This is a genomic window from Kistimonas ophiarachnellae (genome assembly GCF_057552235.1).
Genome location: NZ_BAAJPA010000005.1, coordinates 173,015 through 230,685, shown reverse-complemented (window position 1 = coordinate 230,685; position 57,671 = coordinate 173,015). Strand labels below are relative to the sequence as shown.

At 52.4% G+C, this 57,671-nt stretch carries 50 protein-coding genes (2 of these 50 running past the window's edge); 23 read left to right on the top strand and 27 right to left on the bottom strand.

What is annotated here, in order from left to right:
* From sctE to AC27K1_RS08170, 5 genes are all read right to left on the bottom strand, one after another.
* On the bottom strand, positions 1-1,428 hold the 5' portion of the coding sequence (sctE, locus tag AC27K1_RS08190) for a type III secretion system translocon subunit SseC family protein (RefSeq protein WP_487149710.1). It extends 408 nt beyond the left edge of the window; only the first 1,428 of its 1,836 coding nucleotides appear in the window; the start codon lies at positions 1,426-1,428; its stop codon lies off the left edge, out of view.
* Between the two features lie 5 nt (positions 1,429-1,433).
* Complete coding sequence (locus tag AC27K1_RS08185) at positions 1,434-1,922, bottom strand: SycD/LcrH family type III secretion system chaperone (protein WP_487149708.1); 489 nt, start codon at positions 1,920-1,922, stop codon at positions 1,434-1,436.
* A 27-nt stretch (positions 1,923-1,949) separates the two neighbouring features.
* Entirely contained in the window at positions 1,950-2,576 is a 627-nt protein-coding gene (locus AC27K1_RS08180) for a hypothetical protein (RefSeq protein WP_487149706.1), read from the bottom strand.
* A 132-nt stretch (positions 2,577-2,708) separates the two neighbouring features.
* Positions 2,709-4,733, bottom strand: coding sequence for a hypothetical protein (locus AC27K1_RS08175; RefSeq protein ID WP_487149704.1), 2,025 nt, complete (start codon positions 4,731-4,733; stop codon positions 2,709-2,711).
* A gap of 235 nt (positions 4,734-4,968) precedes the next feature.
* Positions 4,969-5,385 (bottom strand): CBS domain-containing protein, encoded by a 417-nt coding sequence (locus tag AC27K1_RS08170; RefSeq protein ID WP_487149702.1) that lies wholly within the window; start codon positions 5,383-5,385, stop codon positions 4,969-4,971.
* Between the two features lie 157 nt (positions 5,386-5,542).
* On the opposite strand from AC27K1_RS08170, the gene ppa reads away from it, so the two are divergent.
* The 12 genes from ppa (at position 5,543) to AC27K1_RS08110 (ending at position 20,131) form a co-directional block, all read left to right on the top strand.
* Positions 5,543-6,073 carry an inorganic diphosphatase gene (gene ppa / locus AC27K1_RS08165; protein WP_487149701.1) on the top strand — a complete coding sequence of 177 codons (531 nt, stop codon included), beginning with the start codon at positions 5,543-5,545 and terminating at the stop codon, positions 6,071-6,073.
* 153 nt (positions 6,074-6,226) lie between these two features.
* Positions 6,227-8,077: a protein-disulfide reductase DsbD gene (gene dsbD / locus AC27K1_RS08160; RefSeq protein ID WP_487149699.1), complete on the top strand. Its 1,851-nt coding sequence runs from the start codon at positions 6,227-6,229 to the stop codon at positions 8,075-8,077.
* Between the two features lie 253 nt (positions 8,078-8,330).
* Positions 8,331-8,771, top strand: coding sequence for a type II 3-dehydroquinate dehydratase (aroQ, locus tag AC27K1_RS08155; protein ID WP_487149823.1), 441 nt, complete (start codon positions 8,331-8,333; stop codon positions 8,769-8,771).
* 164 nt (positions 8,772-8,935) lie between these two features.
* A complete protein-coding gene (gene accB, locus AC27K1_RS08150) occupies positions 8,936-9,412 on the top strand; it encodes an acetyl-CoA carboxylase biotin carboxyl carrier protein (protein ID WP_487149698.1) in 477 nt (158 codons plus the stop codon).
* A 17-nt stretch (positions 9,413-9,429) separates the two neighbouring features.
* Positions 9,430-10,770 carry an acetyl-CoA carboxylase biotin carboxylase subunit gene (gene accC, locus AC27K1_RS08145; RefSeq protein ID WP_487149697.1) on the top strand — a complete coding sequence of 447 codons (1,341 nt, stop codon included), beginning with the start codon at positions 9,430-9,432 and terminating at the stop codon, positions 10,768-10,770.
* Positions 10,771-10,926: 156 nt separating this feature from the next.
* The gene (gene prmA, locus AC27K1_RS08140) at positions 10,927-11,805 is read left to right on the top strand and encodes a 50S ribosomal protein L11 methyltransferase (protein WP_487149696.1); all 879 of its coding nucleotides are present in this window, start codon (positions 10,927-10,929) and stop codon (positions 11,803-11,805) included.
* Between the two features lie 78 nt (positions 11,806-11,883).
* Positions 11,884-12,969, top strand: a complete 1,086-nt coding sequence (locus tag AC27K1_RS08135; protein ID WP_487149695.1) for a DUF3426 domain-containing protein — start codon at positions 11,884-11,886, stop codon at positions 12,967-12,969.
* Positions 12,970-13,169: 200 nt separating this feature from the next.
* Positions 13,170-14,159, top strand: coding sequence for a tRNA dihydrouridine synthase DusB (gene dusB, locus AC27K1_RS08130; protein ID WP_487149694.1), 990 nt, complete (start codon positions 13,170-13,172; stop codon positions 14,157-14,159).
* Entirely contained in the window at positions 14,156-14,464 is a 309-nt protein-coding gene (gene fis, locus AC27K1_RS08125) for a DNA-binding transcriptional regulator Fis (RefSeq protein WP_487149692.1), read from the top strand. The genes dusB and fis overlap by 4 nt, the downstream gene beginning before the upstream one ends.
* 157 nt (positions 14,465-14,621) lie before the next feature.
* A complete protein-coding gene (purH, locus tag AC27K1_RS08120; RefSeq protein ID WP_487149821.1) occupies positions 14,622-16,208 on the top strand; it encodes a bifunctional phosphoribosylaminoimidazolecarboxamide formyltransferase/IMP cyclohydrolase in 1,587 nt (528 codons plus the stop codon).
* Positions 16,209-16,341: 133 nt separating this feature from the next.
* Entirely contained in the window at positions 16,342-17,628 is a 1,287-nt protein-coding gene (purD, locus tag AC27K1_RS08115) for a phosphoribosylamine--glycine ligase (RefSeq protein WP_487149691.1), read from the top strand.
* A 106-nt stretch (positions 17,629-17,734) separates the two neighbouring features.
* Entirely contained in the window at positions 17,735-20,131 is a 2,397-nt protein-coding gene (locus AC27K1_RS08110) for a response regulator (RefSeq protein ID WP_487149689.1), read from the top strand.
* Positions 20,132-20,150: 19 nt separating this feature from the next.
* On the opposite strand, the gene hemE is transcribed toward AC27K1_RS08110, so the two are convergent.
* Positions 20,151-21,221, bottom strand: a complete 1,071-nt coding sequence (gene hemE, locus AC27K1_RS08105; RefSeq protein WP_487149688.1) for a uroporphyrinogen decarboxylase — start codon at positions 21,219-21,221, stop codon at positions 20,151-20,153.
* Positions 21,222-21,453: 232 nt separating this feature from the next.
* Between hemE and AC27K1_RS08100 the strand changes: the two genes are divergently transcribed.
* On the top strand, positions 21,454-21,828 hold the full coding sequence (locus AC27K1_RS08100; protein WP_487149686.1) for a RidA family protein: 375 nt from the start codon (positions 21,454-21,456) through the stop codon (positions 21,826-21,828).
* A gap of 55 nt (positions 21,829-21,883) precedes the next feature.
* Here the strand turns inward: AC27K1_RS08100 and AC27K1_RS08095 are convergent, their stop codons facing one another.
* From AC27K1_RS08095 to gltB, 3 genes are all read right to left on the bottom strand, one after another.
* Positions 21,884-22,456 (bottom strand): hypothetical protein, encoded by a 573-nt coding sequence (locus tag AC27K1_RS08095; protein WP_487149684.1) that lies wholly within the window; start codon positions 22,454-22,456, stop codon positions 21,884-21,886.
* Positions 22,457-22,617: 161 nt separating this feature from the next.
* Entirely contained in the window at positions 22,618-24,036 is a 1,419-nt protein-coding gene (locus AC27K1_RS08090) for an FAD-dependent oxidoreductase (protein ID WP_487149683.1), read from the bottom strand.
* Positions 24,037-24,195: 159 nt separating this feature from the next.
* Positions 24,196-28,653, bottom strand: a complete 4,458-nt coding sequence (gene gltB, locus AC27K1_RS08085) for a glutamate synthase large subunit (RefSeq protein ID WP_487149682.1) — start codon at positions 28,651-28,653, stop codon at positions 24,196-24,198.
* A 160-nt stretch (positions 28,654-28,813) separates the two neighbouring features.
* On the opposite strand from gltB, the gene AC27K1_RS08080 reads away from it, so the two are divergent.
* On the top strand, positions 28,814-29,143 hold the full coding sequence (locus AC27K1_RS08080; protein ID WP_487149681.1) for a hypothetical protein: 330 nt from the start codon (positions 28,814-28,816) through the stop codon (positions 29,141-29,143).
* A gap of 71 nt (positions 29,144-29,214) precedes the next feature.
* Here AC27K1_RS08080 and AC27K1_RS08075 read toward each other — a convergent pair whose 3' ends face one another.
* From AC27K1_RS08075 to AC27K1_RS08035, 9 genes are all read right to left on the bottom strand, one after another.
* Positions 29,215-29,715 (bottom strand): hypothetical protein, encoded by a 501-nt coding sequence (locus AC27K1_RS08075; RefSeq protein ID WP_487149679.1) that lies wholly within the window; start codon positions 29,713-29,715, stop codon positions 29,215-29,217.
* A complete protein-coding gene (locus tag AC27K1_RS08070) occupies positions 29,712-30,602 on the bottom strand; it encodes a hypothetical protein (RefSeq protein ID WP_487149678.1) in 891 nt (296 codons plus the stop codon). The genes AC27K1_RS08075 and AC27K1_RS08070 overlap by 4 nt, the downstream gene beginning before the upstream one ends.
* Before the next feature lie 433 nt (positions 30,603-31,035).
* Entirely contained in the window at positions 31,036-32,115 is a 1,080-nt protein-coding gene (gene aroB, locus AC27K1_RS08065; RefSeq protein ID WP_487149676.1) for a 3-dehydroquinate synthase, read from the bottom strand.
* A gap of 15 nt (positions 32,116-32,130) precedes the next feature.
* Positions 32,131-32,643: a shikimate kinase AroK gene (aroK, locus tag AC27K1_RS08060; protein WP_487149675.1), complete on the bottom strand. Its 513-nt coding sequence runs from the start codon at positions 32,641-32,643 to the stop codon at positions 32,131-32,133.
* 8 nt (positions 32,644-32,651) lie between these two features.
* Entirely contained in the window at positions 32,652-34,673 is a 2,022-nt protein-coding gene (locus tag AC27K1_RS08055) for a type IV pilus secretin PilQ (protein ID WP_487149674.1), read from the bottom strand.
* A gap of 72 nt (positions 34,674-34,745) precedes the next feature.
* Positions 34,746-35,273 (bottom strand): pilus assembly protein PilP, encoded by a 528-nt coding sequence (locus AC27K1_RS08050; protein WP_487149673.1) that lies wholly within the window; start codon positions 35,271-35,273, stop codon positions 34,746-34,748.
* Positions 35,273-35,887, bottom strand: a complete 615-nt coding sequence (locus AC27K1_RS08045; protein ID WP_487149672.1) for a type IV pilus inner membrane component PilO — start codon at positions 35,885-35,887, stop codon at positions 35,273-35,275. The genes AC27K1_RS08050 and AC27K1_RS08045 overlap by 1 nt, the downstream gene beginning before the upstream one ends.
* Entirely contained in the window at positions 35,884-36,438 is a 555-nt protein-coding gene (locus AC27K1_RS08040; protein ID WP_487149671.1) for a PilN domain-containing protein, read from the bottom strand. Before AC27K1_RS08040 ends, AC27K1_RS08045 begins: the two co-directional genes overlap by 4 nt.
* The gene (locus AC27K1_RS08035; protein ID WP_487149669.1) at positions 36,438-37,502 is read right to left on the bottom strand and encodes a pilus assembly protein PilM; all 1,065 of its coding nucleotides are present in this window, start codon (positions 37,500-37,502) and stop codon (positions 36,438-36,440) included. The genes AC27K1_RS08040 and AC27K1_RS08035 overlap by 1 nt, the downstream gene beginning before the upstream one ends.
* A gap of 186 nt (positions 37,503-37,688) precedes the next feature.
* Between AC27K1_RS08035 and AC27K1_RS08030 the strand changes: the two genes are divergently transcribed.
* Entirely contained in the window at positions 37,689-40,169 is a 2,481-nt protein-coding gene (locus tag AC27K1_RS08030; protein ID WP_487149668.1) for a penicillin-binding protein 1A, read from the top strand.
* Between the two features lie 78 nt (positions 40,170-40,247).
* Here the strand turns inward: AC27K1_RS08030 and AC27K1_RS08025 are convergent, their stop codons facing one another.
* On the bottom strand, positions 40,248-41,510 hold the full coding sequence (locus AC27K1_RS08025; RefSeq protein ID WP_487149667.1) for a malic enzyme-like NAD(P)-binding protein: 1,263 nt from the start codon (positions 41,508-41,510) through the stop codon (positions 40,248-40,250).
* 203 nt (positions 41,511-41,713) lie between these two features.
* Complete coding sequence (gene rpmE, locus AC27K1_RS08020; RefSeq protein ID WP_345194096.1) at positions 41,714-41,929, bottom strand: 50S ribosomal protein L31; 216 nt, start codon at positions 41,927-41,929, stop codon at positions 41,714-41,716.
* A 63-nt stretch (positions 41,930-41,992) separates the two neighbouring features.
* On the opposite strand from rpmE, the gene AC27K1_RS08015 reads away from it, so the two are divergent.
* From AC27K1_RS08015 to AC27K1_RS07985, 7 genes are all read left to right on the top strand, one after another.
* Positions 41,993-44,410 (top strand): primosomal protein N', encoded by a 2,418-nt coding sequence (locus AC27K1_RS08015; protein WP_487149666.1) that lies wholly within the window; start codon positions 41,993-41,995, stop codon positions 44,408-44,410.
* A gap of 663 nt (positions 44,411-45,073) precedes the next feature.
* On the top strand, positions 45,074-46,915 hold the full coding sequence (locus AC27K1_RS08010) for an ABC transporter ATP-binding protein (protein WP_487149664.1): 1,842 nt from the start codon (positions 45,074-45,076) through the stop codon (positions 46,913-46,915).
* A gap of 190 nt (positions 46,916-47,105) precedes the next feature.
* The gene (locus tag AC27K1_RS08005) at positions 47,106-48,644 is read left to right on the top strand and encodes a glutathione ABC transporter substrate-binding protein (RefSeq protein WP_487149663.1); all 1,539 of its coding nucleotides are present in this window, start codon (positions 47,106-47,108) and stop codon (positions 48,642-48,644) included.
* 64 nt (positions 48,645-48,708) lie between these two features.
* A complete protein-coding gene (locus AC27K1_RS08000) occupies positions 48,709-49,629 on the top strand; it encodes an ABC transporter permease (protein WP_395177438.1) in 921 nt (306 codons plus the stop codon).
* A gap of 11 nt (positions 49,630-49,640) precedes the next feature.
* Complete coding sequence (locus tag AC27K1_RS07995) at positions 49,641-50,537, top strand: ABC transporter permease subunit (protein WP_487149661.1); 897 nt, start codon at positions 49,641-49,643, stop codon at positions 50,535-50,537.
* 17 nt (positions 50,538-50,554) lie between these two features.
* Positions 50,555-51,379: a M55 family metallopeptidase gene (locus tag AC27K1_RS07990; protein ID WP_487149660.1), complete on the top strand. Its 825-nt coding sequence runs from the start codon at positions 50,555-50,557 to the stop codon at positions 51,377-51,379.
* A gap of 21 nt (positions 51,380-51,400) precedes the next feature.
* Positions 51,401-52,354, top strand: a complete 954-nt coding sequence (locus tag AC27K1_RS07985; RefSeq protein WP_487149658.1) for an isoaspartyl peptidase/L-asparaginase family protein — start codon at positions 51,401-51,403, stop codon at positions 52,352-52,354.
* Between the two features lie 79 nt (positions 52,355-52,433).
* Here AC27K1_RS07985 and AC27K1_RS07980 read toward each other — a convergent pair whose 3' ends face one another.
* Complete coding sequence (locus AC27K1_RS07980; RefSeq protein ID WP_487149656.1) at positions 52,434-52,607, bottom strand: hypothetical protein; 174 nt, start codon at positions 52,605-52,607, stop codon at positions 52,434-52,436.
* An 86-nt stretch (positions 52,608-52,693) separates the two neighbouring features.
* On the opposite strand from AC27K1_RS07980, the gene AC27K1_RS07975 reads away from it, so the two are divergent.
* Positions 52,694-54,646: a hypothetical protein gene (locus tag AC27K1_RS07975; RefSeq protein WP_487149655.1), complete on the top strand. Its 1,953-nt coding sequence runs from the start codon at positions 52,694-52,696 to the stop codon at positions 54,644-54,646.
* A gap of 143 nt (positions 54,647-54,789) precedes the next feature.
* On the opposite strand, the gene AC27K1_RS07970 is transcribed toward AC27K1_RS07975, so the two are convergent.
* The 6 genes in view from AC27K1_RS07970 to AC27K1_RS07945 are tightly spaced (at most 57 nt apart) and all read right to left on the bottom strand, a layout consistent with a single transcriptional unit that may run on beyond the window.
* Positions 54,790-55,503 (bottom strand): 16S rRNA (uracil(1498)-N(3))-methyltransferase, encoded by a 714-nt coding sequence (locus tag AC27K1_RS07970; protein ID WP_487149654.1) that lies wholly within the window; start codon positions 55,501-55,503, stop codon positions 54,790-54,792.
* A gap of 36 nt (positions 55,504-55,539) precedes the next feature.
* The gene (tatC, locus tag AC27K1_RS07965; RefSeq protein WP_487149653.1) at positions 55,540-56,301 is read right to left on the bottom strand and encodes a twin-arginine translocase subunit TatC; all 762 of its coding nucleotides are present in this window, start codon (positions 56,299-56,301) and stop codon (positions 55,540-55,542) included.
* On the bottom strand, positions 56,298-56,672 hold the full coding sequence (gene tatB, locus AC27K1_RS07960) for a Sec-independent protein translocase protein TatB (RefSeq protein WP_487149652.1): 375 nt from the start codon (positions 56,670-56,672) through the stop codon (positions 56,298-56,300). Before tatB ends, tatC begins: the two co-directional genes overlap by 4 nt.
* A 14-nt stretch (positions 56,673-56,686) precedes the next feature.
* Positions 56,687-56,950, bottom strand: a complete 264-nt coding sequence (gene tatA, locus AC27K1_RS07955; RefSeq protein ID WP_487149650.1) for a Sec-independent protein translocase subunit TatA — start codon at positions 56,948-56,950, stop codon at positions 56,687-56,689.
* Between the two features lie 57 nt (positions 56,951-57,007).
* Positions 57,008-57,343: a histidine triad nucleotide-binding protein gene (locus AC27K1_RS07950; RefSeq protein ID WP_487149648.1), complete on the bottom strand. Its 336-nt coding sequence runs from the start codon at positions 57,341-57,343 to the stop codon at positions 57,008-57,010.
* A 38-nt stretch (positions 57,344-57,381) separates the two neighbouring features.
* On the bottom strand, positions 57,382-57,671 hold the 3' portion of the coding sequence (locus tag AC27K1_RS07945; protein WP_487149647.1) for a phosphoribosyl-ATP diphosphatase. It continues 40 nt past the right edge of the window; 290 of the gene's 330 nt are visible here — the last part of the coding sequence; its start codon lies beyond the right edge, outside the window; its stop codon occupies positions 57,382-57,384.

The following is a 57,671-nucleotide window of genomic DNA, read 5'->3' as shown; positions in this document are numbered from 1 at the left end:
ATCCATTTGCTGCTGGGAAGCATTTTTCAAGGCATTCCGAGTTGTTGATTTGGCAGCTTCCCTGGCGGCGGCTTTAGCCACTTTTTCAGCGGCTTGTTCTGCTGTTTTCTGGGCAGCCCTGTGAATGATCTGCTGGGTCATGGGTTTCATGCCTTCCGTGATGGCTTCTTTTGCAGCTTTTTCTGCAACTTCTTCAACCACTTCCTTGGCAGCCGTTTTGGCGGCTTCTTTAATGACATCATCCGCAACCCCTTTAGCAGCCTCTCGAACAGCGACTTTGGCAGCTTCCTTCGCGGCGGTTTTAACTGCGGTCTCAGCGGCTGTTTTTGCGGCCTGGGAAGCGACGGTTGACGCACCTGAGCCTGCCGTTGTGGCCAGGCCGGCCCCCAGCGACAGAATGGCGGCAAGCACCGTCAGCGTAATGCTGACAGCCATGGCGGCTTTCTCATCCTTGATGGCATTGGTCTCGCTGATAACCATGGCTGCCGTCATGACAGCGGCAGCCGCAAATAACAGTGCACCGGCCCCTTGAGCGCCGGGTGTGATGATAGTGACCGTGGCGATGATGTAAGTGACCAGCAGTGCAACAATACTTAATGCCTGGATCAGCGGCCCCAGTTTCTTGGCCTCTTTCAGCTTTTCCATCTGTTTAAACAGCTTGTCCATACGGCTTTCATGCACTTGCTGCTGACGTTGTTTGTTGGCCTGAATGGCCTCGGAATCAAACTTGATGCGGTTATCCTGCAACTTGGTCTGTACTTCCATCAGCCACCGGGCCGCATCTTCAACATTACCCGTTAACACGGCATTGAGCGCTTTTGTCGCCGTCGTCCTGATATCATCCAGCAACTCTGGTGGAGCACTTTCAATCGCTCCCACGTGCGCCATGACATCCATCGCTGTATCTGACAATGCCTCAACACTTTTGGGCTCAATGGCCTGGAAACGCTGAATATCTTCCTGCCTGAGTTCACCCTTTGCAGACAGGGCAGACTGTCCCGGATTGGCAATTTGCTGCCGAACCGCTTCAGCTAATGCATTCTGACGCCGAATGCGCGATCCCGTATGCTGCCTGCCCACAAGGGCCTCGCCGTCACTCTCTGCTGACGGATCACCTTCTTCGATATCCCCCTGAAGTTCGGTGAACACATCGCCCAGCGCTTCATAAGGATTAATATTTTTCAGACTGCCATCCACTTCCTGCAGGATGCGCGGTGTGGCATCAGCCGCGGTCAGCCTGGGTTGGGGCAGGATAATCTTTCTGTCACCTTTGCCTTTATCCGCAGCCTGTCGTCCCTGGTGAGAAACCGAGTTACTGTCAGCAAACCCTCGCCCTACCACCTCTTTGGAAGCATCAACCCCCTCAAGCGGCACACTATTGGTCGGCTGGGACGACGCACCGGAATCAATCCTGAAACCATCACCCATGATAACTACTCTCCATCACCACGCTTGAGACTGTTCAGCATGCCCTGGGCACGCTGCTTTTCAGACGCCCACTCGGAAGTATCACCTGCCCACTCAACGGCAGCCTGGTACGCCACACAGGCCGCTTCCGGATCACCGGCCGCCAGGTGACAGTCACCGATATAGAGCATGCCCTGGGGATCCGATGTATCCAGTGCACAGACATAACCAAACGTTTCAATGGCCTTGTCGTATTCTTTTTGCATTAACAGACAAGCGCCCAGGCCAAGGAAATATTTCTTGCAGTAGTGGTCGTAGAAACAGAGAAACTGGAAAACCTTGATAGCATCCTCGTACTTCCCGCCTTCATACAGGTTAAAGGCAACGCTATAAATCGCTTCCATGGAATCGTCACTCATTTCCTTCAAGTCTTTGAAGGTGCCACCCCGGCTCAGGAAATCCGACAGCATTCCCTCATAATCATCTGCACTAAAACCCTGTTGTTCTGTTTCCACGGCATGTCCTCCATAACAAAACCACGATCAGATATTTCGAATAAGATTGTCTCCGGTCCGGTAATACTTGGCGACAAACTGGGACATCATTTCAAAGGTTTGATTAAATTTCCCGGATGTTGACTGTAATTTGGTCATGTCCAGTTGAGAGGTACTGGTCAGGCTTTCGGTAAAGCCTTTCATGTTTTCAATCGCAAGATCCCATTGCGCTGAATTCAGCTCATAGGTTTTATTGGGGTCTATTTTTCCACCATCTTTTTCCCAGGCAATATCATTGTCATGAAAAAATTTCTTTACTTCATCCGGCATCTGCGTCTTGACGCTTTCCTTCGCACCCGTTTTAGCGGCACGTGCCTTGGCAAGTATCTGATTGGATTCTTTCAGCTTGTCATTCTTTCGTCGCACTTCCTGCACCTGCTCCCGAAGGGTTTCCTCGAGAATTTCAGCACGCTCACTCATGATCGCGAGCATCAGGGCATCCAGGCTGGCTTTACTCAGGAAATTCACATTCTTGGACGCACCGGCTGCCTGGTTAATCAACTGCACAGATTTCTTCATCATCTGCTTGCCCGTCAAAGGGCGTTTGTTATTCGCTGCCTGAACGATCTGATCCTGTTGGTTCAACTGGGATGCGGAAACTAGCTTGCCCGTCACGGTTCTATCCCTCTTTTTTTACTCTGTAAGAAATAATGGTGATTTAATTACCACCCGGATTTAATAATCCACCGGATTTCCAACCATCAATTGCTACAACAAGATTTTATATCCAACAAAAAATCAGGGCACTCAAGATCTCATATCGACCCCTATTTCCCTGAGTGCTTTCCATACATGCCGGTGGTCATCCAGCTGATTTTGTTTAAGTATTTTACTCTCAGGATATCGTTCCAATAACAACGCTCTTATCCTTCCGCAGACTTTTTCCTGTTCTGAAAAACCACCATTCGAGGTATCTTTTAATTTGTCTTTTCTATAGTTTCCATCTGAAGCCTCTCGCCCCAATTTGAAAATTTGTTTTTCAATAGTCGTTAACGGTAATTGTTCCATTATTTCATCGACGATTTCATTCTCAGACAACAAGTTCTCCATTGAACCATACCCTGAACTTGTCGCTGACATAGTCGACACATCTCTTTTTAGCGAATCATCATCTTCATGCATTCCATCTTGACGCGGTACAAAAGGAATTTCGCCGCCCTGAGAAAGGTTCGACACTACATCAGCGGCCTTTAACAACAGAGTTTCAGTATCCAGCACTAAACGGTTCTGCTCACTCTTTGTTGGCTTTTCTGTTATATGAGGATGACTTACTTCGTTGTGTTCTGCATCATTGATTTCCTGCACCGTTTGATCGTCAACGGCGTCGGGCAACCTGTCCACAGCAAGTTCATTATTTTTATTAAACCAGTGATCGTCTTTTTTCCAAGCCTCTTTAAACCTCTCTAATAAGGCATTGGCTTCATTCTGGACATTAATGACCTCTTTTTGTTCTACCGTTTTCTGTGACCCTCGCACATATTTATCTTTTCTGTTTCCGATAACAGGTGCTTCTGCCTCTTCTACATGAGGCTCGTGCTGTTCCATGGCCTTTTCGATGATACCTTTCGCCTGGCTAAGAGTGTTTTTGATATCTGTACGTAAATCATCCCCTCCCACCGGCTCTGGCTCTTTCACAGGGGCTCTGTTTTCATGCCTTTTGGCTATCAACGGGTCAACATTCCCATCTTTCAACCTGTCACCCCAGGCGTTATGAAACTTAGTCGCCAGATCTTTTAACTCTTTGACAGCCTGGTCAGTGCCTGGCGCTAAAGGCGGTTGTTTTCTCCGGGTATTGAGCTTTTTGCCTCTTGTGGTTTCAGAATTCTGATTATCCTCACCATCCCGGGATACATGCCTCAGCGCTGGTGGTGTGAAGAGACCACGCTCTCCCGTACCTGCACGAGAGCCGTCAGCTGGTGTTACAGGATTCAAAGATGGGCGTCTGCCCCCCTGCCCTTCCGAACCCGCATGAGAGCCTTCTGCCGGGGGAACAGATCTCCGTGTTGGAGGAGTAGAGTGACTAGCACCTGAATCACCAGGTCTATTAGGACGAGTTACATTTGCTCGTGGAGTATGATACGAGTCTTCAGATCCGTCATCAGAATCTCCATCGCCGGCCTGCGACCCATTTGAGGGAGTGGGTTTAGGCTTGGGCTTGGCTTCAGAAGCTTTCGTTTCTTTCTTTTTGCCTTCCGGTACGACTACGGCAGAATCATCCGGCAACATTAAAATCAGGCCGATACCCACCAATGATATAAACAGGATGGGAACAACAAATGGCTGTGCGCCTGGAACAAAACTGAAAATGACACCAACCGTTATCACCAGACCAAAACCGAAAATACTTTTAGGATTTTCTTTAATCCAATCACCCAACCTATCCAATAAGCCTTTGGCTTTATTTTTATCGTCTTCGTTTAATTTACTGTCATTAATTTTGCCTTTGGCTCCATTTAGCATTTCATCTGTCTTCTTCTTATCATGCCCCCCCTCTATTTTTATTGAATCCAGGGGTTCATATCTCATATGAGGCTGGCCATGGGTAACCCTTCGTTCCCCCACAGGCTTTGCACGAGGCCCTCCCAATCCAGAACCTGCCGGAGACGGTACTGAAGCTGGCGCAACACGGTAAGCCGCATCCTGGGAAGATACGGGTGTTACTCTTCGATTCTCGCCATTTGTAACAGCGGTCGACGGTGGATTACCACTAGCCGAAACGCCACCTGTGGTAGCGCCACCCGCACCAGACGATATTGAAGCCCTTGGATCCATGTGGTAATTCCCTTACAACCTGAATAGCAATCCTTTAAAAAAATATAAAAGCGGCTGATACAAAGTAGCTTAGTTGATTAAGACCGATGAATTGCCACGAGCGAAACAACATAAACTTCCGCTATAAATAAAAACCAAAACAGCACAAACTATTATCAATCACTGAATATTTTTTTTGTTTTCAACACTATAAATCCGCTATAAGCCTATTGTTATTGCACAATAGGCGTATTGATCATTTTTTTCCTGCAGGTTTTTCATAGTATTCCAGCACCGCTCGCATCAAATCCTTGGGGCTGAGAATACCGACCAATCGATCACTATCATCCAGTACCGGCACCCGTACCGCCCGTTGTTTCATAAAGCGCTCATAAACATCAAGTACGCTATCTTCTTCCCTGGCACTCAGCACACTCTCCGTCATATATTCTGAAACCAGTCCGAAATCCTGGGAGTAATAACTGCTGGTCAACGTCGCCGACAGGCAATCCGATTCCGACAAAATACCGACCAGTTTATGCCCGGAATCCACAACCGGGGCAGCGGTTATCTTGTGTTTTAACAGTATTCTTATTGCCTCAACCACCTCCATATCTGGTGCCAGAGCAACAACCCTTCGGGTCATACAGTCAGCCACGGTAATTGATCGCATGGTATCATCCTCATCTTGGAATACTTTTTTCCCCTTTAGTTCCGTATAGCTGCCTCCGGCGTGATTAGCAAACTGCACGGCGCCATAGGACTGGCCTGCAGCCCCTTCAGCCCTTATAATTGCCGGCTTTATTGGTACTGCGCATTAAGGTAAGCACATGAGCTTTGAGCAGATTCCTGCGGGTAAAGATATCCCCAACGATTTCAACGTTATCATTGAAATCCCGGCTAACAGCGATCCGGTCAAGTACGAGATTGACAAGGATTCCGACGCGGTGTTTGTTGACCGCTTCATGGCTACCCCCATGTTCTACCCGGCCAACTACGGCTACATTCCCCAGACTCTGGCGGATGACGGCGACCCCATCGATGTTCTGGTTGTGACCCCTTACCCGGTTATCCACGGTTCAGTTATTCGCTGCCGCGCAGTTGGCGTACTGAACATGACCGACGAGAAAGGCGAAGACGTCAAACTGCTGGCGGTTCCCCATGACAAACTGACCTCCCTGTACAAAGATGTGAAGGATTACCGTGATCTGCCCGAGCTGCTGGTCCGTCAGATCCAGCACTTCTTTGAGAACTACAAGGATCTGGAAGAAGGCAAGTGGGTTAAAGTGGAATCCTGGGAAGGCCCTGATGCTGCCAGGGAATCTATCGTCAAGTCGGTAGAAGCCTACAAGAACGCCTGATCATCGCTTGAGCCGGCGTTTTGTCGGCTCACTCCCCCTGCAATACCGCACCGCACGACCTGTAGATTAAAACCACTTATCCCGTTGGGATTGCCATTCTCTCCCTTTCCGGACGACAATTGTAAAATCTGGCTCATCAGTTAAATACCAATAATGTCTGTCCAAACCATGCAAACGCTTTTTCGACCGTTTATTTTACTGCTCATCCTCATGTCCCAGCCTGTCATGGCAACGGGACTGCAAACGCTTCTTGGACAGACAAACGGCAACGATTTTTTGCCGGTAGAAGAGGCGTTTCAGCTGAATGGCTACCACACGGGTGAGGAGGCTGTGCTCCAGTTCACCGTCACGCCGGGGCATTATCTATACCGGCACATGTTCCGGTTCCAGACGGTTGACAGCAATACCCAGCTGGGAACACCAGTGCTGCCTGACGGTATTGTCAAATTCGACCCCTACCAGCAGGCCGAACTGGAAACGTATCCCGAAGACATAGAGATTCGGATACCAATAGAAACCAGTGAAAACCTGCCTGAAATCGCCGTTACCTTTCAGGGCTGCGCCGATGCAGGATTGTGTTATCCGCCCCATACGACCAACTTAATACTGATCAACGAAAACACGCCAGTCGGTGAGACAAAACCCTCTACGACCACACCACCCGTTATTACAACAGAAACCCGACAAGACACCTTTCTGGCGTCATTATTGAGCGGGAACAGCCTCTGGTCCCTGGTCACACTGTTCTTTCTTGGTGGTCTGGCGCTAACGTTCACCCCCTGTGTATTGCCGATGATCCCCATTCTCTCGACCGTTGTTATTGGGAAAACCAGCAACCGTCTGCGAATCATTCTGCTGACTATCTGCTACGTACTCAGCATGTCAGTCACCTTCGCACTGGCCGGTATGCTGATGGGCTACTTTGGCGCCAGCCTTAATCTGCAGGCGAAATTGCAATCCCCCTGGATTCTCGTGCCCTTCGCACTGTTGTTTGCGGTACTGGCACTGTCCATGTTCGGCCTGTTTGAACTGCAGCTACCGGAAAAACTGCGTGACAAGTTGCTCAAGGCTGACCAGTCCACTGGCGAGAAACGGGGTGGTACGTACCTGGGCGCAGTATCGATGGGTGTTTTTGCCACCCTGCTGGTATCGCCGTGTGTTTCAGCCCCGCTGGCCGGAGCCCTGATTTACATCAGCAGCACCTCCGACATCACTCTGGGCGGTACTGCGCTGTTCAGCCTGGGCCTTGGCATGGGAACACCGTTACTGCTGCTGGGCATCGGTGGCAGCACCCTCCTTCCGAAAAGCGGGGCATGGATGAACGGTGTCAAAGCCGTATTTGGCGTTTTGATGCTGGGTGTCTCGGTATGGCTGCTGGAACGCGTCATCCCGGCGCCTGTAACCCTGCTGCTATGGGGAAGCCTGCTGATTGGCTCTGCGGTTTACCTTGGCGCCCTGGATTTCAACCAACGCAAAGGCTGGAACGCCTTGCAGCAGGCCATTGGCATACTGCTGCTGATTTACGGCTCTGCACTCTTTATTGGTGGTATAAAAGGCAATACGGATCCACTTCGCCCACTCGCGCCAGCAATGATTACGCTATCCGCTGGGACAACATCCAGCAGTACAATGCATTCCAGCTTTCAAACCATTAGCACGCTGAGCGAACTGGAATCGGCAAAAGCTCAGGCTATTCTCGACAACCGCCCCCTTCTGCTGGACTTTTACGCCGACTGGTGTATCTCCTGCAAAGTGATTGAGCGTGAAGTACTGGCCAATCCCGAGATTGCCAAGCGGCTTCAAGAATTCCGCACCATCCGGATGGATATTACCCGAAACACACCAGAACAAACCCAGTTACTAAACCAATATCAACTGTTTGGCCCGCCGGCTTTCCTCTTTTTTGACCGGAACGGCCAGGAAATCACCCCGCTGCGTTTACAGGGCGAGGTTACCGTTGAGGAAATGGCCGCACTGCTTGATCAAGCCCTTTCTTCATCCTGAGAGCAAGATCCCAAGAATCTGGTAACTGACACGAAATCCACTGTAACTTGCGGTTAACTTCCTGTAACACGCACAAACTGGACACCCTTACCCCCATGCGGCAGAATGCTGTAATCAATTGTGATGCCAGCCATTACTTTGGTTCATTTCTTGACTGGCATCATTAATCAATGACAAGTGCAGTGCGATAGTACGCCCCCTGGAGCTTATGGCTAACACAAGGGCATCACGCATTGCCAAACAGGGGCGTCGAATGGCCAGCATACTAGTGCTCAACGGACCCAACCTGAACCTGCTGGGAACCCGGGAACCGGATGTCTATGGCGCTGTCACCCTCGACGGCATCATTCATACCCTGACAGAACAGGCCGTGGCAGCAGGTCATCACCTGCAGGCCCTGCAGAGCAACGCCGAATACGAACTGATTGACCGCATCCACGATGCCAGCCGCCAGGGGATTGATTACATCCTCTTCAACCCTGCGGCATTTACTCATACCAGCGTGGCACTCCGAGATGCATTATTAGCGGTTAACATCCCGTTTATTGAGATTCATCTGTCCAATATTCATCAGCGTGAACCCTTCCGCCACCACTCGTATTTTTCCGACATCGCCGAAGGCGTAATCTGCGGACTCGGGGCGATGGGGTATGAACTGGCCCTGAACGCCGCCATTGACCGACTGAACCGATAAAACCGTTGTTAAAGAATACCCACATTGAATCCCAACCGGATTGAATGTCCTGAACGAGCAGACAGGCAGACCGGATTCCATCAGCATGCTTCACAGGCAATGGAATTCACCCTGTTTACCGTTTACCCCATTCGACAGCCAACGACCGAATACAGAGACTGAGCATGGATATCCGAAAAGTAAAAAAACTGATTGAGCTTCTCGAAGAGTCCGGTATTGATGAGCTGGAAATTCAGGAAGGCGAAGAGTCCGTCCGCATCAGCCGTTACTCTCACCGCACAGCGCCCGTGCAACAGGCTGCCGTAGTCCAGCAGCCTGTAGTGGCACCCGCCCAGCCTGCGGCGCCGGAGGCGACACCCGCCGCCCCGCAGAGCAGCACACAGAAGCCCGCCGAAGACACCATGCGTGGCCATCAGGTGTTGTCCCCCATGGTAGGCTCCTTCTACCGGTCTCCGTCGCCCAGCTCCGCACCGTTCGTGGAACCGGGCCAGCACGTCAAAGAAGGCGACGTCCTGTGCATTGTTGAAGCCATGAAGATGATGAACCAGATCAAGGCGGACAAATCCGGCGTGATTGAGGCCATCCTGGTTGAAAACGGACAACCGGTAGAATACGACCAGCCGTTGTTTACCATCGTCTGACAACGGAGAGCGTATTCATGCTGGAAAAAGTCCTTATCGCCAACCGTGGTGAGATCGCCCTCCGCATCCTGCGAGCCTGTAAGGAACTGGGCATCAAGACCGTTGCGGTACATTCCAAGGCCGATGCCAACCTAATGCATGTCCGGCTGGCTGATGAAACCGTCTGTATCGGCCCTAACAGCCCGACAGAAAGTTACCTGAACATCCCTGCCATCATCAGTGCAGCGGAAGTCACAGACGCTAACGCCATTCATCCCGGCTATGGTTTCCTGGCTGAAAATGCCGACTTTGCCGAGCAGGTTGAACGCAGCGGCTTCACCTTTATCGGACCAAGCCCTGACGTGATTCGCCTGATGGGCGACAAAGTGTCAGCCATACGCGCGATGCAAAAGGCAGGGGTTCCCACCGTGCCAGGTTCTGACGGCCCACTCACTGACGACCATGCACGCACCCTTCAGATTGCCCGAAACATCGGCTATCCGGTCATTATCAAGGCGTCCGGCGGCGGCGGCGGACGCGGCATGCGCGTCGTACATCGTGAACAGGCGCTGATCAATGCTATAGGTTTAACCCAGTCTGAAGCCCAGGCGGCCTTCAACAATGGCACGGTTTATCTGGAAAAATTCCTGGAAAACCCTCGCCATGTCGAAATCCAGGTATTGGCTGATGGCCAGGGCAACGCTATTCATCTGGGTGACCGTGACTGCTCCCTGCAGCGCCGCCATCAGAAAATCATTGAAGAAGCACCAGCGCCAGGCATTCCTGAAGAGCAACGCCAGCATATTGCCAATTGCTGCGTCAAAGCCTGTATCGACATTGGTTACAGCGGCGCCGGTACGTTTGAATTCCTGTACGAAAACGGTGAATTCTACTTTATCGAGATGAACACCCGGGTTCAGGTGGAGCACCCTGTATCCGAGTACATCACCGGTATCGATATTGTGAAAGAACAGTTGCTGATTGCTGGCGGCGAACCGCTCTCCATCAAGCAAAGCGACATCCGTTTCACCGGCCATTCCTTTGAATGCCGGATTAACGCCGAAGACCCCAAGACCTTCATGCCATCACCGGGCCAAATCAAGCAATTCCACGTTCCGGGTGGTAATGGCGTACGCATGGATTCCCACTTGTACAATGGCTACACCATCCCGCCCTTCTATGATTCGCTGATCGCCAAGCTGATCACCTGGGGGCCGGACCGGGATACCGCCATGGCAAGAATGCGTAACGCGCTGGATGAGTTTGTGATTGAGGGCATTCGCACCAACATCCCTCTCCACCATGACCTGATGCGGGACTCGGCGTTCCAGGAAGGAGGCGTCAGCATTCATTACCTGGAAAAGAAACTCGCGGATTAACAAACGCTTACAGGACAGTCTTAAGAAAGACTGTCCTCCCCCCCCAACACAAATAGCTATCTCTACATGCTACTTTGACAGTCCAGGGCAAACACTCTACCCTGCCGCCACTTCCCCAACCGGGGCCCATCATTCCCTTCAGGTAGTTAGCACACCATGTCCTGGATACAAATCAAACTGGACTCTACCGCTGAGCAGGCCGAACCTCTCGAAGACTGTCTGCTTGAACTGGGCGCCTGCGCCGTCACCCTGCAGGATGCCTGCGACCAACCCCTCTATGAACCCGAGCTGGGCACCACCCCTCTCTGGAATCAGACCCGCATCATCGGTCTGTTTGATGCCGCCACCGATATGGACCGCGTGGTTGAAGCGCTTAACGCGTCAGCCGCGGACCACTTCAGCGCCCATCGCGTAGAAATTGTGGAAGACAAGGACTGGGAGCGGGAATGGATGGTGCATTTCCACCCCATGAAATTCGGCCAGCGACTGTGGATCTGCCCCAGCTGGAAAGATGTTCCTGATCCTGATGGCGTCAACCTGATGCTGGATCCCGGACTGGCCTTTGGCACCGGCACCCATCCGACCACAGCACTCTGCCTGGAGTGGCTGGAAAGTCTCGATATCGAAAACCAGCTGGTTGTGGATTATGGCTGTGGCTCAGGCATCCTCGGCATCGCGTCCCTGCTGCTTGGCGCCAGCCGCTTTGTAGGCGTCGATACCGACCCCCAGGCACTGGAAGCCTCTACCATCAATGCCGAGCGAAACCATATCAGCCATGACCGGTTTGATGTGCATTACCCGGATGCGACTCCGGCCATCAAGGCCGATGTCATGGTCGCCAACATTCTGGCCGGCCCCCTGACCAGCCTTGCGCCGACACTGGCCGAACTCACCCGCCCCGGTGGCCAACTGGCATTATCCGGTATTCTTGCCGAGCAGGCCGAAGCGGTCAGCGAGGCCTATAGCGAGTGGTTTACCATGTCTCCAGCGGTTAATAAGGAAGGCTGGGTACGCCTCGACGGCATTCGCAAATAAGCCAAATCAGGTGCGATAGTCATTCCCGGGGCAAGCTGGCAAAATAGCGCCTACAGCCACAACAACAATTTGATTGTCATGGAAAGCATGCAGGCCGCCAGAAACACCTGGGTCACCCGATGCCCCAACTGTCAGACCGCGTTCCGAGTCAGCCTGAAGCACCTTCAGGCCGCTCGGGGTTCTGTCCGCTGCGGTTCCTGCCTGCAGGTATTCAAGGCGCCCGACCACCTGGCATCGGGTGAACTGCCAGATGACATTCTGAAATCCCTGACGACCAAAGAACCCGCCAAGCCTGAAGCTGCCACCCGGCAACCTGATCCTGAACCCGAATCGACCGAAGACGAATTGATCCATGATCACGCCAGTGACCAGGATGAGCTTGAACTCAATGAAGAGTTTATGAACCTGTCGCCAGATACTACGGGGCCGTCCGGTAATGACATTTACCCTCACGATGACAATGAACAACCCGACGAATCCTGGGCTCGCAATATTCTCAGCGAACTGGAAAAAGAGACGGGGTTACTGAACGAGGCGCCATCAAAGCCATCGAAAACCAGTAATGAATCCCCGGAATCCGCGCAGCCTGAAGCGCAATCTGAACACGAAAAGCCAACGGAAAAGCTTCAGGCACTGGAAGATACCCCCGTTTCCCTGCACTACGGGGAACGCAGACAATGGAAACCTCTACTTCTCTGGGGCAGCCTGACATTCGTCGCCATTATGACTCTCGCCGGGCAATTGCTGTTTTTTAATTTCGACACACTGGCGCGTCAGGACAACTGGCGACCCTTCTTTGCGGCGACCTGCAATATTCTGAACTGCGAACTTCCCGGCAAGTCTGATGTCAGCCAGATACAGACCAGCCACCTGGTCGTCCGCAGTACCAGCGACTACGAGAATGCACTGTCAGTCGACGCCATCATCAACAACCGGGCCAGTTTCAGCCAGCCCTTTCCACTGATTGAGCTGACATTTACGAATGATCAGGGCAAGGTGATCGCAAGCCGCCAGTTTGCCCCCGACGAATACTTGGCAGGTGAACTCGCCGGCAGCACCCTGATCCCCCCAGGACAGCCGGTCCACCTCTCTTTACAAATCGTTGACCCTGGTCAAGAAGCAACCAATTACCAGTTGTTTTTTCACCCCAATCCTTCACCATAAACAGAAACCCTCATCATATCGCTGTATAAATGGTGACCTGCCAGCCATCCCGTCAAGGGGTCAAACCAGTGCGCTGGCATCGCTGACCAAATGGCAGTTTTGGCTTTAATCCGGTCAGCTGAACAGTTATGATAGCGCCCCCGTTTACCGTTGCTTTTTTGAGCAGCCAACGCCCATGAATACAGAGTGAAGACCCAGCCTTGCTGACAATTGGCCCTTACGACATTGAAACCCCGGTTATCCTTGCGCCCATGGCAGGTGTTACCGACCGCCCCTTTCGCAGGCTGTGCCTGAGGCTGGGCGCCGGCATGGTGGTGTCGGAGATGGTCACCTGCGACACTCGCCTGTGGAAAACCCGGAAAACCCGGCTGCGTCTGGTGCATGATGGCGAAGCTGAACCCCGCTCCGTCCAGATTGCCGGTGGTGATCCCGAGATGATGGCTGAGGCCGCCCGCCAGAATGAGGCAATGGGCGCCCAGATCATCGACATCAACATGGGCTGCCCGGCCAAGAAAGTCTGCAGCAAGGCCGCCGGCTCTGCCCTGTTGAAAGATGAAGCACTGGTTCGCGCGATTCTTGAGCGTGTCACCGCATCGGTGTCTATTCCGGTCACCCTGAAAATCCGCACCGGCTGGAGCCCCGAACACCGCAATGGCGTCACCATCGCGCGTATTGCCGAAGACTGTGGCATCCAGGCGCTGGCTGTCCATGGCCGTACGCGCAGCTGCATGTACCGGGGTGAGGCGGAATACGACACGATTGCTGAAATCTGCGAGGCGATCTCCATACCGGTGATTGCCAATGGGGATATCACTTCGGCAGAAAAAGCCCGGGCAGTGCTGGATCATACCGGCGCCCAGGCCGTGATGGTCGGCCGAGCCGCCCAGGGACGCCCCTGGATATTCCGGGAAATCGACCATTTCCTGAAGCAAGGTACTCACCTGCCCGCTCCCAAGCTGGAAGTCATTCGGGATATCCTGCTGGACCACCTGGCCCAGCTTTATGAATTCTACGGTGAACTACCCGGCGCCCGTATCGCCCGGAAACATGTTGGCTGGTATCTACAGGCCAACGACTGCGGCCAGTCTTTCCGCAGTGTATTCAACCGTCTGGAGTGCAGTGCTGCCCAATGCGACGGTATCAGGGAGCATTTTGAGAGATTAATTAATGGAGAGGAAATCGCGGCATGACGGCATCTGAAGCCTTAGGTCAGGACACTGCCGGCACTGACCACCGACGCCATCTGGCCAGTCCGGTGGCGCAGGAAACCCAGACCCTGCGGGATAGTGTTGAGAAAGCCATGAACAACTATTTCGCCCACCTGGATGGACAGGATGTCACTGATGTCTACAACATGGTGCTTTCCGAAGTGGAAGCGCCACTGCTTGAAACCGTCATGACCTATGTCAAAAGCAACCAGACCCGGGCAGCCAACCTGCTGGGTCTGAATCGCGGCACACTGCGCAAGAAGCTCAAGCAGTACGGATTACTGTAAGGATCACATCAGAAAAAGGCGGACGTATTCCGCCTTTTTCTTTATGTCAGGGACGGACAGCAATAAAGACAAGACAGACTGAGTGCATGTAATGGTTAGGGCTCCTTTCCTGAAGGACTGAAGCATTCACGGTAAAACAGCAATGAGCGAAGCAACAATGGCACAAACAACCGATATCCGTCCTGTCCGTCGTGCGCTGATCAGCGTTTCCGACAAGACCGGTATTGTTGAGTTTGCCCGGGGACTGCACGGGCTGGGCGTCGAGATTCTTTCTACTGGGGGCACCTGGCAACTGCTGAGGGACAATGATATTCCCGCCGTTGAGGTGTCTGACTACACCGGTTTTCCGGAAATGATGGATGGCCGGGTCAAAACCCTGCACCCGAAAATCCACGGCGGCATTCTGGCCCGTCGTGGACAGGATGATGCTGTCATGGAAGCCCATGGCATCCAGCCGATCGATATGGTGGTGGTCAACTTGTACCCCTTCGAAGCCACTATTGCACGGCCGGACTGCGATCTGGCGACAGCTATCGAGAATATCGATATTGGCGGCCCGACCATGGTTCGTTCTACCGCCAAAAACCACGCCTACACAGCGATTGTCGTCAACAACAACGACTATGACAGTCTGCTGACCGAACTGAAGACTGAGAATGGTCTGTCCCAACAGCGCCGCTTTGAACTGGCCGTAAAAGCCTTTGAGCATACCGCTGGTTATGATGCCGCCATCGCCAACTACCTGGGCTGCCTGAATCCGGAACAACCAGAGCAGAAGCAGGATTTCCCCAACACCTTCAATCTGCAAATGGTGAAGGCGCAGGACATGCGCTACGGTGAGAATCCGCATCAGAAAGCGGCGTTCTATGTAGATAAAAACGCCAAAGAGGCCAGCGTCTCCACTGCCCACCAGCTGCAGGGGAAAGCGCTCTCCTTCAACAATGTCGCTGATACCGATGCCGCACTGGAATGCGTGAAAAGCTTCACCACGCCGGCCTGTGTCATCGTCAAGCACGCCAATCCCTGTGGTGTGGCCACAGGGGCAGACTGCTTTGAAGCCTACAATCGCGCCTATGCGACCGATCCCACCTCAGCCTTTGGTGGCATCATCGCCTTCAACCGGACGCTGGATGCCCAAACGGCCAAGGCGATTCTTGACCGCCAGTTTGTCGAGGTCATCATTGCGCCTTCTGTCCAGGAAGATGCCCTGACGGTTCTGGCTGCCAAGCCAAACATCCGGGTTTTGACCTGCGGGGAACTGCCTCAAACCGCTACGCCCTGGCTGGACTTCAAGCGCGTCAACGGCGGCCTGCTGGTGCAGGATGCCGATCTGGGTCGCGTCACCGAGGAAGAACTGAAGATTGTCACCGAACGCCAGCCCAGCGAAGAAGAACTCCGCGACCTGGTGTTTGCCTGGAAAGTTGGCAAATTCGTCAAGTCCAATGCCATTGTCTATGCCCGTAACCAGCAGACAATCGGTATTGGCGCCGGTCAGATGAGCCGCGTTTACAGTGCCCGCATTGCCGGTATCAAGGCTGCCGATGAAGGGCTGGAAGTCAAGGGGTCCGTCATGGCCTCCGATGCCTTCTTCCCATTCCGTGATGGCATTGATGCGGCTGCCGGCGCGGGTATCACCGCGGTTATTCAGCCCGGTGGTTCCATGCGTGACGAGGAAGTCATTGAAGCAGCTAACGAGGCTGGCATGGCGATGGTCTTTACCGGCATGCGTCATTTCCGTCACTAAGATCTGCCACGGGCGACCATGAACCACCCATGAGGTATTTGATTGCATGACGCATGGGTGACATCGGTTCCTGGAAATAACATCAGGCAAAGCCTCCGGCGTACCCGGAGGCCTACAACAAGGGAAACAGGACATGAACATACTGATCATCGGCAATGGCGGTCGCGAACATGCACTGGCCTGGAAAGCAGCAGCCTCCCAAGGCGTTAACGAAGTCTATGTTGCGCCAGGCAATGCCGGTACCGCTTTGGAGCCTGGTGTCAGTAACGTCGCCATCGACGTACTCGATTTTGACCGACTGGTTGATTTCGCCAAGGACAAGGGGATTGACCTGACTATCGTCGGTCCGGAAGCACCGCTGGTCGCCGGCATTGTGGATCGTTTCCGTCAGGAAGGCCTGGCTATCTTCGGCCCGGACAAAGGTTCTGCACAACTCGAAGGCTCCAAGGCCTTTACCAAGGATTTCCTGGCCCGGCACAACATCCCCACCGCCGCCTATGCCAATTTCACTGAGATTGAACCTGCCAAGACGTATATCCGGGAACAGGGCGCACCTATCGTCGTTAAGGCTGATGGCCTGGCTGCAGGGAAAGGCGTGATACTGGCCCAGACAGAAGAAGAAGCTATCGCCGCCGTTGAGGACATGCTCGCGGGCAATGCGTTTGGTGATGCAGGCCACCGTGTCGTTGTCGAAGAGTTCCTGACCGGCGAGGAAGCCAGCTTTATCGTCATGGTGGACGGTGAAAACATCCTGCCACTGGCCACCAGCCAGGATCACAAGGCCCGTGATGACGGTGATACCGGTCCCAATACCGGCGGTATGGGTGCTTATTCGCCAGCACCGGTCGTAACACCGGAACTGCACAAACGCGCCATGGAGGAAGTCATCATTCCTACCGTCAAAGGCATGGCATCTGAAGGCCACCGCTATAGCGGGTTCCTGTATGCCGGTCTGATGATTGCTGCAGATGGCACGCCCAAGGTGCTGGAATACAACTGCCGCTTTGGTGATCCGGAAACCCAGCCGATCCTGATGCGCCTGAAATCTGATCTTATCGAACTCTGTCTGGCCGGAGCGGAAGGCCGTCTCAATGAAGTCACTGCCGAGTGGGACTCAAAAGTTGCCCTTGGGGTCGTGATGGCCGCCGGTGGATATCCTGAGACCTACCGCAAGGGTGATACCATCAACGGCCTGGAAAACGCGGGTGACGCCAAGGTATTCCACGCGGGCACACGCCTGGAAGGCGATCAGGTCACGACCAATGGCGGTCGGGTACTGTGCGTTACAGCCCTGGGAGACACTGTCGCCCAGGCACAGGAAAATGCCTATAAAGGGGTTAAAGCCATTGACTGGCAGGACTGCTATTACCGGAACGACATTGGCCACCGTGCCATAGCCCGGGAACAACAGGACGCTTAATCCTTCGGGGGCGTCCACCTTTTCTGGTCGCCCCTCCCGCCCTGACTGCATGGGATTTTTGTGCGGCACGGGTATAATGGAATGCCGGACGTAAACGGAAGTCGCTGTGAAGAAGCAAAAACAACAACCGCAGCACCCTCAGCTAATACGCCTGCTATTGCTTCTGCTGTGTGTGATCAGTCCACTACAGGCAATGGGTCATGCGCTCTCTGAATATGCCCTTGAGAAAGCGGATGTCCTGTTCGACCGCTCTGGCAGCCTGACACCTCAGCAATTGACCTCCAACCAGTACCGTCACCGTTTTATTCCATGGGATCGCACCAACTTTTACTTCACGCAGGATAGTACGGTCTGGTTACGATTTGCCCTGCCCATCAGTGCAACCGAGGCCCAGACGTTCGAAATCCGGGCCCTCACCTTTGGTGATGATGACATTACCTATTACCTGCACCATGACAGGCCATCAAAAGATAATGATGAACTCACTGAACTGTCCTCCTATCCACAGTTCAGCAACAACCAGCACCTGATCCCTTTTGAATACCATCCGGGCGAACAGCTGACACTGTATGTCAGGATGCACTCCCCCTTTCACAAGCGCATATCAGCCTGGCTCAGCAAGCCAGACCACGAACACCACACCATCCAGCAAACCCATTGGTTTTTTGGCATTTGGGCAGGCATCAATATCGCGCTGATACTGGTCACTGCGTCACTGTTCGTCACCCGAAAGCGCACAGATTACCTGCAACTCTTTGCTATCAGCCTTGTCAGCCTGGTATTCCTGTTAAGCTGGCAGGGTATTCCTGCATCACTATGGAACCTGTACCCGGACGCACAGAATCGCATTCATTTTGCCAGCATTTCTGCAGGCTATGGACTGCTATGCCTGTTATCAAGAACACTCCTTCAAACGAGAAACAGCCGATCTGCAGACCGATTACTGCTATTAATGAGTACCGGCAGCTTTGTCACCGCACTGGTCATGTTATTTCCGGGTTACGTTTTGCCGGAAAACGCTGTCGTCATACTCTCTCTCATGAGCTGTGCCAGCAGTATCCTTACCGGGGTGATCCGGCTGTATGAGGGCTACATTGCCGCCTGGCGCTGGCTGCTGGTTGTCGTGCCCTATACCGTGATTTTCATCACCTTTATCATGTGCCAGTTCGGCATTCTGCCGTTTGACATTTGGATGATGCAATCCATCCTGGTGTCCAGCTTTCTGTTACTGGTCACCGCCCTGTCGTTGCGCTTTCTGATCCGTTCAGCAGTCCCGGCTCCTCACCATGGCAACATAATGCCGGAATCCGGCCAGCACTCCACTGAAAAACCAAACCGCCCCCTGTGGAGCTATATAGGCCACGACATCAGAACGCCAATGAATGGTATTCTGGGCATGTCGGAATTACTGCAGAACACCTCACTGACACCTCGGCAGAAGGATTACGTCAATACCATTCAGTTATCCGGACGGGAAATGCTGAACCTGGTCAACCAGGTCGTTGATAACGTCAAGACAGAGCTGGAACCACCACAGACAGACGCCTTCCCTTTCGAAATCACGGAACTGGTTCAGGCCTGCATGGATCGCTACCGTTATAAGTCAGAACAGCTGGGGGTTGAACTGATCAGCTTCATCCAGCCCGATATGCCAGAATTCCTGGCCGGGGATACGGAGCGGATTCGCCAGATTTTGCTGGCGCTTCTGGCCTATAACTTTAATCACATTGCCGAAGGCGAAATACTCCTGACGGTCAGCCCGCAAACACTCAGTGTGACTGATGAACCAGATAACACAACAGACCAGAAAACCCTGGCAAGATTCACCCTGAAATGCTCAGACAATGGCATTGGCTATCGTGCCTTGCGGCCCTATGCAGACAGCATGACAGACACCCTGAGCGAGAATGGCACCCATCCGCCGGTCGGCATACTGCTTGCCCGAAACATGGTCAAAACACTGGGTGGCAGCTTTAACCTGATGACCGACAACCAGAACACGATTTACTGGTTCACGCTGCCTCTGACAATTCTCCCTGAGCTGACACCAGACAGCTCAGATGACCCAAAGGCCATCCAACTACTCAGCAATCGCAGGGTATTGGTTGTGGACGACAATGACACCTGCCGAAAAGTACTGGTCCGACAATGCATGCATTTGGGACTGGATGTCTATCAAACCCGCAACGCGACCGAAGCACTGGCACTGTTGCGAACAGAAGCCAGCCTGTCCAACCCCTTTGACCTGGCGATTCTTGATCAAAACATGCCCGGCACCAGCGGTATGCAGCTGGCTTCCCGGATTGCGGAAGACCCCATACTGAAAGATAAGCTACTCGTCATCATGCTGACCGGTAGCTCAATCCCGACGACACAGCAGACTCAGACATCAGGCATTCGCTGCATTCTCACCAAACCGGTCAGCAGTAAACGCCTGGGCAGGGTATTGGTCAGGGAGCTAAGCCAGAAGGCCGGGGAAAGGGCGCAGGCTGTCATCCACTAATGACAGCCTGCTCAAGGACTTAGCCCGCTTCGTGCCAGGCCGGTGACAGTTCATGGACTGCTTCAATAAAGGCACCTGCATGGGCCGGATCAACAAACGGGTGGATACCATGCCCCAGGTTGAAGACATGCCCGGAACCCGAACCAAATGATGCGAGGATTCTACTCACTTCCTCCCGGATTCGGCCCGGTGAAGCATACAACACACAGGGATCCATGTTCCCCTGCAGGGCTACCCGGTCACCGACCCGGCGGCGGGCATCGCCAATATCCGTTGTCCAGTCCAATCCCAGGGCATCAGCGCCGGTATCAGCCATAGCTTCCAGCCATTGCCCGCCATTCTTGGTGAACAGGATCACGGGCACTCGACGCCCTTCATGCTCACGGATCAGGCCGTTCACAATTCTTTGCATGTATTGCAGTGAGAACTCCCGGTAAGCACCGGATTCCAGTACGCCACCCCAGGTATCAAAAATCTGGACAGCCTGTGCGCCATGACGAATCTGGGCGTTCAGGTAGGCTGTCACGGTATCCGCGAGTCTTGCCAGCAACTCATGAAGCAGTGCAGGCTGATCGTAGAGCATTGCCTTGATGATCCTGAAATCACGGGTACTGCCGCCTTCCACCATATAGGTCGCCAGCGTCCACGGACTGCCAGAGAAACCAATCAGCGGCACCCGGCCATCCAGCGCCTGCCGGATGGTGCGGACTGCGCCCATGACATAATCCAGTGACTGTTCAACATCCGCAATCTCCAGACGATCAACATCCTCGGCGGTGCGTACCGGATGACGGAAACGTGGCCCTTCCCCGGTTTCAAAGTAGAGTCCAAGCCCCATGGCATCGGGAATCGTCAGAATATCGGAAAACAGGATGGCAGCATCCAGAGGGTAGCGCTCCAGTGGCTGCAGGGTGACCTCACAGGCCAGCTCGGGATTCTTGCACAGGGACAGGAAATCCCCCGCCCGGCTGCGACTTTCCCGGTATTCCGGCAGGTAGCGCCCGGCCTGTCGCATCATCCATACCGGTGTCCGGTCAACCGGTTCTCTCAGCAGCGCCCGCAGCAGACGATCATTCTTGAGTGCTGTCATGTCCAATCCATACGGCAGTAACAAGACAGCAACTATACCAACAAACCCGTACGATGCTACGTTCTCTCTGCTATAAACAGGTGGCACCGGCAAAATGATTGAACGTTAAACTCCACTCCCTTGACCAGAATCAAAAATACTTGAAAAACCCGCTCTAAAATTCAACCACTCTCCGACAGGCTGATGTAAGACAGCTCCGTCCAGATTAATCGAATAAGGTATACAGACCACCATGAAACAAGTCATCGAAACCAATGATGCACCGCCCGCTATTGGCCCTTACTCCCAGGCCATGCGTTTCAACGGCGTGATCATGACCTCCGGCCAGCTGCCGATCAACGCTGAAACCGGCGAAATGCCCGAAGACATCAAGGCCCAGGCGCGTCAGTCCCTGGAAAACGTCAAAGCCATCCTGGAAGCTGCCGGCTCCAGCATGGATCGCGTCATGAAAACCACGGTTTTCCTGAAAGATATGAATGACTTTTCTGACGTTAACGAAGTCTACAAGCAGTATTTCTCCCTGCCGTTTCCTGCCCGCAGCTGCGTTGAAGTGGCCCGTCTGCCCAAGGATGCCCGCGTCGAGATCGAAGTGATCGCCGACTGCTGATAAAAAAAGAGAGCCAATGCTCTCTTTTTTTATCGCTTACTGATTCCGTACGGGGCTAATCCAGCAGGAAGTCCCGTGCCCCTTCTATCGGGCCCAGCGGATTTTTCCTGGTGCCATGCTCCAGGAAAATCGGCACGCCACTCCAGATTTTGTAGACCACCACGTCATCGACCAGCACCACCACCGCGCGGAATTCCCAACCACTGACTTCGGTTTCTTTCCTGAAGTTCAGCAAATCCAACGCAGCGTTACCATAACGACGCTTTTTGCGGTAACGGGGATTGGCCTCAATCGCATAACAATCATCTCGCTGCTCAATACAGCGTTTTACACCTTGATCCAGGCGTTCAATCCCGATTGTCGGGTTTGGCATGAAAATTTTGATGACATCGAGATAAGTGAGGCGACGTACATTCGGTGTTCGGAAGGGGTCAAACCCGAGCTTGGTCAGCGCTTTGAAATCTGTCCGACCAATGATGATACTGTCATACGCCTTCTTGGCTTCTTCGAACGTCTTCCACGCAGTGAACGTTCTGTTCTGGTTACTGGGCAAGACAGACGCACACCCCGCAATGAACAGTATGCTTAACGCCCCCAGTGTAATACCAATTTTCCTGCCAACTGCCATAATTACATCCCTGTGCAAGCCGGGTCATTACCCTGAATATTCCGTTCCCGGTTCTTGAAGTATCGGCCATCCAGAGCCGCCCATAAGCGTAATCGGCACAAAGCATAAGAATAAAAAACCGGCATCAGCCGGTTTTTTATTTACTCAGGTCATAACTGTTTTCAGACTTCCAGGTAATCCAGTATCCCTTCCGCCGCCTGACGCCCTTCCCAGATGGCAGTGACCACCAGGTCAGAGCCCCGCACCATATCGCCGCCGGCAAAGATCTTCGGATTATCGGTCTGGAACTTATAGCGTCCGTTTTCTGGCGCTATCACGCGACCAGAGTCGTCCATCGCAACACCTTGTGTTTCAAACCATGGCGCAGGACTCGGTCTGAAGCCAAAGGCAATCAGCACCGCATCCGCTGGCAGAATTTCTTCGCTGCCAGGCACTGGCTCTGGACGACGGCGACCGCGCTCATCAGGCTCGCCCATCCGGGTAGTGATAACCTTGACGCCTTCCACACGATCCGTACCAACAATCTCGACCGGCTGCCGGTTAAACAGGAACTCAACGCCTTCCTGCCGGGCGTTTTCCACTTCGCGCCGGGATCCCGGCATATTCTCTTCATCCCGACGGTACGCACAGGTGACTTTCGCTGCCTGCTGACGGATCGCCGTACGGTTACAATCCATGGCCGTATCACCACCACCGAGGACGACAACTTTCTTGCCCTTCATATCAATAAAATCGTCCGGGGATTGTTCAAACTCCAGGCAACGATTCACATTGGATACCAGGTAAGGCAGCGCCTCATGGACACCCGGCAGACTTTCCCCGGGGAAGCCCCCTTTCATATAGGTGTACGTGCCCATCCCCATAAAGACCGCATCATACTCATCCAGCAGGGCTTCGATGGTGATATCACGACCAATTTCGGTATTCAGGCGGAATTCAATCCCCATTTCGGTGAAGAGTTCACGCCGACGCTGCAAAACGGTCTTTTCCAGCTTGAATTCCGGAATACCGAACGTCAGCAATCCGCCGATTTCCGGGTTACGATCAAACACAACCGGCTTGACGCCATTTCTCACCAGGACATCGGCGCATCCCAGCCCGGCGGGGCCAGCTCCAATCACCGCCACCCGGCGATCAGTCCATTCCACTTTCGACATATCCGGCTTCCAGCCAAGCGCCAGCGCCGTATCCGTAATATATTTTTCCGTCGAGCCAATCGTGACTGCGCCGAACCCGTCATTCAGCGTACATGCGCCCTCACAGAGCCGATCCTGGGGGCAAACCCTGCCGCAGACTTCCGGCAAGGTATTGGTCTGGTGAGACAGCTCGGCAGCTTCAATGATATTGCCTTCAGCAACCAGCTTGAGCCAGTCCGGAATATAGTTATGAACCGGACACTTCCACTCACAATAGGGGTTGCCACACGCCAGACAGCGATGGGACTGAGCCGCCACCTGCTTCTGCGAGAACGGCTTGTAGATTTCCTCAAACGCCTGCTTGCGAATCCGGAGCGGCTTTTTATCAGGATCCTTACGGCCGACTTCCACAAACTGGAAGTCATTGTTCAGTCTTTCAGCCATATACACCTCATGAAACTTGTCGTCCTTCTCCGGTGTATGAGCATTGGGTTGCGTATAGTATCATTTTCTTGGTCATGCTTCGCAGTGCCCGGGTAACGCTTGCTCACACCCTTTTCTTATTCAACCGGCTGCCTATAGCAGCCGGCTCGACGATCACGGTTATTCAGGACGGCCTCTTACCGTGGCCAGAAGACTGTTCATGCTGGCCGCCTTGGGCTTCACCAGCCAGAAACGGCCCACATAATCCTCGAAGTCCTCCAGTAGCGTGCGTCCCCACTCGCTGCCGGTTTCCGCCACGAACTCGGCAATAATGCCGTGCAGGTGAGTCTGGTGGTCTTCCATGGATTCGGCGTCAATCCGGTGGATATCCACCAGTTCGTGGTTGTAGCGGTCAACAAACTGGCGGTCCATATCCAGCACATACGCGAAACCACCGGTCATTCCAGCGCCAAAGTTGTGGCCGGTCTTTCCGAGAACAGTCACCAGTCCGCCTGTCATATATTCGCAACAGTGGTCACCGGCACCCTCAACTACGGCATGGGCGCCGGAGTTACGCACAGCCAGTCGCTCACCGGCCCGACCAGAAGCAAACAGTTTGCCGCCGGTGGCGCCGTAGAGGCAGGTATTACCGATAATGGCACTTTCATTAGATGGGAATGCACTGCCCTGAGGTGGACAAATAACCAGCTTGCCGCCCGCCATGCCTTTTCCGACATAATCGTTGGCATCGCCTTCAAGATGGAGATTCAAACCACCCGCATTCCAGACCCCAAAACTCTGTCCGGCACTGCCGTTCAGGCGCACCGTGAGCGGCGAGTCAGACATGCCAAGATTACCGTGTCGACGGGCAATTTCACCGGACAGGCGTGCACCGATCGAGCGATCACAGTTACCTACTGCATAACTGAACTCACCGCCACTCGCGGATTCAATCGCCGACAGCATATCGCTGACCATACGCTCTGCCAGTTCCCCCTGGTCAAACGGCGGATTACGCTCCTGCAGGCAGGTATTGGGTTTATCCGCCGCGACATTGCTGTTACCCAGAATTGGGGAAAGATCGAGCTGGGACTGCTTATCCGTCTGCCCTTCCTTCACTTTCAAAATGTCAGTACGACCGATCACCTCTTCCAGGCTGTGATAACCGAGGCTTGCCAGCCACTCACGCACTTCCTCTGCCACAAACGTGAAGAAGTTCATGACCATTTCAACCGTACCGATGAAATGCTCATCCCGCAGGTTCTGGTTCTGGGTCGCCACACCAGTCGCACAGTTGTTCAGGTGACAGATCCGCAGGTATTTACAGCCCATCGCCACCATCGGTGTGGTACCGAAACCATAGCTTTCCGCGCCCAGCATGGCGGCCTTAATGACATCCAGACCGGTTTTCAGACCACCATCAGTCTGCAGCCGCACCTTTCCGCGGAGATCATTGGAACGCAGCGCCTGCTGCGCTTCACTCAGACCCAGCTCCCAGGGGGATCCGGCATAGCGAATGGAGGTCAATGGACTGGCAGCCGTGCCACCGTCATAGCCAGAAATCGTGATCAAATCCGCATAAGCCTTGGCCACACCGGCGGCAACAGTGCCGACTCCCGGTTCAGAGACCAGTTTGACGGAAACCAACGCATCAGGGTTGACCTGCTTGAGATCGAAGATCAGCTGGGCCAGGTCCTCAATGGAGTAGATATCATGGTGCGGTGGCGGTGAAATCAGGGTAACGCCCGGTACTGAATACCGTAAGCGGGCAATTAAGCTGTTTACCTTGCCACCCGGCAACTGACCACCTTCACCCGGCTTGGCGCCTTGCGCGACCTTGATCTGCAGTACTTCTGCATTCACCAGGTAATGGGGTGTTACACCGAATCGTCCCGAGGCAATCTGTTTGATCTTTGAAACACGATGAGTGCCAAACCGGGCCGGATCTTCGCCACCTTCACCCGAGTTGGAACGTCCGCCCAGTCGGTTCATGGCTTCAGCCAGCGCTTCATGGGCTTCGGGAGACAGCGCACCAAGGCTCATGGCTGCAGAATCAAACCGCCGCAAAATCGCTTCGACGGGCTCAACGTCATCCAAAGGAATCGGTTTTCTGTCACTTTCCAGAGCAAACAAGTCACGGATCACAGAAACAGGGCGCTGGTTGATCATCCCGGCATAATCCCGGTACTTGGCCCTGTCACCGGTTTTCACGGCAGCCTGAATTGTCTGCACCACATCCGGATTGAAGGTGTGGTATTCACCCCCATGGACATATTTCAGTAACCCGCCCTGCTGAATGGGCTTCCGCGCTTTCCAGGCGTCATCAGCCAGCAACTGCTGTTCTTCCTGGAAATTCACAAAGCTGGCACCGCTGATACGACTGGTCACACCACAGAAACAGAGGTCGACAACTGGCTGACTCAGTCCAACCGCCTCAAACAGCTGGGCTCCGCGATAGGATGCAATGGTGGAAATGCCCATCTTGGACATAATCTTGAGCAGTCCCTTACCAATCCCTTTGCGGTAGGACTTGTAAGCGTCAATCGGATCGGCAATCAATTCACCGGTCTGGATCAGGTCATGAATGATTTCGTAGGCCAGGTAGGGATAAACGGCCGTGGCCCCGAAGCCGATCAGGACAGCAAAGTGGTGGGAATCCCGGGCAGTACCGGTTTCCACAATGATGTTGGCGTCACTACGCAATCCCACCTGAATCAGTCGATGGTGAACTGCACCTGTAGCCATTGCCGGATTGATCGGCAACCTGCCTTTTTCAATCGTGCGATCGGTCAGCTGCAGCAGCACCTTGCCTTCACGAACTGCCTGCTCAGCGGCATCACAGACCGCAACAATGGCCTGTTCCAAACCTGTCGCCGGATCATAGTTGAGTTCAATTCTGGCCACTTCCAGATTGCCCACCTCGTGGTGCGCATTAATCAGATTCAGGAACTTGGTGGTCGACAGCACCGGGGATTTCAGAATCACCCGCTCGGCATGTTCAGGGGTTTCCTGAAACATGTTCTTTTCAGCGCCCAGACAGGTTTCCAGCGACATGACAATCGCTTCCCGCAAGGGGTCGATAGGCGGGTTCGTGACCTGGGCAAACTGCTGGCGGAAATAGTCGTATACAGGACGCACCCGCTGGGACAAGACCGCCATCGGGGTATCATCGCCCATCGAGCCAACTGCTTCCTGACCATTTTCAGCCAGGGGGCGAATGACCTGATTACGCTCCTCAAAGGTGACCTGGAACATTTTCTGGTGCTCATTCAGCACCGCCTTGTCAAAATGTTCCACACGGTGTTCATTCTCAATGAACTTTGACTGAATCCGATAAGCCTTTTTCTTCAGCCACTGCTTATAGGGCTGACGTGACTTGAGGTGGTTATCAATATCGTGCGCTTCGAGAATCTCACCGGTTTGCGTATCAATCGCCAGCACTTCACCGGGGCCTACGCGTCCTTTGGCAATGACATCTTCAGGCTCGTAATCATAAACGCCAATTTCAGAAGCAACCGTCAAATAACCATTCCTGGTCTTAACCCAGCGCGACGGCCGCAAACCATTCCGGTCCAGCGCACAGACCGCATAACGACCGTCACTGAGTACAAGTCCCGCCGGGCCGTCCCAAGGCTCCATATGCATGGAGTTATATTCGTAGAATGCCCGCAGTTTGGGATCCATGGTGTCAACATTCTGCCAGGCCGGCGGCACCAGCATGCGTATCGCCCGATACAGATCAACGCCGCCTGTAACCAGAATTTCCAGCATATTATCCAGGCTGGAGGAATCGGAACCGGTCCGGTTAACCAGCGGCCGGACAGATTCGAGATCCGGCAACAATTCCGACTTGAACTTGCTGGCACGGGCTTCCGCCCAATTACGGTTACCCATGATGGTGTTGATCTCACCGTTATGGGCCAACATGCGGAACGGCTGAGCCAGTGGCCAGCGGGGCATGGTGTTGGTGGAGAATCGCTGATGGAAAACACAGATCGCCGTTTCAAAACGAGGATCACCAAGGTCCGGATAGAACTTGGGCAGATCCACCGGCATCATCAAACCTTTGTAGGTCACCACGCGGCTGGATAGTGAGCAGATATAAAATTCTTCATCGTCTGCCAGTGCGATTTCTATCCGGCGCCGTGCCATGAACAGCGATGCTGTCAGCTGAACCTCATCTTGTTCATTGTCAGGCGCAATAAACACCTGCTCAATACGAGGCAGCTGCTCAAGGGCAATCGGCCCAAGGCACTCACTGTTAACCGGCACGTCACGCCAGCCCAGCACCCGGATATTCTCAGCGGCCAGTTCCTGTTCAAAGCGCTGTCGGGTTGCCTGCGCAACCTGGTCATCACGGTTCATGAACACCATGCCGATCGCATACAGTGACGGCAGGGTGAGTCCCAGCTGCTCATTAACAATGGTTCGGAAAAAGTGATCCGGTATCTGGATCAACAGACCACAGCCATCCCCGGTTTTGCCATCGGCAGCGATACCGCCGCGGTGGGTCATACAGGTCAGCGCCTGGATAGCTGTCTGGAGAAGATGATGGCTTTTTATGCCTTCGGTGTGGGCAATGAGCCCGAAACCACAGTTATCCCTGAACTGCTCGGGATGATACAGACCTGCATTCATAGGCACACTCTCATCAGCCAATTCTGGTAATCATTATTCGGCAATCTGCGATCCTGTCAGGTGTTGGTACCGGCGACTCCCCTGCCGGCTTGCCCTGTTATGGTCCGCAAAAACTTCGCCCGATAGCATTCTGAGCCGTCAATGGCTGCCTGGCGATGGCATGGGCTGGACGCAATTGTATGCAATTGCTGCTCCCATGGGCGTCCATTATGCCAGTGATCGCGAAGTCAGCTGCCCCGGTACGTTTTTTTGTACGTTCATCGAAGACGATCGTACCTGGGGCAAACGGCGGCCATTTTACACTTCAAGTGGCAAGACCACAAACCGGCACCGCTTTCAATACGGGAAAAGTCGTACCCCCTCCCCTGTTGACTGTCGTGCACTGATTATGCGAAATCCCGGCGGACGCCACGGTACGCCATCATCGAAAAACAGGATTGGGCGACTCATCAATGACATGACCATGATGCCGTCGCATCAGTCGAACTGAATGATAGTTATCGGGGGGCACTATTAATGGCAACACTTCACCATGCGGTATCTGGCAGACATCAGAAGGGATCAAGCCATCGCTGAAGCAGAGTCGCCACCTTTTTTTTCAGGTTCATACAAAAGGTTATCAATAAATGGGAGAATCTCTTCGCTTGTGTCAGCCAACTCGTTACACACGTCCTTTTCCTTGTCAGAAAGCGCCCGCCCCCAATCAAAAGATTTCTTTCCAAAAGCATCCCGGGACGGCTCCCGAAATAAACCAACAATGGCTCCACCCAATCCAAATTCCACATCAAACCCTTTATCAACCAACTGTTTTTTAGCTTCCGTTAAATCAGTAACATCCGCCCCTACCGGTTTAATTCGAGCACCAATTCTATTACGAAACTCATCCTGTATATATGAATTCCCATCAAGAAGTCTGCGATAAATTACACTTTCAATTTTCGAATAAATAGATTGATGCGCAGTCAAAACAAACCCAAGAAAAGACTTCATTTTTTCAATACTGCAAATGTGCTTTTCCTTATCATCTTCAGAGCCACCGCCTTTCTCTCTCAGCTCTATCAACTCTTCAACCTTTTTTCACATAAAACGGCGCCCTTTAAAAAAGGATGCGAAATGATAAAACGTCTGATACTTCCTTCAATCTCTTCAACAATTTCACAAGCATAGAGCTCTTCCAGGAAAAAATATTTTCTTGCTTCGAAGGCTTTACAGTTGAATTCAAACTCAGTGAGTGTCGACAATAATACATTTCCCTCGCAAATTAACCAGAGGTAAGGATCACTATGACCAGAAATAACTCTTCCAACTTTTGCGTTGAGAGCTTTACCATTAACATCTTCCAGCAAAGGTGCGCTCAGCCATTTATTATGCAGCTCAAGACTTTCAGGATGATGTTCTTTCATCTTATCTTCCCACGACTCACCTTTACGCCAATCCGATATGACAATACCATGACCCAAATTATTGCGACCCAGAATGGAATAAATCTTACCGCTTTGGTAATAATAAAAACCTGACCTGGCTGTTGAATCTGCGGGTGGAAGATCTTTAAACCCACTTTGCATATATTGACCACTAGATTTCATTAAAAAGCTTTTTTTTCTTTTTTCATACTCCAAATCTGCCGCCAGGTATTTTTTAGCAGGTAATTTTTTCATGATAATCACCTTGTACTCTGACAATTTTCTTAAAAAAGCTTCCTCATAGTTTTTATCACTATCACTGATATATACCTTCACCCCTTCCCTCAATGCGCAGATATGACCAGCTACAGAAACAAGCATTATTTTTTTCTTATCAAGCTTACTTGATGTACGGCAATTTACAGTATTAGCCACGGTATGCATCTGATCTATTTCATCACCAGCACTGAGCATGATACCTGGCTTAACTATCGCACTCCAATTCTCATATAATAAACTCAAACCGCTAACCATATTTATATACATAACAGCCCTCCATACTATAAAATGCTGAAGCTAAACAATCCCTGCTTTTTCAAGCAGACAGTTAAATGAGTCTTACAACATATAGATGGAGTAAAATTTATCTTTCCGATTCAAAAAATGTTCGTCAAACCAACCATTTTGCCAGACTGGATATTTCACTCACAAAACCCACTGACAACCTTACTTCTTCAAAAAATGCGTCTGACAACGCCTGCCAGTCAAATCTTTCTAACCGCGATACAGGCCCAATATTAGCTTTACTGCAAGGCTTTCCCTGTCAAACGCGTAAGATACGAGATTGAATTGGTGCTGATTTCAAGGTTTATTGAACCAATGAGCAAATTCAGGGGAAAGGTCCGGATCAGGAAATCATGAGGCGCCGAATGCAGACAAGGCTGCCTGTTTCAGCAGCCCCGTCACGGGAAATCAACCGTTAATTGACAAATTCAGCCAGAGTTTCATCCAGGCAATCCGGTGAAAACCCGGACGTTACCACGGCCTCTCCCATCGCTTTCAGCAACACCAGCCGCAAGGTTCCATCCAGAACCTTTTTATCCACCCGCATCAAGGTGAGGAAATCGCCCGCGGTCATGCCTGAGGGGGGGCGCACGGGCAGCCTTGCTGATTCCAGCAACATGGCAAGTCGCTGCACCTCCCGACGGTCAATCCAGCCCTCCCGGGCCGACAGCGCCGCGGCCATGACCATGCCGGTCGCAACCGCTTCGCCATGCAACCACTTGCCATAGCCCTGGTGCGTTTCAATGGCATGACCAAAGGTATGTCCCAGGTTCAGGATGGCGCGACGTCCGGACTCTTTCTCGTCCCCGGAAACGACCAGCGCCTTGTTCTCGCAGGAGCGGACAACCGCTTCAATCAGCAACGTCGGTTGTCGTGCCAGCAGACCCGCTATATTGTCCTGAAGCCATTGATAGAAATCGCTGTCACAAATCAGGCCATACTTGATCACCTCGGCCAAACCGGCCGATAACTCGTTGTCCGGCAAGGTGTCCAGTGTTGAGATATCCGCAATCACGCAGTTGGGTTGATGAAAGGCGCCAATCATGTTCTTGCCCAGCGGATGATTCACGCCGGTCTTCCCCCCGACAGAAGAATCAACCTGTGACAACAGCGTGGTTGGCACCTGGATGAAATCCACACCACGCTGGTAACAGGCGGCGGCAAACCCGGTCATATCACCCACAACGCCACCACCGAGGGCAACCAGAGTTGTCGTTCTCGTGTGACGCGATTCCAGAAGGTGATCAAAGATACGGTTGACGGTATCCAGCGTTTTCCACTGTTCTCCATCCGGCAGGACAATATCAATCACATTGAAACCGGACAGCGCCTGCCTGACCTGTGACAAGTACAAAGGCGCCACGGTCTCGTTGGTCACAATGGCAACATCCCGCCCACGGATATGAGGGGTATAAAGTTCAGGACGGGAAATCAGGTCAGAACCGGTATAGATCGGGTAGGATCGATCCCCCAGGTCAACAGTCAGCGTTTTCATCCACAACCTCGATAATCACTGATTCAGGGCATCGACTATTTTGTTCACCACCTGGCGGGGATTACCGCGACTGGTCGAAACCACCACGTCCGCCAGATCGCGATAAACCGGCTCACGCTCGGCATAAAGATCCCGGATCACTTCGTCCCGGTTTGGCTTCTGCAGTAAAGGCCGACTCTTGTCTTTTTCCATACGCCGAACCAGCGTATCGACCGCCGCGTCGAGAAAAACCACGAAACCGGTGGCACTGATAATCTTCCGGTTCTCAGCATACATCACGGTTCCACCGCCCGTGGCAATAATCTGCGCGGGCTGCTGACTGAGATCCCGCAGCACCTCGGTTTCACGTTTCCTGAACCCGTCCTCACCTTCCACATCGAAAATCCAGGCGATTTCCGCCCCACAACGAGCCTCAATCTCCTGATCCGTGTCCGTGAACGAGAGCCTGAGTTCGTTGGCGAGCAGGCGGCCGATGGTGCTTTTGCCTGCCCCCATCGGTCCGACCAGGTAGATAATCCGTGACTGCATATAACCCATCAGCGTAGTGCTAGAGTGTCAGAAATAATCTTGGGCGTGATAAAAATCAATACTTCTTTCTTGGTATTGGTATTTGTCGTGCTGCGAAAAAGTGCACCAACACCCGGCAGGTCTCCAAGCATAGGAAATTTAGAAACCCCCTCGGTCTGTATATTATTGAATATACCGCCAATAACCAATGTTTCCCCATCATTGACGAGCACTTTTGTCTGTACTTCGTTCTTATCAATAGAGGGTACTGAGCTAGTACTGCCACCAGAACTTTTCACCGAATCATTTGTCACTTTGATATCCATGATAACCCGACCATCTGGCGTAATCTGGGGCGTAACTTCGAGGGACAAAACGGCTTCCTTGAAGGAAGTGCTGGTAGCCCCACTGGACGAAGCTTCCTGGTAAGGAATTTCTGTACCATTCTTGATAACAGCTTTTTGCTTGTCGGATGTAACGATTTTTGGCTGGGAAATCACCTCCCCGCCACCGTCGGTCTCCAGGGCATTCAACTCCAGATTCAAGAGAAAATTACTTTTTACGAAACCCCACGAAAAACCTGTTTGACCACCATCACTAAAATCAACAAACATTTCCTGTAAACGGTTTTTATTGCCATCAACGTTATCGAACTCATTATCAACCGTCCAGCTAACCCCCAAATTTTTGGTAAAACTGGCGTCAGCCGTCACAATACGCGCCTCGATCTGAACCTGTTTTACCGGTACATCAATTTTCTCCACCAGGTCCATAATAGCATCCAGCTTCTCCCGGGTTTCCTGGATCAAAAGACTGTTGGTGCGCTCGACAACCTGTACACTCCCTCGATCTGACAGCGTACGATTGCCTTCTCCCCCCAACAGGACGGAGGCGACTTCATCGGCACTGGCATAATTGATTTGCAATATCTGACTGACCAACGGCGCCAATTCATCAATCTGCTGTTTGGATTCCAGTTCCTGACGCTCTCTGGCAGCCAATTCTTCAGCGGGAGCCACAGTCAGTACATTACTTTCCAGACGCTTATCAAGCCCCTTTGACTTCAGGACAATATCCAGCGCCTGATCCCAGGGCACATTTTTAAGACGTAAGGTAACATTACCACCAACCGTATCACTGGCAACCAGGTTGAGATCCTTGAAGTCGGCAATCAGCTGCAGTACAGAGCGAACCTCAATATCCTGGAAATTCAGGGAGAGCTTTTCACCTTCATAAGCAAAGCGTTCTTTCTTGAGCTCTTCAGACTCAGCCTTGGTCAACGGTTTAACACTGACCGTCAGTTTGTTTTCAGCCTGCCAGGCAAGGTAGTCGTATTCCCCCTCCGGCTCAATCACAACTAAGGCATTGCCGTCACGAACCCTGGCGTCAATAAACTTTACCGGCGTTGCAAAATCGACCACATCCAGACGATTATTCAACCCTTCCGGCAAACTTACGCCCGGAAAGGACAGCTCAAGCCGCCCACCCTTTTCATCCAGATCCATCGTTGCATCCGACGATGCCAGCGTAATGACAATATTGCCCTCACCGGCCTCACCGCGATGGAAATTGATATCAGCGATTTCCTTGACACCATAGCGTCCCCTGGCTCCCTCCAGGCCTGACGCCGGTTCCGGGAAGCTTTCAGCCACCCCCTCTCGGCCATCACCGATCATGATATAGAGGTTTTTACCTTCAGTGCGCGTGCTGTAGCCGGCAGGATTATTGAGGCTGACAATCAGGCGGGTACGCTCATTGGTTTCCAGTACCGCGACATTCCGGGCGTTTGCAAAACCAATTTCGTTATACTTGGGCACATTGCTCAGTGTACCCATAAGATCAATGGCAATCCGGGCAGGTTGCTCAATGGTATACCCCTTGATTTCAGGCGGCCTGCCATCGAACTCCAGCTTGAGTTCAACCCTGTCCCCCGGCAAGGAAGCAGCATCAATCCCCTCAAGGATGGCGGCAACGGCTGATGTCACCCCGGCCAGCCCAAGAACCAGAAAAAGAGCCGCTGCCTTTGCAGCAGAACCCAGTATCGTTTTCATCAGCCCCACCCACACACTTGTCATTTATCGTAATTCTGTTTTTGTTATCGGCATGTCTTGAGCAGGCCGTAGTTATTGCTCAGTCAAGGTCAAGGTTTTCGGACGTTCCACCCAGCTTTCCGGACCATTTGGCATTATCTCAAGAAGCTGAATGCCTGTTTCCGTAATGCCGATAATGCGCCCATGGTTGCGACCGATATAGTCACCCACCCGAATCCGGTAGACACTTCCTTCAGTACGAACGAGCCCCCAAATGCCCTCACTATTGCTGAGCGTTCCCACCATTGAAAAGCTGTCAACCGGAAAGTTCTCCAGAAACTGCTTCACCCGGTTAGCATCCGGTTTGATATCACTTTTGACGCGCTGCTTGATCGCCTGAATTTTGATAGGGGGTTCAAAAGGGCTTCTCAGACCACCCGCACTGTAAGTAAAACTTTCATAAGGCGTAAACGTTGGCAGCGGTTTGATCTGCCCTTTTGGCTTTGCCCTGACGTCGTCCATAAATCGCGACAGGTCATCATGATGCGCTCCGCCCGAACAACCACTGAGCAGAAAAACCAGTCCGGAGACAAATGCAAGTCCAGTAAACGTCCCTTTCATCACTGGCCTCCCTTGTCGTTATAGCGATAAGTCTTGGCCAGAATCTGCATGGTCAGAACACTGCCAGACCGATCCGGAGTCAGCTTGAAATCATGCAGCGTAACGATACGGGGAAGATTGGCCACACCACTGACAAAACTGCCAATGTCATGGTACCCCCCTTTCACACTGATGCTGATCGGTAATTCAATATAAAAGGCATTGACTACCTCGGGCTGGAGATTGATGTAGTTAAACTCCAGGCCTGATCCCACGCCAAGATAGGTAATATCCTCCAGCAAACCGGGTACCTCTGTGTCACTGGGCAACTGTCTTAGCAATGCGCCAAAGGACGTTTCCATCTCTACCATTTGCTGTTTGTAGGCTTCAACGTTGGCAGCCTGAAACGCCTTGGTCTGGAACTCTTCACGCAACTGTCGTTCCTTCCGCTCCACCTGGTCCAGGCTGGATTGCATATCACTTAAATACAGTGGATACCCAAGTCCAACGACAGCGACAACCACCAGGATACAGGCAGCAATCTTGACCCCTGCCGGCCATGAACCAACATTCTCAAAGTCCAGGTCATTGATATCGAATTCATTGATTTTCTGTAATGTTTCCCCAAGGCTCATGACTCGTCCTCCTGCTTGGGGGTTACCTGTTGGACAGTGAGATCAAAGCTGCTGCCTTTCCCATCGCCCAACGCCTTGACGGCAGTGAGGTTGGGGCCGTCAAACCATTCCGATTCATCAAACTGTCTCATCAAGGCTGATATGCGATTATTCGATTCGGCAATCCCTTTAAGCGTGATGTTATTGCCCCGCATATCCAGGAAAGTGAAAAACACGCCATCCGGCGCCACGCGTACCAGTTCATCAAATACCCGAACGATAACCGGCCGGTTACCCTGCAAACTCTGAATAACGCCCATCCGCTCAAGAAGCTCTTCACGCCGTTTCTTCAGGTTCTTGATTTCGGCAATACGTGAATTCAGTCCATTGATTTCCTTCTGAATAAATTGATTTCTGGAGCGCTGGGTCTCAGCCTGACCATCAATATAAGCGCCCAGAAAAAACACCAGAACAAGCGACGCAACAGCGGATACCCCCAGCATGATGAGAAAACGCTGCTTCCGCTCCTGACGCAGTTCCTCACGCCAGGGCAACAGGTTAATCTTTGCCATCAGTCAAAGCTCCTCATGGCCAGACCGCAGGCGATCATCATCGCCGGGGCGTCATTGGTCAGTGCACTGGCGTTCACGCGACTGGCGACGGCCATATTGGCAAATGGATTGGCGACGACACAGGGCGTGCCAATTTTATCTTCTATCAATCGGGCAAGCCCTGTCGTAGACGCAGTCCCCCCCGCAAGCACTATGCAGTCGACATCGTTGTAATGACTGGCCGAATAAAAAAACTGGAGACTACGGGAAACCTGCTGTACCACGGCATCCTTAAAAGGCTCCAGCACTTCAGGGGCATAATCATCGGGCAAATCGTTGGTTTTCTTGGCCAGGCCTGCCTCTTCAGCACTCAGACCGTAACGACGTTGAATTTCTTCTGTCAGCTGTCGTCCACCGAACATTTGCTCCCGGGTATAAATGGTCTTGCCATCCTGCAACACGCTGAGCGTGGTCATCGTGGCGCCAATATCCATCACCGCGATCGTAGGATCAGCCGCACTCACATTCAGTTGCGGCAACACCATTTCAAACGCTCTTTCCATTGCATAGGCTTCGATATCCACGACTTTGGCCGCCAAACCCGCCAAATCCAGCACGGCCTCGCGCATTTCAACGTTCTCGCGTCGACAGGCAGCGATAAGCACTTCTGCAGTACCGGGATTCTTTTCGTGCGTGCCTTGCACCTCAAAGTCTATTGCGACTTCATCCAGTGGATAGGGAATATACTGATCGGCCTCAACCATGATCTGGCTTTCCATGTCATCGTCGTTGAGACTGGCGTCCATATCGATGGTCTTGGTGATAACGGCCGCACCGGAAACAGCGACCGCCGCGTTCTTGAGTGACGTCCGAGACTTGGATACGAGTTTCTTGATCGCCTCACCGACGGCTTCAAGATCATTAATATTCTTGTCGACAACCGCATTAGGCAACAGAGGCTCAACGGAATAAGCCTCAACCTTGTACTGTTTGCTGCCCCGACTCAGCTCCAGTAACTTCACGGATGTGGAACTGATATCAATCCCCAGCAGGGAGTTCGATTTCTTATTCAGCAGCCCCAGCACTGTTTTTATCCCGTAAGTGTTAGTATATCTTTTTATATCATTATCTTATGTTACCTTTTTCATTAAATAACAGACTGCACATGAGCGCAATTGTGCTATCGGGGTGCCACGGGCTTATAATGTCCTCTCTTTCACACCCGACGACATTTGAAAGAAGCGTAACCCCCTAATTTAACTGAAGAAATTATGAAGACAGCGGTAAAACTGGCGAAATTTGGCTTATGGTGCGGCATTGCTGCATTTTGTGGTGCACTACTCATTTCCGCCAGCGTCTTTCTCTATCTGAGTCCGGCGCTCCCTTCGGTCGACAGTTTGAGAGATATCCGCCTGCAAACCCCTCTACGCGTATTTTCAGCAGACAACAAGCTGATTGCCGAGTTTGGTGAAAAGCGCCGGACCCCGATCCAATATGAAGACCTGCCAAGACCGCTGATCAAAGCGTTCCTGGCTGCGGAAGATGACCGTTTCTATTCCCATAACGGCGTCGATGTCATGGGCCTCCTGCGCGCCACTGTCCAGCTGGTTTCCACTGGCAAGATCCAGTCAGGCGGCAGTACGATCACCATGCAGGTCGCCAAAAACTTCTTTCTAAGCCATGAACGCGTCTTCTCCCGTAAGTTCAATGAAATCCTGCTGGCACTGGAAATCGAAAGAAAACTCAGCAAGAACGAGATTCTTGAGCTTTACCTGAACAAGATTTACCTCGGTAACAGAGCGTATGGTGTTGAAGCGGCTGCGCAGGTTTACTATGGCAAGCACTCCAGTGAACTCACGCTGGCCGAGATCGCCATGATTGCCGGCCTACCCAAAGCGCCATCCCGCTACAACCCGCTTGCCAATCCTCGTCGAGCCCTCATCCGGAGAGACTGGATTTTGTCCCGAATGCATGACCTGGGCTATATCACCGAGCAAGAAATGCAAGCGGCTATCGAACAACCGGTCACCGCCCAATACCATGGCCTGCCCATCGAGCTTGAGGCACCGTATGTAGCAGAAATGGTTCGTCAGGAAGTCGTGGAAGAGTTTGGACCGGAAGCCTATACCGACGGCTATGAAATCTATACCACCGTTAACAGTCAGGATCAGTTGGCCGCAAACAAGGCCATTGACCACGGTATTCAGGCCTATGACGAGCGTCATGGCTATCGCGGCCCGGAAGCTCAGCTTGGCGACTCGCCGGACAACTGGCATCAAGCGCTCATCAGCACCAGCCGCGTCGGCCCGCTCAAGCCTGCCATAGTTACCGGTTTTACTGGCGATACCACTGAGCTACTGTTCAAGAAAGACGAAACAGCACAACTACCCTGGACAGGTGTTGAGTGGGCCCGTTCCTATATCACCGTCAACCGACAGGGACCCAAACCCAAAAAACCGGAAGATGTCCTTTCCGTAGGCGATCTTGTCCGCGTCAGACAACAGCCAGATGGCAGCTACCGGCTGAGTCAGATTCCAGATGTGCAGGCAGCCCTGATTGCCATTTCCCCCAAAAACGGCGCCATTGAGGCACTGGTTGGTGGTTTCAACTTCTACGACAGTAAGTACAACCGAGTCACCCAGGCCAGCCGTCAGGCCGGTTCAGCTTTCAAACCCTTTGTCTACAGTGCCGCCATCGCCAATGGCATGACCGCAGCCACCCTGATCAACGATGCCCCCATCGTCTTCAGTGATGACAAGCTGGAAAGCCATTGGCGGCCACAGAACGACAACATGAAATTCTATGGCCCGACTCGGCTGCGCAAAGGACTTTATCGCTCCCGCAACCTGGTATCCATCCGCGTATTACAACGTACCGGTATCCAGCGCACGCTGGACTATTTGGATAAACTCGGTCTGCCGCTGGATAAACTGCCGCGAAATCTCTCTCTATCGCTGGGAAGTGCTGACGTCACCCCTCTGGAACTCACAACCAGCTACGCCATTCTTGCCAATGGCGGCTTCCGCGTTGAACCCCATTTGATCGAGAGAATCGACCGACTCGAAGACACCATCTACGTAGCGAATCCGCCGATAGCCTGCCGGGATTGCTCAGACATTCACAAAAGCCAGCCGGATGCAGAGCAGGCAATCACTGGCCTGATCCCCAATGAAACACTGTCACCCACCATTGCCAGCACCATTAACGACTTTGCGCTGATGTCAGCACTGCCTACCAGTGCCCCGTTCAATATCAACTACGCAGAACGGGTGATGGGAGAGCGCGTCAACTACATCATCAACAGCATCATGCAGGATGTTATTCGCAAGGGGACTGGACGCCGCGCCCTGGCGCTCAAGCGTGATGACCTGGCGGGCAAGACCGGAACAACCAATGACCAGAAAGATGTCTGGTTTGCCGGCTACAACCCCGATCTGCTGGCAACCGTCTGGCTTGGCTTTGACCAACCGCGCCCTCTGGGACGCTGGGAATACGGCGCCAATGCCGCACTGCCGATGTGGGTAGAATTCATGCGTACTGCTCTGAAAGACGTACCCGTATCCTATCTGCCACAACCGGCAGGCATAACGACCATCAAGATCAATCCGGAAACCGGCAAGCCTGCGCGCCCCGATGATCCAAATGCTATTTTTGAAATATTCCGTACAGAAAAGGCGCCCAAGGCAGACGTATCTGATGAGCAGATGCCAGCACTGGAGACCGAAACCTTCAATCCTGACGAAATATTCTGAAGCAGCAATTTTCCCAGACAATAAAAAACCCCGCTAAGCGGGGTTTTTTATTGGTGTGAATCAATCAGATCTCAACAATCAGATATCATCCACACTCTTCAGCGGATAGTTGGCCGGATAAGGCAGCTGAGCCACACCGGTATCCACAGCAGCCTTGGCAACCGCTGCAGCAACAACACCCAGCAGACGGGCATCCATCGGCTTGGGAATAATGTACTCCGTGCCGAATTCCAGAGTGTCTGCACCGTAAGCGTCCATCACCTCCTGAGGTACCGGCTCTTTTGCCAGCTCACGGATCGCATAAGCAGCGGCAACCTTCATTTCCTCATTAATCGCTTTGGCGCGAACATCAAGTGCACCACGGAAAATGAAGGGGAAGCCCAGAACATTATTAACCTGGTTCGGATAATCGGAGCGACCGGTTGCCATAATGACGTCGGGGCGAACTTCCCGAGCCACATCCGGGTTAATTTCCGGATCAGGGTTGGAGCAGGCGAAGACAATCGGATTTTCCGCCATCTTCAGCAGCTGTTCCGGTGCCAGCAGATTGGGGCCAGACAGTCCCAGGAATGCATCCGCGCCTTCAATCGCGTCATCCAGGGTGCGCTTTTCCGTATCAATGGCAAAGGCAGCCTTGTATTCATTCAGGTCAGTACGGCCGGAATGGATAACACCCTTACTGTCGAGCATGCTGACATTTTCAGGCTTAACACCACAACTGATCAGCAGCTTGGTACAGGCGATAGCTGCTGCACCGGCGCCCAGGCAGACCAGCTTGGCGGAAGCAATATCCTTGCCTGCCAGCTCAAGGGCATTCAACATGCCAGCTACAGTCACAATCGCAGTACCGTGCTGGTCATCGTGGAATACGGGAATTTCACACTGCTCAATCAGTGCGCGTTCAATCTCAAAGCACTCAGGTGCCTTGATATCTTCGAGGTTAATGCCACCAAAGGTGTTAGCAATACGCTTGACCGTATCAATAAAAGCCTGGGGACTTTCTGATTCAACTTCGATATCAATGGAATCAACACCGGCAAATCGCTTGAACAGCAGCGCCTTGCCTTCCATGACCGGTTTACTGGCCAGTGCGCCCAGATTACCCAGGCCAAGAATGGCGGAACCGTTACTGATAACAGCAACCAGGTTGCCTTTAGCGGTGTATTTGTAGGCGTTTTCAGGATCTTTGGCGATTTCCCTGACCGGCTCGGCAACGCCGGGACTGTAGGCCAGTGCCAGATCACGTGCGGTTTCAGCCGGCGTTGTCAGTTCAATGCTGATTTTTCCGGGTTTGGGTTTTGCGTGATAGTCAAGAGCGGCTTGCTTCATGTCCTCAGCCATTGTAATTGTTTCCGATGTTGTTGTACCTGCGCGGAGCCATGAGAATATAGGAAAGGGTAAGGGTGAACAACCGCAATAGCGGCCATTTCAGGGGTTTTGGCAAGGGGATACGCCCATACCGAAAGTAGCATTCAGAAGGGCAATACGTATCAGAAACAGAAAAGGCGCCATGAAGGCGCCTTTTCTGACAGAGTCCGAAAAACTCAGCGACGGGTGCTGAGCTTGCCGAAACGCTGCTGGAAACGCTCGATACGACCGCCGGTATCCATCACCTTCTGAGTGCCGGTGTAGAACGGATGGCACTTGGAGCATACGTCCAGCTGCAGGTCCTTGCACAGGGTGGAACGGACCTTGATTTCGTTACCGCAGCTGCAGGTAGCGGTAATTTCTTCGTATTGAGGATGGATATCCTGTTTCATGTGAACTCGCCTTTGTGTTTCGGCATGCCGCCACCGGTTAATGCATTGATCAACAGGCACCGCATGCAGGTTTCAGGTCCGGCCATCCACGATGAACCGCCGGATCCTGTCCGGAAAGAGCGCGAATACTACCAGAGAGCAAGCGGCAAGCAAAGACAGTTGAACCGGCAATCTGTTACCATTTTGTCCCAATCAGGGCCTGCCGGAACGCGATTTACCGAAACCATGCCAACACATTCTGACTGCTCTCCACGGATTCTCAGGCTTGCCCTGCCGGTTACCCTGCGGCGATTGTTCGATTATCTGCCGCCGGAGAACTGCGACCTGTCACTGTTAAGACCCGGCATGCGGCTGACAGTTCCGTTTGGCCGACGCAGGGTGACAGGCATACTGATCGACACTGCCAGCGACAGTGATTTTCCCATTGAGAAACTCAAGCGTGTAGACGATCCACATGATCAGGAAGCGGTGATAACGGATGACATTCTGCAACTGTGTCGATGGGCATCCACCTATTATCAGTATTCCCTTGGCGACACACTGAGTCAGGCTTTGCCGGTGATGCTCCGGCAGGGCTATGACCTCAGCAAGGAAGCGCACACCTGCTGGCGACCAGCGTCCGATATCGATCCGGGCACGCTTGGGAAACTCAGTCGCGCTCCCCGACAACAAGCGACATGGGAAATCGTAAAGACTCACTCCAAAGGCTCAACTGAAGTCGCCCTCAAAGCTCTCGGCGCCGAAACCGCCATGCTGAAAAAGCTGGCAGAAAAAGGTCTGGTGGAAACCTATTCCCATATACCGGAAAAACGTCCCTTCCACAGTTACGACCCGATACTGAAAACATCTGAACTGGTGTTAAACCATGAACAGCAGCAAGCGCTGGAAGCCATTACCTGTGATGCAAACCGATTCAGCACCACACTGCTGCATGGCGTAACCGGTAGCGGCAAAACCGAAGTCTATCTGCAGGCGATTCATAACACGCTGAAGCAGCAGCAACAGGCGTTAGTGCTGGTACCGGAAATTGGGCTGACACCTCAAACACTGGAGCGATTCCGCAATCGCTTTAATGTGCCTGTAACCGTTCTGCACTCAGGACTGAACGACAGAGAACGTTTGAATGGCTGGCTATCCGCCTTTCATGGGGAAGCCGGCATTATCATTGGTACCCGATCCAGCATATTCACGCCCATGCCTTATCTTGGGCTTATCATCGTCGACGAAGAGCACGATCTTTCCTATAAGCAGCAAGACAGCATCCGCTACTCAGCCCGGGACCTTGCCATTTACCGTGGAAAACTGCGGGATGTCCCTGTCGTGTTAGGCAGTGCCACCCCGTCGCTGGAATCACTGCACAATGCCAAAAACCATCGCTACCGCTATCAGAAACTGAACCAGCGGGCTGGCAACGCCAAACCACCCTATCTCGAACTGGTGGATATCCGTGGAAAACAGCTGAACGCGGGACTGAGTGAAACCGTCGAACAAGCTATCCATCAAACCCTGCAGCGTGGCGAGCAGGCATTGGTATTTCTGAATCAACGGGGTTATGCGCCAACATTGTCGTGCAATGAATGTGGCCATTTGATGGATTGTCCACAGTGCGATGCGCATCTGACCCTGCACCGCACGCCGCCTCATTTACATTGCCATCACTGTGATCTGCAGCGACCCATTCCTCTGCAATGCCCCCATTGCAATAGCCGTCACCTGGCGCCTGTCGGTCAGGGCACGGAACGCTCAGAAGAAGTGCTGGCCAGACAGTTTCGTAATACCAACGTGCTCCGCATTGACCGGGACAGCACGCGCCGCAAAACCGCGCTCAGCGATATGCTCACTATTATCCACAAGGGCGAACCCGCCATTCTTGTGGGTACCCAGATGCTGGCCAAGGGGCACCACTTCCCCAAAGTCACGCTGGTCGTCATCCTGAATGCCGACAGCGGTTTTTTCAGTGCGGATTTCCGTGGCCCCGAGAAAGTGGGCCAACTCCTGCTGCAGGTCGCCGGACGTGCAGGACGAAGCACAAGACCTGGGCACGTTATCATTCAGACCCAGTTCCCGGAAAACCAGCAACTCCAGCAACTGGTTACCCAAGGCTACGATGCCTTTGCAGAAAGCCTGCTTGTTCAGCGCCAATCAATCAGCCTGCCGCCATTCGGTTATATGACGCTACTGACGGCTGAAGCAACCCATGCGAACGACGCCCAGCAATTTCTGGAAACTGTTGCCAGCCATGCGCAACAGACAATCCAGACACAAAATCTCGCAGGACCGATGGGTGTTAAAGTTTTGGGCCCCATGCCCGCTGCGATGGAAAAACGTCAGGGCCGTTATCGTATGCAGCTGTTTCTGCAGGGTGCCAGTCGCGGACCACTTCACACACTACTCAACCATCTGGTTCCTGCGATGGAATCGTCACCGCTGGGCAGAAAAATTCGCTGGTCTGTAGATGTTGATCCTCAGGAAATGAGTTAACGCTGATTATCAACGGATAAGGTATCATCCCGGACATGTGCCAGGATCAACTGTCCTGTGAAGACGTTCTCTTCATCACACCTGTAAACAGGTTCATCATAATTTGCTCCATGCGAATAGCGTCTATCAATACTGCCTGAACTCACTCTTTTTCATTTCAACAATCTGATTCATGCGTATTCACACTTAAATCCTATAAAAGCAATCAAGTGTTGCAGTTAACTTATCGACATTAATTCTCATTTAACAATTCAGTCATACACTTTAGTTATTCTTCAAAAAACTGCTTAAACATATTTCAAATCAGATAAACAAAAAACCAAACAGAGCAAATAACTAACAGTATTTTTTAATTGAAAAATGCCTAATCGATCAGAAAACAAAAACTTTACAAAAAACTATCAACTGATTTTCAAAAAAGACACCCCGCTTTTTATCGCAAATATTATCCAGTGACAGTGTAAATTTCACAAAACGACTAAAAAAAACCGCGCTTATTCACTGCCCGATTCCCCTTTCGGCTATTACCTATCTAGTAGCCACACAATATTCATTGATATTCTCTTAACGACTAACGACTTGTATTTAAGTCAGGAGTAATACTGCCTGCATTTGCAAGGTCATAGAGACCGTTAATGATTTTAATCGTCATCAGAGGTAACAATGACCGCAGACACAGTGTTGGACGTGAAAAACCTGAACATCACGTTCAAAACCCATGACGGTGTCGTCCAGGCATTGAAAAATATTTCCTTCTCCGTCAAACGGGGAGAAGTGGTAGCCATTGTCGGTGAAAGCGGATCGGGTAAATCGGTCACGGCACTCTCCACCATGGGCCTCTTGCCTGGCATTGCCAGCATTAACCACGGTTCAGTGAATTATACCTGTTCCGATGGTCGCGTTATTGACGTCACCCGTCTGGATAAAACCGCTCACAGTGCCTTGTGTGGTCCCGAGATCGCCATGATCTTCCAGGAACCCATGACCAGCCTCAACCCGGTACTGAAAGTCGGTGACCAGCTCACCGAAGGTATTATCGAACACCAGGGTTCCAGCAAATCCCAAGCGTTTGCCATCGCCATGGACATGCTGGAAAAGGTGCATATTCCCCACCCTGACCGGGTTATGAAAAGTTATCCCGGTGAACTGTCCGGCGGTATGCGACAGCGTGTCATGATTGCCATGGCGCTCACCTGTAATCCCCGGTTACTTATTGCCGACGAACCCACCACTGCGCTGGATGTCACCGTCCAGGCCAAAATCCTGAAAATCATCACTGACCTCCAGAAAGAATTCCATATGGGTGTGATTTTCATCACACACGATATGGGCGTGGTCGCCGAAGTGGCCGACCGGGTTGTGGTCATGTACCAGGGTGAGGTGATGGAGGAAGGACCGGTCAATGATATCTTCGCCAATCCTCAGCATCCCTACACCCGCTCACTGCTGGCCGCCGTACCGAAACTGGGCGCAATGGAAGGCAGCCAGTGGCCGCGTCGCTTCCCGCTGATGCATGGGGAAAGTCAATCGGAAGCTGGCAAGGACCATAAGACCGTTGACTACGACCAACCGCCTCTGCTCGAAGTCAAATCCATGGTCACCCGTTTCCCGCTGCGCAGTGGTTTCTTCTCGCGAGTCACACGACAGGTGCACGCTGTCGAACACCTGAGTTTCAAACTCTGGCCCGGCGAAACCCTTGCGCTGGTCGGTGAAAGTGGCTGCGGTAAATCCACCACAGGACGCTCCATCCTGCGTCTGGTCGAGAGCCAGTCTGACAGCATCATGATGGATGGTCAGGATATTTCGACACTGGATAACAATGCATTCCGGGCAGCACGGCGTAACATGCAGATCATTTTTCAGGATCCCTACGCCTCCCTGAACCCTAGATTGACCGTTGGTTTTTCGATTGCCGAACCCCTGCTGATTCATGGCATCGTCCGAAACCTGGACGAAGCCCGTGACACGGTTTCCCGACTGCTGGTTAAAGTAGGCCTGAAGCCCGAGCATGCTCAACGTTATCCCCACGAGTTTTCCGGTGGACAACGCCAGCGAATTGCAATCGCTCGAGCACTGATTCTTCAACCCAAGATGATCATTGCGGACGAGGCCGTTTCAGCTCTTGATGTGTCGGTCCAGGCCCAGGTCATTAACCTGATGATGGATCTGCAGCAGGAAATGAAAATCAGCTGGTTGTTTATTTCCCATGATATGGCTGTTGTAGAGCGAATCGCTAACCGGGTTGCCGTTATGTATATGGGTCAGATTGTTGAAACCGGATTCCGGCATGAAATATTTAACAATCCACAACATCCCTATACCAAACGACTATTAAATTCCGTACCGATTGCAGATCCTCTACAACGAAAAGAACGTCACTTTGACAATATGGAATTACCTTCTCCGATTAAAGCACTCGGAGAAAAAATTGATCTGGCGCGCTTCCGTTCCATTTCTCCCAATCATTGGGTCGCAGAACAGGATTTTAATATACCGTCGGCATGACGCACATCAATAGCCAACAAACAGATCCAGAATATGAATTAGACCTAACAGCAAAAAATAATAAACAACAGACCGGTATTTTTTAGCCGGTCATTTTAACCATCAAATGAATTGCCACTGTCTTTTTGTGTGGTGGAGTGTGTATTGCGTTTTTATTGACGACTGAAAACTACTGCCCAGGGGGTTAAACATGCCATTCAAGCGTTCAAAGTCGTACAAATTGTTATTGGCGGCAGCCATGCTGTCGTCCAGCGTATGGGCACAGGACCTGCGGATCGCCACCTATACCGATATCACCGGTCTGGATCCCCATGACACGTCAGCAACACCGACCATGTCAGTTCAATCCGGTATTTTCGAGCGCCTGTTCCAGTTCGATCCCACCATGAAGGTGATACCGGTACTCGCCACCGGTTACACCCAGAATGAGAACGCCACCCAGTTCACCATCTCGCTGCGCGAAGGTGTCACATTCCACGACAAAACACCGTTCAATGCAGCCGCTGTCAAAGCCAACCTGGAGCGTCTGGCTAACCAGGAGAATCACCTCAAGCGTAACAGCCTGTTCCGCATGATCAGCAATGTTCGCGTGATTGACGATTACACCGTTGAGATCAACCTGAAGGAACCCTTCGGCGCCATGATCAATACCCTGGCGCACCCTTCCGCGGTGATGTGGAGCCCGAAATCCCTGCAGGAGAAAACCAAGAACGAACTGCGCCTGCAGCCGGTTGGCACAGGACCGTTCCAGTTTGTTGAATGGAAACCCGGTTCTTACATCGATCTGGACAAGAACCCCAACTACTGGAAGCAGGGCTGGCCCAAGGTAGACGGCGTTACGTTCTATCCCACACCGGAAGCCTCTACCCGTCAGGCCAAGCTGCAGGGTGGCGAAGTGGATGCCATTTACTTCCTGCCTTCTGACCTCGCTGAATCCGTCACCAAAAACGGCAAGCTTTCTGTTCAGCAGGACCGAGGCATCATGCTCTACTACGTTGCCATCAACAACCTGAAGGCGCCACTGGATAACAAGCTGGTGCGCCAAGCCATGAACTATGCCATCAACAAGGATATCTGGCTGAAAGTGGTCTTCGGCGGCATGGGCACCAAGGCGTCATCTGCCATTCCTGACCAGGTTCAGTTCTATAGCAAGCAGTCGTTTACTTACAGCTACGACCTGAAAAAAGCCAAGGCGTTAATGAAAGAAGCCGGCCTTGCGGATGGCTTCTCCATTGAACTCTGGACCGCCAACTCTACCGACGAAATCCGCTCTGCCCAGATCATCAAGCAACAGCTGTCGCAGATTGGCATCAAGGTGAAGGTCATCCCGATGGAAGCCGGCACCCGGAACCAGCGTCTCTGGGGCGTGCAGAATCCGAAGGATGCCAAGTTTGATATGTACCTGTCCGGCTGGTCCACCTCCACCGGTGATGCCGACTGGGCACTGCGTCCGCTGTTCGCAACAGAGTCATGGATTCCGACCGCGTTTAACGTGTCCTACTACTCGAACCCGGCAGTAGACAACTACATCAGTGCCGCTCTGGCCACTGCGGATCCGACTGTGCGCAGTGAAGCGTATAAACAGGCCCAGACACTGATCTGGAATGATGCGCCGGTCATCTTCCTGGGTGAACCGGACAACCTGGTCGGCAAGGTGAAAGCGCTGGAAGGCGTCTACATGCTGCCTGACCGTTCCCTGTCGTTTACCGACGCGGAATTCCGTCAATAACGATCTTCTCTGCCGGGCATCGTCCGGCAGAGTGCACACCTGCCTGGCAAGAGTTGGTTGAATTATGGTTGTGTACTTGCTGAAACGCTTGCTGGGAGTGATCCCGGTGCTATTTGTAGTTTCTCTACTTGTTTTCGCCTTTATCAAACTGATGCCGGGAGATCCTGCCCGCATCTATGCCGGTGAAGATGCACCGATTGAAGCGGTGGAAGCCGCCCGTGAAGAGCTGGGGTTGAATGCCTCATTACCCACGCAGTATTTCAACTGGGTGAACGGTGTGTTTCACGGTGATCTCGGTACCACCTACCGGACCCGTCAGCCTGTCGCCAATGAGCTGGCCGAAGCCTTTCCCGCCACCCTCTGGCTGGCGGTCACCGGTTTCACCTGGGCTGTCATCATTGGTGTTCTGATTGGGGTACTGTCAGCCCTGCGACGGGGTAAATGGCAGGACTGGACCTTCATGAGTTGTGCGGTCGCCGGTATCTCCATGCCTGCATTCTGGCTGGGTCTGCTGCTGATCCAGTTTGTTGCTGTCCCTTTCGAGTTCTTTGCGGTCAGCGGGTTTAACAAACCGTCGGACCTGATTCTGCCCTCCATCACCCTGGGCGCTACGGTCGCCGCCGTCATGGCGCGCTTTACCCGTTCGGCGGTGCTGGAAGTCCTGCAGGAAGATTACGTACGCACTGCCCATGCCAAGGGGCTGAAAAGCCGGGTCATTGTCTGGAAGCACATCATGCGCAACGCCATGATCCCGGTGCTGACCATGCTCGGTCTGCAGTTCGGCTTTCTGCTCAGTGGCTCCATTGTCGTTGAGACCGTGTTCAGCTGGCCCGGTATGGGCAACCTGCTGATCCAGTCCATCCTGCAGCAGGACCAGCCCATGATCCAGGCTTTGGTCATGCTGATGGTGCTTGAGTTTATCGTGATCAACCTGATCGTCGATCTGCTCTATGCAGTGATTAACCCCAACGTCCGGTTGAGCTGAGTGAGGTGTTCATGAGTACCACAACCTGCGCTGAAATTTCCGTGGCCAGTGAACACCACGTGATTCGCTCCCCTTTCCGGGAATTTGTTCGCCGCTTTGTCCGTAACCGGGTGGCCGTCTGCTCCAGCCTGTTCATCCTGCTGCTGGTGATGATGGCAGTGTTTGCCCCCTGGATCACCCCGTACGATCCGATGGAGCCGGACTGGTTTGCCCTTTCTGCCGAGCCGTCCGCCGCCCACTGGTTCGGTACCGATGAGTTTGGCCGGGACATCCTGAGCCGGATCATGGCCGGTACACGGATATCACTCTATGTGGGCGTTGTATCTGTTTCCATTGGCGCCTTCTTTGGCGTCATTCTGGGGCTGTTGTCCGGCTTCTATGGCGGTCGTCTGGATACACTCATCATGCGCGGCTGTGATGTGCTGTTTGCCTTCCCCGGCATGCTGTTGGCCATTGCCGTTGTGGCTATCCTGGGCCCGGGCCTGAACAACGTTATCGTGGCGGTTGCGGTTTTCAGTGTGCCGATCTTCGCCCGGATTGTGCGAGGCTCCGCCCTGACGCTGAAACATGCCACGTATGTGGATGCTGCCCGAAGTCTGGGCGCCGGCAACACCACATTGATGCTACGCCATATTCTGCCCGGCGCGACAGCCAGCATCATTGTGTTTTTCACCATGCGCATCGGCACCAGCATCCTGACTGCTGCAGCCCTGAGCTTCATTGGTCTTGGCCCTGAACCGGATATCCCAGAATGGGGCAACATCCTGGCCAACGGCCGCAGTCTGATGATGGCCGGCAAGTGGCATGTAACCCTGTTCCCAGGTTTGGCGATATTTGTCACAGTGCTGGCGTTCAACCTGCTGGGTGATGCCCTGCGTGACACGCTCGACCCGAAACTTAAAAACTAGGATTCTGCGGAGAACCCATGAAACTGCTGATCATTGCCGACATTGAGGGTATTGCAGGCGTCACTACCCGGGAACAATGCATCCAGGGCAATGCAGAGTACCAGACTGCCCGACAACTGATGCTCAAGGAAGTCAACGCTGTCGCCTCTGGGGCTACACAGGCTGGCGCCACCGATATCGTTGTTGTGGATAGCCATGGTCCCATGATCAACCTGGCCGCCGAAGGACTATCGCCCGAGATCCGGTTGCTGCAGGGCAAGCCTCGGGCGATGGGCATGATCGAAGGTATCCAGCATGAATCGTTCGATGCCCTGATCATGGTCGGCGCCCATATGCCGGCCGGGTGCTACGGCGTACTTGCGCATACCATCAACAGCCGGGCTTTTCGCCGCATAGACGTCAATGGACATGTTATGGGGGAAGTGGATCTCTATGGCAGCATTGCCGCGGAATACGGTGTGCCGCTGGTGCTGGCATCGGGCGATCATCTGTTAGCGACTCAAGTCGCTGAAGCCTTTCCCGGTTGCGAGTATGTCACCGTCAAACAGGCCCGGGGCTGTTACGCCGCTGACAACCTGTCGCCGACTCTCGCCCGGAAACACCTGACAGAATCCACCTGGAAAGCCCTGAGCGCCATCGGCCAGGTACAGACCAGCCATCAACTGAAGCCGCCCTATGCCATGACGGTTTCAGCCAGCAGTCAGGCGCTGGCCGACCTGTACGCCCTGGTTCCCGGTGTTGAGCGAATCAGTCCCGACCAGGTGAGCTACACCGCTGACAGTTTTGTCGAGCTGGTGCGCTTACTCAACAGTTTTTCTGCCATGAGCAGTTCGTTAACCTGATATTGCATTGAGAAGAAAATAATGGATAGGAAATATGCCATCGCCATTCACGCCGGCGCCGGCACAATTGATGTCTCCACCATGTCCGAGGAGCGTATTCAGGACATTCACCGGGCGCTAAGAGACGCGGTCCTTGCCGGTGAAACCGTACTGGCTGAAGGCGGTTCCGCCGTGGATGCCGTAGAAGCTTCTGTGGTGTCCCTGGAAAACTGTCCGCACTTCAATGCCGGCTATGGTGCCTGCCTGACATTTGAAGGTCACCACGAGCTGGACGCCGCGATTGCCGATGGCCGTACCGGTGAATCCGGCGCTGTTGCCAACGTTCGCTACCGCGCCAATCCCGTCAAGCTGGCCCGCGCTGTCATGGAACATACCGACCACATGCTGCTCGGCGGCGAAGGCGCAGAACGCTTCGGTGATGCCATGGGCTTCGAGCGAGTCGAGAACAGCTATTTCACCACCGAGCTCCGTCGCCACCACTGGGAAACACTGCAGGAAGACCGGGACAATGCCCTGCAGTTCACCAACGCTTTCCGCTTCGGTACCGTCGGCGCTGTCGCCATGGACCGTGAAGGCAACCTGGCCAGCGCCACCTCTACTGGCGGTATTACTAACAAGCGCTGGGGACGCATTGGGGATACGCCGGTCCATGGCGCCGGTAACTACGCCGCCAATGACAGCTGTGCGATTTCCTGTACCGGCAAAGGCGAGTATTTCATGAAACACGCCACCGGACACGATCTGGCCGCCCGTATGCGCTACCTCAAGCAGCCTCTGAAAGAAGCCATTCGTGAAGTGCTGGAAACAACCCTGAACTATCCCAATGGCGCCGGTGGCATGATCGGTGTTGATAATCAGGGTGAGTTAGTGCTGGATTACAACTCAACCGGCATGTATCGCGGATGGAAGTACGAAACCGGGGATACTGTTTATACCGGCATTGATGCCGAACTGGTTCATCATCACGCCCGGTGATGAACGAGGGGTGAAGCCTGCTTCACCCCAGCTTCATAATCTCCGGATACGCTGCTCCCCTCCCCACGTTATTACCCCGTCATGACATAAGCATGTCGTTATATTTGCCAATGGTGGTACGGGCCGGGGCAATCGCCTGGCCGCCAGCGTTTTTACCCGCGCCGATGTTTCCTGCTGTATCAATGTCATGGCATGTGTCTTCTCCGCAAGCCAGATTGACAAACTCGCAACCCGGACAGAACCAAATGATCATTGCTTTGCCTTACTACGAAAGGGATTTTCAATACAGCCATGCAGTGTAGATTCAGGCATTAAGCATTCATACAAGGGACACAGACCGTGCGACAACCCTCACCTCAAATCCAGACAGGTAAAGAAGCGCCAATACGCCCACAACCGCAGGCGCAAGGAAGTGATCCCGGTATACAGTCCTGGCAGGGATACCATCTTTTCCCACTGCAGCCTGTTGAACCGGCATCCGGCGAAATGACGCATCCTGCAAGCTTGTTGCCTACCCCCCTTGCATTAGCTTCGGGGGAAACGCTGTCGCCAACGTCCCATATTGATTCACGAACGACAATACAGCACCTACCTCTGCCTATTCCTATGCCAACGACAACAAGCCAAGAGAATAAAACCGAAGTTTATCTTACGGATTTTGTGCAATTGCTTGAGAATTTCGATAACCACGACAACTGGCCATTACCAATGAAGAACGATCTATCAATACAAAACTTTCGCTCTCATGTAATAGGCATTGACCCAATAAAAGGAGAAATCTTTTTCTCACCCCTTGTAAGTAAAACCCATAACAATAAAGAAAAATGTGCCATTGCGACGAGCCGGTTTAACGCACTAAAACAAAGAGTTAAAACATTGAACAATATTTACCAGGCCGGACAAAACATTGAAATGACGCCAGGAAATGTGTCCCACGATACATTTTCTCAGACTGAAACCCACCAAGCGGAAAAGCATCAAAAAATGACATTAGCGATGTTATCAGAAGAACTGAGAGATCTCAGAGATAAATTTGGATATTCACTTTACTGCGCTGAATTAAACTTTTTCATAAATGCGTCCAGCATTAAAACTGAAAACATTGAACTTTTTCTTAACCCTGTTTTTGATCACATGAAAAAAATGACATCGCAAGCAAGGTCGGCCTATCTTCAAAATTTCATCGTACAATGTAATACTGTGCTTACCGACATGCAAAGGCGGGATTTAATTGGTCCCATTATGCTGATCATTACTGAACGCTACCAACCCCACGAAAGAATGCCCCTCGAGATTAAGCAGTCCGCAATCACCCCGGCGCATAAATCAGACGAACAATCGCAAACTACACCCTCGTGGAAAACCAGCGGTTCTAGAACCCTATACAGAGACCCTTTTGTGGCTAACGTATCTTCCACATACGCCTCGCGGGGTGCCCGTCCAAAGGAAGATAGACACACGTCAGAAACACAACAGAAACACGGCGCTGACGACGGTATGCCTATAAAAACCCATCCTGTAAAATATGAAAAGAAATATTTCAGCGACATATTGCGATATAACGTATTTGATGAAACCAACAAAATCATAGAAAAACGAAAACACGATCATCAATCAGGAAAGCTTAAAGATGACAATGATCTCATTTGCCTAAACAAGTATTCAGACACATTTTATCCAGCCAGCATAAAAGATCTCAAAAACTATGAAAAAACTCTTGCCAACACCTTCACCAACCTGATTCTTTCCACACTGACGTTCATGGACAGGATCGAATTACGATTCAGTACAAAAACAGAACACTACAATAACTTATGTTTTAGAACAAAAGGCTCATTAGATTTCAAGGATCTACCCACCCTCATGCACAAAAACAAAAAACGAGGATTATCCATAAACGAAATAAATTCAAAAATAGATATCAAGAAAATACAAAAAATGACAACCTACACAATCTACCAAGAATCAATGATTTTATATAAACTCATGTACAAATCCACACTAAATGATAAAAACTTCCAAGCGATAATCAGGCAAACAAGACAACTTACGGCTACGACTAAAAACATATATATAGAAAGAAGGCTCTCTCCAAAACACCTCGTAAATATTCATTATTTTTTCCAGGAAATATATACTTGGTTTCACAACTTTTCATCTGCAACCGACCAGAACAAAGACAAATTTCGTATACAATTTGACAAGATCATCAAAACACATTTTGACTTCAGGCCAGATTTGCAATTAGTAGAGCCGAAGCCTTTGGTCAGTGGAGCTGGGTTAATACAATAAGTGCAACAGGCTGCAGTTACGCTGTGAAAAGGCTCCGCTACTGACATTTTTCAGGGCGCCCATCCTGCCTGATGCCGGATGGAAACCCGCCACCACCGGTCTACTACCCGTCGCGAACCTGTGGCATTTTCGCCCCGTATTGCTCAATCGAACAACTTGCTGATCAATACTGGAATGGCATTTTCTACTCTCAAAATTCGTGGCCCTAAGTGGATACGTTCAAAGCCACACGCTTCCAGTTTTTCCACCTCGTAGGGAATAAAACCGCCTTCAGGTCCGATGGCGAGGACAATATCTTCCGTGAGCTGTCGCGGGCAATAGCCGCCGCTATCACCGGGATGCGCAACAAGCCCCCGCTTACCCTGAAGCATCGCAGGCAGGCGATCTTCCACAAACGGTTTAAACCGCTTTTCAAAGATAACCTCAGGTAGCTGGGTATCCCGTGCCTGTTCCAGTCCCAGCACCAGCTGTTCCCGTAATTTCTCTTCCGCCAGCCAGGGCGATTGCCAGAAACTTTTTTCCACCCGGTAACTGTTCATCAGAACAATACGCTTGACGCCCATAGCTGTCATGGTCTGCAAGCTGCGCTTGAGCATTTTCGGGCGGGGGAGAGACAGCAGAACGGTTAACGGTAAAGGCGCCGGTGGAGCTTCCGTCAACGAAACATCCAGCACCAGCTGCTGGGCATCCAGCGCCTGAATGACGCCTGTTCCCATCAAGCCATTGACGCGCCCTACCCGCAGGGTATCGCCAATGTTAGCCTGGTGAATATCCGTCACGTGAGATAAACGACGACCGCTGATTACAACCCGGTTGTCCGAGACAAAATCACTCTCTTCCAGTAATAACAGATTCATGGTCTTTGGAATGTGGCAGGAAAAGGAGAAACAGCCTCAATCCTGAGGCTGTTCATCGGGGTTGTTATCGCGTTTCTGCACCAGGCCGGAAAAGAGTATCCCAACCTCAAACAGCATCCACATGGGTATCGCCAGCAGTGACTGGGAAATAACATCCGGCGGTGTCAGCAGCATACCCAGCACAAAGCAGATCACGACAACATAAGGACGTTTTGCTTTGAGTGACTGCACATCCGCCACGCCGGACCAGACCAGCAACACCGTGGCAATAGGAATCTCAAACGCCAGTCCGAAGGCAAAAAACATCTTCAGGACAAAGTCGAGGTACCGGTTGATATCGGTCATGATCGCGACACCTTCGGGTCCGACACTGGTGAAGAAACCAAACACCAAAGGGAAAACCACAAAGTACGCGAATGCCACGCCCGCATAAAACAACAGGACACTGGCGCATAACAGCGGAATCGCTATGCGCTTTTCATGTCGGTACAGCCCCGGAGAGATAAACGCCCACGCCTGGTGCAACAGAAAGGGGATAGACAGGAACACCGCTACCACCAACGTCAGTTTAAACGGCGTCAGGAAGGGCGACGCCACATCCGTCGCGATCATGCTCGCACCTTCCGGCAAATACGCTCTCAGCGGTTCAGAGACAAAGACATAAATGTCGTTAGCGAAATAAAACAGCCCGAGAAATATCACCAGGATGACGCCAAAGCCTTTTAACAGGCGACTGCGTAACTCCAGCAGGTGCTGAACCAGCGGCTGTTCCTTATCCGTTGAGGAAGATTTGGTCATGGATCTGTCTTACTACTGCTACCGCTGCCCGCCTGCCCCGGCGTACTGTCTGACGCCGTCTGCCGGTGTTCCGATGACGGGAAGGATTCCGCCACCGCATCAATCTGCTGATTCAGGCCGTCCATCTCTTTCTGCAGGTCGTCCCGGGTCTTTTTCAGTTCAGCCATCACGGATTCATTGTGGATTTCACGCCGAATCTCGTCAGCATTGATCTCTTTCTCAATCTCCTGACGGATCGACTGAAAACTCCGACGCAACCGGCCAATCCAGACAGCGACCACCTTGATGGCCACTGGCAACCGTTCCGGCCCCAGCACGATCAGGGCAATCACGGCGATGACCAACAACTCAAGAAAGCCAATATCGAACACAATCAGCTACCTGGTTACAACTGTTTTTCCCGGGATCGATTTTCTTCGGACTTGTCATCCTGCGCCGTAAAGGTCGCGTCCTGTTTCAGATGACGCTTCTCATCGGCGGGCTGCTCTGTCCCGGCATCAGCCTCATCACTGCCCAGTGCTTTCTTGAAGCCTTTTACCGCGCTGCCCAGGTCACTACCGATATTGCGCAGCCGCTTGGTGCCGAACAACATCACCACAATCAGCAGTATGATCAACAACTGCCAGATACTGATTCCACCCAAACCCATAATCGTTCCTTTTACCTGACCACCAGGTATTTGTTCAAAACAGCGAAGCCGGCTCCATCAGAGCGGCTTCGGCGTACCACCACCCAGTATATGAAAGTGGAGATGGAAAACTTCCTGACCACCGCCTTTACCGGTATTGGCCACCGTGCGATAGCCGCCATCCAGCCCCTGCTGTTTGGCAATCCGGGGAATTGTCAGCAGCATGTGGCTGGCCAGTTCCCGGTCATCGTCACCCAGGTCATCCAGGCTCTCCACATGCTTGCGGGGAATTACCAGCAGATGCACCGGTGCTTTCGGCTGAATATCCCGGAATGCCAAGCAGTGATCGTCCTCATAAACCACATCCGCCGGGATAGCGCCATCGCAGATTTTGCAAAAGATACAGTCACTCATAGCACACACTTCCTGTTTTACGTCAGACAGTCTGCCCACTACCGGGTTCTGGCGGCTTTCTCTTCCAGGCCAGACAAACCGAAGCGCCGCTCCAGCTCAGCCAGTACCTCCTCGTGACTGAGTTCCAGATGAGAGAGCATCACCATGCAATGAAACCAGAGGTCCGCGGTCTCTGCAATCAGCGATTTTGCGGATTCGGCATCCGTAACATCCTTGGCGGCAAGGAGGGTTTCCGTTGCTTCCTCACCCACTTTCTCCAGGATTTTGTTCAGCCCTTTATGATGCAGGCTTGCCACATAGGAGCTGTCCGGTGACGCCTGTCGCCGTT

Coding starts and splice junctions, on each gene's coding strand:
- AC27K1_RS08175 (WP_487149704.1), bottom strand. CDS start 4,733: ATGGATCCAAGGGCTTCAATATCGTCTGGTGCGGGTGGCGCTACCACA.
- AC27K1_RS08170 (WP_487149702.1), bottom strand. CDS start 5,385: ATGCGATCAATTACCGTGGCTGACTGTATGACCCGAAGGGTTGTTGCT.
- ppa (WP_487149701.1), top strand. CDS start 5,543: ATGAGCTTTGAGCAGATTCCTGCGGGTAAAGATATCCCCAACGATTTC.
- dsbD (WP_487149699.1), top strand. CDS start 6,227: ATGTCTGTCCAAACCATGCAAACGCTTTTTCGACCGTTTATTTTACTG.
- aroQ (WP_487149823.1), top strand. CDS start 8,331: ATGGCCAGCATACTAGTGCTCAACGGACCCAACCTGAACCTGCTGGGA.
- accB (WP_487149698.1), top strand. CDS start 8,936: ATGGATATCCGAAAAGTAAAAAAACTGATTGAGCTTCTCGAAGAGTCC.
- accC (WP_487149697.1), top strand. CDS start 9,430: ATGCTGGAAAAAGTCCTTATCGCCAACCGTGGTGAGATCGCCCTCCGC.
- prmA (WP_487149696.1), top strand. CDS start 10,927: ATGTCCTGGATACAAATCAAACTGGACTCTACCGCTGAGCAGGCCGAA.
- AC27K1_RS08135 (WP_487149695.1), top strand. CDS start 11,884: ATGGAAAGCATGCAGGCCGCCAGAAACACCTGGGTCACCCGATGCCCC.
- fis (WP_487149692.1), top strand. CDS start 14,156: ATGACGGCATCTGAAGCCTTAGGTCAGGACACTGCCGGCACTGACCAC.
- purH (WP_487149821.1), top strand. CDS start 14,622: ATGGCACAAACAACCGATATCCGTCCTGTCCGTCGTGCGCTGATCAGC.
- purD (WP_487149691.1), top strand. CDS start 16,342: ATGAACATACTGATCATCGGCAATGGCGGTCGCGAACATGCACTGGCC.
- hemE (WP_487149688.1), bottom strand. CDS start 21,221: ATGACAGCACTCAAGAATGATCGTCTGCTGCGGGCGCTGCTGAGAGAA.
- AC27K1_RS08100 (WP_487149686.1), top strand. CDS start 21,454: ATGAAACAAGTCATCGAAACCAATGATGCACCGCCCGCTATTGGCCCT.
- AC27K1_RS08095 (WP_487149684.1), bottom strand. CDS start 22,456: ATGGCAGTTGGCAGGAAAATTGGTATTACACTGGGGGCGTTAAGCATA.
- AC27K1_RS08090 (WP_487149683.1), bottom strand. CDS start 24,036: ATGGCTGAAAGACTGAACAATGACTTCCAGTTTGTGGAAGTCGGCCGT.
- gltB (WP_487149682.1), bottom strand. CDS start 28,653: ATGAATGCAGGTCTGTATCATCCCGAGCAGTTCAGGGATAACTGTGGT.
- AC27K1_RS08080 (WP_487149681.1), top strand. CDS start 28,814: ATGGGCTGGACGCAATTGTATGCAATTGCTGCTCCCATGGGCGTCCAT.
- AC27K1_RS08070 (WP_487149678.1), bottom strand. CDS start 30,602: ATGTATATAAATATGGTTAGCGGTTTGAGTTTATTATATGAGAATTGG.
- aroB (WP_487149676.1), bottom strand. CDS start 32,115: ATGAAAACGCTGACTGTTGACCTGGGGGATCGATCCTACCCGATCTAT.
- aroK (WP_487149675.1), bottom strand. CDS start 32,643: ATGCAGTCACGGATTATCTACCTGGTCGGACCGATGGGGGCAGGCAAA.
- AC27K1_RS08055 (WP_487149674.1), bottom strand. CDS start 34,673: ATGAAAACGATACTGGGTTCTGCTGCAAAGGCAGCGGCTCTTTTTCTG.
- AC27K1_RS08050 (WP_487149673.1), bottom strand. CDS start 35,273: ATGAAAGGGACGTTTACTGGACTTGCATTTGTCTCCGGACTGGTTTTT.
- AC27K1_RS08045 (WP_487149672.1), bottom strand. CDS start 35,887: ATGAGCCTTGGGGAAACATTACAGAAAATCAATGAATTCGATATCAAT.
- AC27K1_RS08040 (WP_487149671.1), bottom strand. CDS start 36,438: ATGGCAAAGATTAACCTGTTGCCCTGGCGTGAGGAACTGCGTCAGGAG.
- AC27K1_RS08030 (WP_487149668.1), top strand. CDS start 37,689: ATGAAGACAGCGGTAAAACTGGCGAAATTTGGCTTATGGTGCGGCATT.
- AC27K1_RS08025 (WP_487149667.1), bottom strand. CDS start 41,510: ATGGCTGAGGACATGAAGCAAGCCGCTCTTGACTATCACGCAAAACCC.
- rpmE (WP_345194096.1), bottom strand. CDS start 41,929: ATGAAACAGGATATCCATCCTCAATACGAAGAAATTACCGCTACCTGC.
- AC27K1_RS08015 (WP_487149666.1), top strand. CDS start 41,993: ATGCAGGTTTCAGGTCCGGCCATCCACGATGAACCGCCGGATCCTGTC.
- AC27K1_RS08010 (WP_487149664.1), top strand. CDS start 45,074: ATGACCGCAGACACAGTGTTGGACGTGAAAAACCTGAACATCACGTTC.
- AC27K1_RS08005 (WP_487149663.1), top strand. CDS start 47,106: ATGCCATTCAAGCGTTCAAAGTCGTACAAATTGTTATTGGCGGCAGCC.
- AC27K1_RS08000 (WP_395177438.1), top strand. CDS start 48,709: ATGGTTGTGTACTTGCTGAAACGCTTGCTGGGAGTGATCCCGGTGCTA.
- AC27K1_RS07995 (WP_487149661.1), top strand. CDS start 49,641: ATGAGTACCACAACCTGCGCTGAAATTTCCGTGGCCAGTGAACACCAC.
- AC27K1_RS07990 (WP_487149660.1), top strand. CDS start 50,555: ATGAAACTGCTGATCATTGCCGACATTGAGGGTATTGCAGGCGTCACT.
- AC27K1_RS07985 (WP_487149658.1), top strand. CDS start 51,401: ATGGATAGGAAATATGCCATCGCCATTCACGCCGGCGCCGGCACAATT.
- AC27K1_RS07980 (WP_487149656.1), bottom strand. CDS start 52,607: ATGATCATTTGGTTCTGTCCGGGTTGCGAGTTTGTCAATCTGGCTTGC.
- AC27K1_RS07970 (WP_487149654.1), bottom strand. CDS start 55,503: ATGAATCTGTTATTACTGGAAGAGAGTGATTTTGTCTCGGACAACCGG.
- tatC (WP_487149653.1), bottom strand. CDS start 56,301: ATGACCAAATCTTCCTCAACGGATAAGGAACAGCCGCTGGTTCAGCAC.
- tatA (WP_487149650.1), bottom strand. CDS start 56,950: ATGGGTTTGGGTGGAATCAGTATCTGGCAGTTGTTGATCATACTGCTG.
- AC27K1_RS07950 (WP_487149648.1), bottom strand. CDS start 57,343: ATGAGTGACTGTATCTTTTGCAAAATCTGCGATGGCGCTATCCCGGCG.